We start from the raw sequence: 43,133 nt of genomic DNA on the forward strand, positions 1-43,133 counted from the left end.
ATGAATTCGGGTTTAATATCCGCAGGCACATAGGTATTTTCTTCTCTTACCGGCGGTAGTAAGGGTTGCTCAAAGCGAACAATCAGAATATCCCTTTCACCCGGTTTCGACGCCGGTTCGTCCCACAACGGGACTACCACATCAATACCTTTAGGCAACAAATCAAGTGGGATATGGCCCTCCGGATCAATATCGGCATCGGCCACACCTTTAACACTCGGCGCCTTAAATGTCAGTGGTTCATCGGACGCCATAGACTCAGCCCTATTCATGCTGTCGGGATTGTTCTTTGATGCTGTAAACAAACGTTGGAAATAATTAAGCGCCGTTTTCAATACGGTGACTACTATCATTTCTGACAGGTAAAGCGACCGCTCGTCGGAAGTATCGTACGCCTAGGGCCTCTTCTGGCTTGACCTGTACCGGTTAATGCCGTTTCATGAAACCGGTTTCAAGGCCAGACTACACAAACACCAATTACAAGGTTTAAAGCCGTGAACGACTTCTCCGCCGCCCAACGCAGCCGCGTCACCATGCTCGACGTCGCCGAACGCGCCGGCGTGTCCAAGGCCAGCGTCTCGCGGTTCATCGGCGACGACCGCGCCCTGCTCTCCGACGCCATTGCCCTGCGCATCGAGCAGGCGATTACCGAACTGGGCTACCGCCCGAACCAGATGGCCCGCGGCCTGAAACGCGGGCGTACCCGCCTGATCGGCATGCTGGTGGCCGATATCCGTAACCCTTATTCGATTGCCGTGATGCACGGGGTGGAAACCGCTTGCCGTCAGCACGACTACAGCCTGGTGGTGTGCAACACCGATCGCGATGACGAGCAGGAGCGTCAGCACCTGGCGTTGCTCCGCTCATACAACATCGAAGGCTTGATCGTGAACACCCTCGGCCATCACGTGGATGAGCTGCGTGAATTGCAGCGGGAAATGCCCATGGTGCTGGTGGATCGCAAGGTCGAGCAGTTCGACAGCGATCTGGTGGGGCTGGATAACCCGGCGGCGGTCGAGATGGCCGTTGCCCACCTTGAAGAACGCGGTTATCGCGAGGTGCTGTTGGTGACCGAGCCTTATGACGGCACCAGTTCGCGGATCGAGCGGGTCAGCAGTTTCAAGGCGCAGATCGAGCAGCGTACAGCGCTTTCAGGCGCGGTAGTCGAAACGGGGGGCGATCTGGCTGCCCGTTTGAAATCCTTTCTTGATACCCCTGGCCCCGGTCCGAAAGCGCTGTTCTGCGCCAACGGTATCGCCGCGCTGGCCAGTACCCATGCGTTGCGTGAGTTGAAGTGCAACCTGTTCGAGGATGTCGGGCTGATTGCCCTGGATGATCTGGATTGGTATCCGCTGGTGGGCAGCGGGATTACCGCCCTCGCCCAGCCGACGGAGGAGATGGGTGTGAGTGCGTTTGAGTGTTTGCTCAAGCGTTTGCGCGGGGATGATGGGGCGGTGCGGACTTTGGATTTTTCGGCGCGGTTGATTGTGCGTGGGTCGACCCTTGGGCATTTTCGGTGATTGAAAGAACAACACATCGATCACTGATTTTTTTTGAACAAAAATGAAACCGGTTTCAGAGGTGATAACAATGAACAAACCACCCGTTTCCATCAGCCTGTCCAGCTACGGCGCCGAGCTTGTGCGCCAACGCGGCCAAGGCAGTTTTGTCGAGGTGCTGGCCGCTGCCGGCGCCACCCACATCGAATGGCGCGAAGAGCTGCTGACCCTGGAAGACCCTGAGCAATTGGCCAACGCCACGCAATCCCGGGGCCTGGCAAGCGTGTATTCCTCACCAATGGAATTGTGGCTGGCCGGGCAGTCGGCACCTAACCCGGAACTGCTCTCGACCCTGAAGCGCGCCGAGGCATTCGGCGCCCAATGGTTGAAAGTCTCACTGGGTTATTTCACCGACAATAACGATTTGCAGAGACTGGCGCATCTGTTGCCACAGAGCCCGGTGCAGCTGTTGGTGGAAAACGACCAGACCTTGCACGGTGGCCGAATCGAACCGTTCCAGCGTTTCTTCGCCGCCGTCGAGCAGCACAACCTGCCGATCAAAATGACCTTCGACATCGGCAACTGGCATTGGCAGGACCAGTCCGCCGCCAACGCCGCGCGGCTGCTCGGTCGCCACGTCGGCTACGTGCACTGCAAAGCGGTGGCGCGCCGGGCCGACGGCAAACGGGTGGCGGTGCCGCCGACCGCCAGCGACTTGCATCTGTGGGGACAACTGCTGCGGCACATGCCCCACGGCGTGATGCGCGCGGCGGAGTATCCGCTGCAAGGCGCCGACCTGGTGCAACTGACCACCGAGCATGTCGCCACCCTCGCCCGTCTCGGTCAATCCCGCCTGGAGCCTGCCCATGTCTGAGATCGAGATTCTGTCGTTTGGTGAAACCATGGCGATGTTCGTCGCCGAGCAGACCGGTGAACTGGCTGGCGTCGGCCACTTCCACAAACGCATTGCCGGGGCCGACAGCAACGTCGCCATTGGCCTGTCGCGGTTGGGATTCAACGTCGCCTGGCTGAGCCGGGTGGGTGCGGACTCGCTCGGTCGGTTCGTCGTCGATACGCTGAAGAAGGAAGGCCTGGATTGCAGCCACGTCGACATTGACCCGGCGCACCCCACCGGATTTCAACTCAAGTCCCACGCCGACGATGGCCGCGATCCGGTGGTCGAGTATTTCCGTCGCGGCTCGGCGGCCAGTCATTTGTCGGTGCAGTCCATCGATCCGCAGCTGCTCAAGGCCCGGCACTTGCACGCCACCGGCATTCCCCCGGCGCTGTCGGCATCGGCCCGGGACATGTCTTTCGAGTTGATGACCCGTATGCGCGAAGCCGGGCGCAGCGTGTCGTTCGACCCCAACCTGCGCCCGAGCCTGTGGGCCAACGAGCAACAGATGATCACCGAAATCAACCGCCTCGCCGCCCTCGCCCATTGGGTGCTGCCGGGGGTGAGTGAGGGCCGTTTGCTGACCGGTTTCGAAGACCCCGCCGACATCGCGGCGTTTTACCTCGACCTGGGCGCCGAAGCCGTGGCGATCAAGCTTGGCCCGCACGGCGCGTATTACCGCACCCACCTGGATCAGGGCTTTGTCCCGGGTGTGCCGGTGCAAACGGTGGTCGATACGGTCGGTGCCGGCGACGGGTTCGCTGTCGGTCTGATCAGCGCCCTGCTGGAAAACCACAGCGTTGCCCACGCGGTGCAGCGCGCCAACTGGATCGGCAGCCGCGCGGTGCAGAGTCGGGGGGATATGGAGGGGTTGCCTACCCGGGCTGAAATGGATGCTGAATTTGAGGACGCCGTTCGCGGGCAAGCCTCGCTCCTACATGATCGTTCCCACGCTCCTGCGTGGGAATGCAGCCCGTGACGCTCCGCGTCACAGAGGACGCTCCGCGTCCCTAGAGGCATGCCCACGCAGGAGCGTGGGAACGAGATACCACAACCGTTACCTGCTGCGACAAAAACAACAAGCTCAGGAGCACCACTATGAAAACCGCAACCCTCGCCACCCGCCGCTGGTGGTACATCATGCCCATCGTGTTCATCACCTACAGCCTGGCGTATCTGGACCGCGCCAACTATGGATTCGCCGCCGCCTCCGGGATGGCGGCGGACCTGATGATCACCCCGGGGCTCTCTTCCCTGCTCGGCGCGCTGTTCTTCCTCGGCTATTTTTTCTTCCAGATACCGGGCGCGATCTACGCCCAGAAGCACAGCGTGAAGAAACTGATTTTCGTCAGCCTGATCCTCTGGGGTGGCCTGGCGACCCTGACCGGGATCGTCTCCAACGCCTACTGGCTGATCGTGATTCGCTTCATGCTCGGAGTGGTCGAAGCGGCGGTGATGCCGGCGATGCTGGTGTACCTGTGCCACTGGTTCACCCGTGCCGAACGCTCGCGCGCCAACACCTTCCTGATCCTCGGCAACCCGGTGACGATGCTCTGGATGTCGGTGGTCTCGGGCTACCTGATCCAGCATTTCAGCTGGCGCTGGATGTTCATCATCGAAGGTTTGCCGGCGGTGTTCTGGGCGTTTATCTGGTGGCGTCTGGCCGATGACCGTCCGGCTCAAGCCACGTGGCTCAACGATCAGCAAAAGCAGGACCTGGAAAGCGCCCTGGCCGCCGAACAGGTGGGCATCAAAGCGGTGAAAAACTACGCCGAAGCCTTCCGTTCGCCGAAAGTCATCATCCTGGCCTTGCAGTTTTTCTGCTGGAGCATCGGCGTCTACGGCTTCGTACTGTGGCTACCGTCGATCCTCAAGGCCGGCGCGCAAATGGACATGATCGAAGCCGGCTGGCTGTCGGCGTTGCCGTACCTGGCGGCAGTGATCGGCATGCTGCTGGTGTCCTGGGGCTCGGACAAACTGCAAAAGCGCAAACGCTTCGTCTGGCCACCGCTGCTGATCGCCTCGATTGCCTTCTACGGCTCCTACGCCCTGGGCGCGGAACATTTCTGGTGGTCCTACACCCTGCTGGTGATTGCCGGCGCCTGCATGTACGCCCCTTATGGACCGTTCTTCGCCATCGTTCCGGAAATCCTCCCGGCGAATGTGGCCGGCGGCGCCATGGCATTGATCAACAGCATGGGCGCGCTCGGTTCGTTTGGTGGCTCTTATTTGGTCGGTTACCTGAACAGCTCCACCGGATCGCCCGGTGCGTCTTATCTGCTGATGAGCGGCGCGTTGCTGGTGTCGGTGGTGCTGACGATTTTCCTCAAGCCCGGTGCCAGTGACCGGGTCGTGGCCAAGGCCTCGGCGCCCCGGCCGATGGCGACTCATTCCTGAATGGATGTTGATATGACGACGATGAAAAAACAGGTGGTGCTGTACAAGAAACTCTCGCCGCTGCTGATGGCTCGCTTGCATGAGCAGACCGAGGTGACGCTGATCGACAGCCTCGACGCCGAAGGCCTGGCCAAGCTGCGCCAGGCCCTGCCCCGCGCCCAAGGATTGCTCGGCGCCAGTCTGAAGCTGGACGCGGGGTTACTGGATCTGGCGCCGAATCTGGAAGCGATTGCCAGCGTGTCCGTGGGCGTCGACAACTACGACATCGACTACCTGACCGAACGGCGGATCCTGCTCAGCAACACCCCCGACGTGTTGACCGAGACCACCGCCGACACCGGTTTCGCGCTGGTCCTGGCCACCGCCCGGCGCGTGGTGGAACTGGCCAACATGGTTCGCGCCGGCCAGTGGAACCGCAATATCGGCCCCGCGCATTTCGGCAGCGATGTGCACGGTAAAACGCTGGGCATCATTGGCATGGGGCGGATTGGCGAAGCACTGGCACAACGCGGGCATTTCGGTTTTGGCATGCCGGTTCTGTATCACAGCCATTCGCCGAAACCGGCGGTGGAGCAGCGATTCAATGCGCAATACCGCAGCTTGCCGGAACTGTTGCAGCAGGCCGATTTCATTTGCCTGACCTTGCCGCTGACCGCCGAAACCGAAAAGCTGATCGGCGCCAGGGAGTTCGCCTTGATGCGCCCGCAGAGCATCTTCATCAACATTTCCCGGGGCAAGGTGGTGGACGAAGCGGCGCTGGTCGAGGCGCTGCGGCAGAACCGGATTCGCGCCGCCGGGCTCGATGTGTTCGAGCGGGAACCGCTGAGCCATGACTCGCCGCTGTTGCAGTTGAACAACGTAGTGGCGACGCCGCATATCGGCTCGGCGACCCATGAGACGCGGGAGGCCATGGCCCGGTGTGCGGTGGATAATCTGCTGGCAGCGCTGGCGGGTGAACGGCCGGTGAATCTGGTAAATACCGGAGCGTGGAAGGCCTAAGGGTGATCGTTCCCACGCTCCGCGTGGGAATGCATCCCGTGACGCTCCGCGTCACATCTGAAGCGGACGCAGAGCGTCCATGGCGGCATTCCCACGCGGAGCGTGGGAACGATCACGNCATTCCCACGCGGAGCGTGGGAACGATCAGGCGACGCGGGCGTGGGAACGATCAGGCTCGATCAGGCCCGCCGCACCTGCAGCAAATCCACCGCACACAAGGCAATCCGCCGGCACGCATCCGCCAGCTTCACCTGGTCCACCACCAACCCGATGCGAATATGCCCCGCCGCGCTCGGCCCGAAGGCTTCGCCGGCCAGCACCGACACGCCATAACGCTCCAGCAAGCGCTCGGCGAAATTCTGGGCGCCGAGCCCGGTCTGGCGCACGTCGACCATCACGAACATCCCGCCATCGGGCTTGATCGGCCGCAGGCCCGGGCAACCGTTCAACTTCGCGCATACCAGATCGCGACGCTGGCGATATTCCTCGCGCATCAGCGCCACTTCCGGCAAGTCCTCATCGAGCGCCACTTGTGCGGCTTTCTGGACGAAATCCGGAATCCCGAACAGCATGCACAACGACAGATTCATCACATGTTCGGCCAACGGTTTCGGGCCGATCATCCAGCCGACCCGCCAGCCGCTCATGGCATGGGACTTGGACAAACTGTTGAGGGTCGCGGTGCGCTCGGCCATGCCCGGCAGGCTGGCCGGGCTGATATGGTCGCCCTCATACAACAAATCGCTGTACACCTCATCGCTGATCAGCCAGAGATCATGCCGCACACACAGCGCTGCCAGTTCCTGCCAGATGTTCAAGGACAGGCTGGCGCCGGAAGGGTTGTTCGGGCTGTTGAGCAGAATCGCCCGGGTTTTGTCGGTGATCAGCGCCGCGACATCCGCCGGTTCTACCCGAAAGCCGTTCTCCGGACGCACCGCCACCGGCACCACGCGGGCCCCGCAGGCACCGAACACCGCTTCATAAGTGACGTACATCGGTTCGGCGACGATCACTTCGTCACCCGGGTCGAGCAGGCATTGGGCAACCGAATACACCGCGCACTGCGCGCCGGGCAGCACAATCACATGCTCGGCGTCCACCTCCTGGCCGCAGCGCCGCTGATGACGGCTGGCGATACTGCTGCGCAAGGTACGGGTGCCGCGCACATCCGAGTAATGGGTGTCGCCGGCCAACAGGCTGTCGATGGCGGCGTGGACGATCGGCAGCGGAGTGTCGAAATCCGGATCGCCGATAGAAAGCAGCAGCACGTCGACGCCCTGCTCGCGCAATTCCAGCGCTCGATCGTGAATCTTCCAGGCTGCCGCTCCGTCACCGGCGATTCGTTGGGTCAAGGCTGAATAGCGCATGTACTTCTCCTAACGCGCGAGTTCCAGTTTCAACCCTATCTCAAATCACGAAACGCGCCACCATGGCGTTCAAATTCACCGCCAACCGCGACAGTTCGTGAGTGGCGGCGCTGGTCTGATTGGCACCGGCGGCAGACTGCGTAGCCAAGTCGCGAATGTTCACCAGGTTGCGGTCGACTTCACGGGACACCTGAGCCTGTTCTTCCGAGGCGCTGGCGATCACCAGGTTGCGTTCGTTGATCAGCTGAATCGATTGGGTGATCTGCTCCAGGGCGATACCCGCGGCGCGGGCCATTTCCAGGGTGCTTTGGGTGCGCTGATTGCTTTGTTGCATCGACGAGACCGCTTGGCCGGTGCCGTTCTGAATGCCGGCGACCATTTTCTCGATTTCCTGGGTCGATTGCGCAGTGCGATGGGCCAGTGCCCGGACCTCGTCCGCCACCACCGCAAAGCCGCGCCCGGCTTCCCCGGCACGGGCGGCTTCGATCGCGGCGTTGAGGGCCAGCAGGTTGGTTTGCTCGGCAATGGCGCGGATCACGTCCAGCACTTTGCCGATGTCGCGGCCCTGAGCGGCCAGCCCCTCGATCATCAACGCGGTGTTTTGCACGTCGTGGGTCATGGTCTGGATCGCGTCGACGGTTTCCACCACCCGGTCACGCCCTTCACGGGCCGCCTGGGTCGACTGGTTCGAGGCTTCGGAGGTCGACACCGCGTTGCGCGCCACCTCTTCCACCGCGGCGGTCATTTCGTTGACGGCGGTGGCGGCCTGTTCGATTTCGTTGTTTTGCTGTTGCACGCCACGGGACGCTTCTTGGGTCACGGTGCTGAGTTGCTCAGCCGCGGCGCCCAGTTGCGTCGCCGAGCCGGCGATCTGTTCGATGGTCTTGCGCAGGTTGGCCTGCATGGCAGACAAGGCGCCGAGCAAGCGCGCCGGCTCGTCATTGCCATCGATGTCGATGACCTTGCTCAGGTTGCCGCCGGCAATGGTTTCAGCCGCCAGCACCGCACGGTTCAACGGCGTGAGAATGCTGCGGGTCAGCAGCCAGGCCAGCAGCACGGTCAGCAGCGAAGCCATCACCGCCACCGTCACGATGCCGATAAAGGCTTCGTTGTAATGCTCGCCCGCTTTGCTCGACGCGGATTTGGCATCGGCGGCATTGAGCGCCACCAGTTTGTTCAGTTGCTCGCCCATCTGATCGGTGCCTTCCTTGATCCGCGTGTTGATCAGGGTACGCATCTCATCGAGTTTATTCTGCCGCGACAGCTCCAGCATCTGGCTCTGGGCCTGCATGTAATTGTCGAGGGTGGTCTCAAAGGTTTTGTACAGCGCCGCTTCTTCAGGGCCGGCCGGCAAGGCGGCATAACTGGCCTGGGCGCTGCGCACCTTGTCGACGAGTACGCCGATGCGGGTTTGAGCCTCCTGCAATGCGGCCGGGTCACGGTTGACCAGTACGCGGAACGAGAGGATCCGCAGGCGCAGAACGTTTTCCGTCACGTTGCCCAGAAACCCGATGCTGGGTAACTGCGTTGCTTCCATGTCAACAGAGGCCTGGCGGATGATCGTCATGCGGTTCACGGCAAACACACCCAGCACGATGACCAGCAAGGCAATGAAGGCGAAACCCAGGAAAGCTCGAGGCGCGATGTTCAGATTACGCAGTGACATAAGGATGATCTCGGTAATTGAAGCGGCGAGCATCCTTGCTGTAATCACTGTCGGGCGGGCGATGGCGCGCACCTTTCAGTTTGGCGCCACTGTTGTAATAGGTTTGTGTGCGCCTATTGGATGTATCGGCCGGGGTTGAGGATTTTTGCAGGGGGGGTGGAGAATATTTTTCAATGCGCAATCTGTAGGAGCGGGCTTGCCCGCGAAGACGGCGGCACAGCCACCATTGATGGTGGCTGACACACCGCTTTCGCGGGCAAGCCCGCTCCTACATGGATTAGACGTTACGGGCGGCCACCCGCCAAACCCGCGCAATATCACTGGCGCGCTCACGCAGCAATCGCGGCGCCTCGGCGCAGGCCTGCTCCAGGGTCATCGGCCCGCTTGCCAACGCAAACGCCGCAGCGATGCCATGCTCGTACAGGGCCTGATACCCCTCGCCCAAGGTGCCGGCGATGACGATGACCGGCACGCCGTGCTGCCGTGCAATGCGCGCCACGCCGAACGGGGTTTTGCCGCGCAACGTCTGGGCATCGAAACGGCCTTCGCCGGTGATCACCAGGTCGGCGCCTTTGACTGCCTCGGCCAGGCCGACGAGTTCGGCGACCACTTCTACACCGGCCTGGAATTGCGCGCCGAGAAACGCCTTCGCGGCAAACCCCAAACCACCCGCCGCGCCGCTGCCCGGTTCATCGCGCACGTCCTTGTGCAGGGCTTGCGCGCAGAACTCGGCAAAGTGCCCAAGGGCGAGGTCCAGTTGCTGGACTTGCTCGGGCGACGCACCTTTCTGCGGGCCGAAAATCGCTGACGCGCCATGGGGGCCACACAGCGGATTATTGACGTCGGCGGCGATGTCGAAGCGCACTTCGGCCAGACGCGGATCGATGTCGCTCAGATCGAGACGGGCCAGTTGCGCCAGGGCCAAACCGCCCGGCGCCAGGGTGTGGCCCTGAGCGTCCAGTAGCTTTACTCCCAAGGCCTGCATCGCCCCGGCGCCGCCGTCGTTGGTGGCGCTGCCGCCAATCGCCAGAATCACCCGTTGCGCCCCGGCATCGAGCGCGGCGCGGATCAATTCGCCGGTGCCGAAGGTGCTGCTGGTGCACGCATCGCGCAGGCTGGGCAGGACCAATTGCAAACCACTGGCCTCGGCCATTTCGATGATCGCGGTGTGGCTCCGCGCCAACCAGCCCCAGGCCGCATCGACGGGTGCGCCCAACGGCCCGCGAACACGGGTGCGGCGCCGTTCTCCGTCGCACGCGGCCAGAATCGACTCGACCGTGCCTTCGCCGCCATCAGCCATCGGGCACTTGAGCAATTGCGCGTCCGGCCAAACGTGCGCCAACCCCAGCGCAATGGCTTCGGCCACACCCTGGGCACTCAGGCTGTCCTTGAACGAATCGGGGGCAATGACGATTTTCATGCGAATTCTCCAGTTCCAATGCGTCCATGCTGCCAGCAGGCCTGAACAATAACGCCAGTCCGCTGCACAAGCGGCCATGAGGATTATTGTTCATTTCCACAAAACCTTTGCCTACCCCGTAAGTCGTAGCAGCTGCCGAGCTTGCGAGGCTGCGTTCGGCGGCGAAGCCGTCGTGAAATCATGCGGCGCGGTGTGTCAGGTAAACCGTGCTTGCTGGAATTACGACGGCTTCGCCGCCGAACGCAGCCTCGCAGGCTCGGCAGCTGCTACGGTGCTACGGGACGGTGGTTGGCAGTTCGGTTTGGGGCAGGAGTTGGACGCCAAGGTAGAGCGCGAGCATTCCGTCCAGCTTTAGCGGATCAACGCCGCTGAGTTCAGCGATCCGCTCCATGCGATAACGCAAGCTGTTGCGGTGAATGCCCAGGGCATCGGCGCAGGCCTGGCTCTGGCCGTCGTGTTCGCACCAACTGCGCAGGGTCGCCAGTAACTGGCCGTTGCCATCCTTGGCGATGACTTTGCGCAACGGCCGCAGCAGCTCGTCCAGCGCATCGTCGTCGCGGTGCCGCCAGAGCATTACCGGCAGCCGATAACGGTTCAGGGTCAGCAAACGCGAATGCGGCAACACATCGCGCCCGTAGGCCAACAAATCGCCGACCCGCCGATAACAGCGGCGCAACCCCGACAAGCCATCGGCCTGTCCGCCCACGGCGATGCGCAAAATGTTCCAGCCCAGGCCATCGAGTTTTTCCAGCAGCCGTTCATTCTCGACCGCAGGCAGAGCCGGTCGGCACCAGAGCAACGAAGATTTGGCCGAGCTCACGCACCAACTGTCCGGGTAGCGCGACATCAACCAGGCGCTGAGCGCTTCGACGGTCTGGCTCGGGCCGTGTTCCATGCCCAACTCGAACAGGTACGGCACTCGCGTCATCTGCGGCTTGAGCCCCAGTTGCGCCGCTTCATCCAGCAACCGCGGCGAATCCCCCGCCTCGCTCAGCAGCAGCGCCAGCAGGTCATCGCAACGCTGGCGCCGCCATTGCTGTTCGGCCTGTTGATTGCGCTGGCCCACCAGCATCTCGGCGGTCATGCGCACCAGCTCGGCGTAGGTGCGCAATTGTTCGGGTTCGCCGGTGATGCCCAGCACACCGATCAAACGCTGATCGAGCAACAGCGGCAGGTTGATGCCCGGTTGCACGCCTTTGAGGTGAATCGCCGTCTGCGCGTCGATCTCCACCACGCGCCCGTTAGCCAGCACCAGTTGCGCGCCTTCGTGACGGGTGTTGATGCGCTCCGGTTCGCCGCTGCCAAGAATCAGCCCCTGACTGTCCATGACATTGACGTTGTAGGGCAGGATGGCCATCGCCCGGTCGACGATGTCCTGGGCCAGGTCGTGATCGAGTTCGAACATAGCGCGGATCCTTGAAAACGTGATGGGACGGGTTGTTCACCCGCACAGGCCTTGGTCGCAAACCCTGTGCTCAGGCACAAAGACAACCACCCAAGGGGTGGCTGAGACTCATCGGGCGATCAACGTTACCCTTGCGTCGCAAAAAATCATAATAAAGAGAGAGCCGCCATGTCACAGAGCGCCACCGCTACCCTGGCCAACGCTGACGACAAGAATGCCGTCTATAAGCGCATTACCCTGCGTTTGATCCCCTTCATCTTCATCTGCTACCTGTTCAACTACCTCGACCGGGTGAACGTCGGGTTTGCCAAACTGCAGATGCTCGACGCGCTGAAATTCAGCGAAACCGTGTACGGCCTCGGCGCCGGGATTTTCTTCATCGGCTACGTCCTGTGCGGCGTACCAAGCAACCTGGCCCTGACCAAATTTGGCCCGCGACGCTGGATCGCGCTGATGATGATCACCTGGGGCACGCTGTCGACCTGCCTGCTGTTCGTCACCACACCGACCGAGTTCTACACCCTGCGCCTGTTTACCGGTGCGGCCGAAGCGGGGTTCTTCCCCGGTGTGGTGCTATACCTCTCGCAGTGGTTCCCGACCTTCCGTCGTGGCCGCATCATGGCGCTGTTCATGTCGGCGATCCCGGTGTCGGGCCTGTTGGGTAGCCCGTTTTCCGGTTGGATCCTCAATCACTTCGGCGCAGGACAAGGCGGTTTGGCTGGTTGGCAGTGGATGTTCCTGCTGCAAGGCATTCCGACGGTGATCCTCGGCGCCCTCGCCTACTTCCTGCTCAGCGACAGTTACGCCAACGCCAAGTGGCTGACCCCTTACGAGCGCTCGGTACTTGAGGCCGACCACGCTGAAGACCTGGCCAGCAAACCGAAAAAAACCGCCACCGATTCGCTGCTGGCGGTGTTCAAAAACCCGGCGATCTGGGCGTTCGGCCTGATTTACTTCTGCATCCAGAGCGGTGTCTATGCGATCAACTTCTGGTTGCCGTCGATTATCAAAAATCTGGGCTTCAGCGATAACCTGGTGATCGGCTGGCTCAGCGCGATTCCGTACCTGTTGGCGGCGGTGTTCATGTTGATGGTCGGCCGTTCGGCGGACCTGCGCAAAGAACGCCGCTGGCACTTGGTAGTGCCGATGCTGATGGGCGCGGTCGGTCTGTTGATTGCCGTGAACTTCGCCACAACGCCAGCCATTGCCATCCTCGGCCTGACCCTCGCCACCATGGGCGCCCTCACTGGCCTGCCGATGTTCTGGCCAGTGCCGACGGCGATGCTCAGCGCGGGTGCGGCGGCGGGTGGTTTGGCGTTGATCAACTCCATGGGGCAGATGGCGGGTTTCCTTAGCCCGTATCTGGTGGGTTGGGTCAAGGACAGCACCGGGTCGACCGATGCCGCGCTGTATCTGCTGGCGGGTGTGATTGTGTGCGGGAGCTTGCTGGCGTTGCGCATGACGCGGACGTTGCGGGTTTAAGGTTCAGCGAAAACAAAAACGGCCCTCTCGGGTGATCGTTCCCACGCTCCGCGTGGGAATGCAGCCCGGGACGCTCCGCGTCCCTTCCAGAGCCGAACGCGGAGCGTCCGTTGAGGCATTCCCACGCAGAGCGTGGGAACGATCAATCCTCGCTAGCCCAGTGGATCGAGGTTGTCCAGCACTCGGTTGACGGCCAGTTCCCCGAGCATGACCACCGATTGAATTCCCAACATCATGTTGCGATGGGGCATGTCCATCAACCCGGCGAATTCACTGAGCATCACGCTCGCTGATGCCAGGGATTCGCAGGCGTTGACCAGCAGGGTTTCGTTATCGACCTTCCCACCGACATGGTAAATGGTGCTGGGTTTGCGCGTGAGTATCTGGAAATGTCTTTTAAACATCGCCGTTAAACACACTCCAGACTCCCCGCCTTGGCATCCAGCTCAATCACCAACCCACCCGGCATCTGCACGAAAATCTGCCAGATCCCGTCCTCCGGCACCTGCGCCACCTGATACGGCAAACCGCTAGCCCGGACCCGCCGCAATACCGCGGCGGCGTCCTCATCGGTGCGAAAGGCAATGTGGCTCAACACCGTCTCATCGAACGTCGGCTGTTCGATCACATGCACCAGCGCCTGCGCATCCTGATACAACCAGCGTCCGGGGAACGGAAATGGCGGGCGGCGTCCCGGCGCCAATCCCAGCAACGAACCGAAGGCTTCCTGCAACGGTTGCCCGTCGGGGGTGTTGAAGGCCAGATGATCAAAGTGCCAACTCATAACAACCCTCCTCCGTCGACATCGATAACGGTGCCGCTGATAAAGTCGTTTTCCATGGCCAGAATAAACGCCGCCGCCAGATCTTGCGGGGTGCCAACCCGGCCCACTGGCAACGCGGTGGCGGTACGGGCAAACATCGCGGCGCGTTGCGTTTCATCCATGCTGGCGTAAGCCTCGGTGTCGGTCACGCCGGGGCTTATGACGTTGACCCGGCGCGGTGCCAGTTCCTTGGCCAGCTGCTTGCCCAAGGCCTCCAGCGCCGCATTCAAGGTGGTTTTGATGAACTGCCCGGCGACGAATTTGCGCGACAACAGACCCGAGGTCAGCGTGATGCTGCCACGTGCGCTCAGGTATGGCAGCGCGACCTGGATCGCCCGCAGCGTGCCCCAGAATTTGACGTCGAAAGCCTGTTGGGCGTGCTGCAAATCGCTGTCAGCCAGCGGTTTGGCGCTCACACTCGGACCGGCAGTGATCACCAGATGATCGAAAGGGCCGATACGCTCGAACAGCTGTCGCAACGACGCTTGATCGGTGATGTCCGCCGCTTCGTGTCGGATGTTGGCATCGTGGTCAACCGCTGGCTGGCGGCGACTCACCGCCACCACACGGGCTTCACGCTCGGCTGCAGCCTGGACGATGGCTGCGCCTATTCCGCTGCTGCCACCGATCACCACGACGGTCTGATTGTGCAAGCAAGCGTTGAGTTGTGTCATGAGCCGATCTCCGGTCGGGTTAGGGAGATTCAATCTTCCCCGGTTGCCAATCGAAGAAAAATCCCGGTAAATCAGAAGGATCTTTAAAGGATTTTTACCAATGAGCTCGATTCTCGATCTGGAGATCTTCGTTCGCACCGCCGATTCCGGCAGCATTTCCGCCGCCGCCCGCGCCCTGGAACTAACCCCGGCGGCGGCCAGCATCGCCCTCAAACGCCTGGAAACCCGCCTCGGCATTCGCTTGCTGGCCCGTTCCACGCGAAGCATGCGCCTGACCGAAGAAGGCCGGCGTTATCTGGAAAGTGTGCGCCTGGCACTGGCCGCGCTGGCCGAAGGCGAGCAGGCGCTCAAGCAACAGACCCAAGGCTTGAGCGGTGTGCTGCAACTGGCCGCGCCGTCGGACTTCGGGCGCAATGTACTGTTGCCGTGGCTGGATGATTTCAAGCGCCAACACCCACACATTCAATTGCAGCTATTGCTCAACGATCGCCATGCCGACCTGTTCCGCGAGACGGTCGATGTGGCCCTGCGCTTCGGTGTGCCGAGTGACTCGACGTTGGTAGCGCTGCCGATTCTGCCGCAGCATCGGCGCGTGGCCTGCGCCAGCCCCGAGTACCTGGTCCGCCATGGCACGCCGCAGCATCCCGATGAATTGGGTGAGCACAGCGCCCTGCTCTACCTGCGCAATGGCCGACCCTACAACCATTGGCGTTTCAGCCGTGGTGATGAGGTGCTGGAGGTCGATGTGCATGGCGACTATCTGAGCGATGACGGCGAAGTGGCCCGCCGCTGGGCACTGGCCGGGCATGGCATCGCCTACAAGGCCTGGCTCGACGTCGCCGCCGATGTGCAGGCCGGGCGCCTGGTGACGCTGTTCGATGACTGGCAAGGCGAAAGCGTGCCGTTCAATTTGCTGTGCCCGCATCGGGTTCAGGTGTCGGAGCGGGTCAAAGTGCTGCAAGCGTTTTTGCAGGAGCGTTGTGAGGCACTGCGCCGATAATTCAGATTGCTCCGCGCGGCGGTTCTTGGTATTTGATTGAAGCTTTCTCACCGGTAAAAGGATTTCGTCATGAGTTATCGCACGCTGGGTCATTCGGGTTTACAGGTGTCGACCCTCACATTGGGCACCATGATGTTCGGCGAACAGACCAGCACCGAAGATTCCCGGCGGATCATCGACAAGGCCTGGGACCAGGGCATCAATTTCATCGACACCGCGGACGTTTACACCAACGGCCGCTCCGAAGAGATCGTCGGCGAAGCGATCGCCAGTCGCCGCCAGGAATGGGTGCTGGCTACCAAAGTCGGTTTCGGCCCGGTGGACGGTGTGCCGAACCGCAGCGGTTTGAGCCGCAAGCATCTGTTCAATGGTCTGGAGGCCAGCCTGACCCGGCTCGGCACGGACTATCTGGACATTTATTACCTGCACCGCGAAGACCACAACACGCCGCTGGAAGTCACGGTGTCGGCCATCGGCGATTTGATCCGCCAGGGCAAGATCCGTTACTGGGGTTTGTCGAACTACCGTGGTTGGCGCATCGCTGAGGTGATTCGTGTGGCCGACAAACTCGGTGTCGACAGACCGGTGATCAGCCAGCCGCTGTACAACATCGTCAACCGTCAGGTGGAAACCGAGCAGATCACCGCCGCGCAAAACTATGGCTTGGGCGTGGTGCCTTACAGCCCGCTGGCGCGCGGCGTGCTCAGCGGCAAGTACGCCCCGGACGTGACACCGGACGCCAACAGCCGCGCCGGGCGCCAGGACAAACGCATTCTGGAAACCGAATGGCGCGTGGAGTCGCTGCGCATTGCCCAGCAGATCCAGCAATACACCCAGGAGCGTGGCGTGGGCATCGTCGAGTTTGCGATTGCCTGGGTACTGAATAACAGCGCCGTCACCTCGGCCATCGTCGGCCCCCGCACTGAACAACAGTGGGACGCGTACACCAAGGCCCTGGCGGTGAAGATCACGGCAGAAGATGAAGCCTTTATCGATTCGCTGGTGACACCGGGGCATGCGTCGACACCGGGGTTCAATGACGTGAGCCATTTTGTGCCGGGGCGTAAACCGCGTTCGGCTTGACACACATCTCTTGTAGGAGCGGGCTTGCCCGCGAAGGCCGTCTGCCAGTCGACATCGATGTTGAATGTGCCGACCCCTTCGCGGGCAAGCCCGCTCCTATTGGTCGGTATTGAGTTGCAATCAATGTTGAAAATATTGATCACCCGACCAATATTCAGCACAAAAACCACGTATCCTGCGCGCCCCGTTTGACCTTCAACCCGCGAGGACAGTTTGGCTAAAGGTATCGCTCTATCGGTCACAGCCTCGACGCTGTTTGCCGTCATGTATTACTACACTTCGTTGCTCACCCCCTTGAGCGGCCTGGAAATCTTTGGCTGGCGGATGCTGCTGACCGTGCCCTGCATGACCGTGTTCATGCTGGTCTCCGGCGAATGGCGGCGTGTGCTGGAGTTGCTGCGCCGGGTTGCCGAACATCCGAAACTGATTGGCGGCCTGATCGTTTCGGCGGCGTTGCTTGGCGTGCAGTTGTGGCTGTTCATGTGGGCGCCGCTCAACGGCTATAGCCTCGATGTGTCGCTGGGTTACTTCCTGTTACCGCTGGCCATGGTGCTGACCGGGCGCATCGCCTACGGTGAAAGCCTGTCGTACCTGCAAAAGATCGCGGTGTTCTTTGCCAGCGTCGGTGTGCTGAATGAGCTGTATCAGGTCGGCGGATTCTCTTGGGCGACGCTGGTGGTGGTCGTCGGTTACCCACTGTATTTCGTTCTGCGCAAATACCTGAAGGCGGACAACCTCGGCGGATTATGGGTCGACATGACGTTGATGTTGCCGGTGGCGTACTGGTTTGTGCGCGGCGGTGAACAGGGTTTCGACGTGTTCGATCAGTACCCGGCGCTGGCGTGGCTGATCCCGCTGCTCGGGCTGATCAGTGCTTCGGCGCTGGTGGTGTACATCATTGCCAGCCGGCTGCTGCCGTTCAGCCTGTTCGGTTTGTTGAGTTACGTGGAGCCGGTGTTGCTGCTCGGGGTGGCGCTGCTGCTCGGCGAAAGCATCAAGCCTGAGGAATGGCTGACCTACATCCCGATCTGGCTGGCGGTGGTGGTGCTGGTGTTCGAAGGATTCAAGCATTTGATGCGCCAACGGCGCCCGTAAAAACCCAAGAAAAAGCCCGGCCTGCATCACTGCAGGCCGGGCTTTTTTACATCTGTTTCAGGTTACTCGGTGGCGAGTACGCCACGACGCACCTGGTCACGCTCGATGGACTCGAACAGCGCCTTGAAGTTGCCTTCGCCGAAACCATCATCGCCTTTACGCTGAATGAATTCGAAGAACACCGGCCCCATCAGGGTTTCCGAGAAAATCTGCAGCAGCAGACGCTTGTCACCCGGCTCCGACGAGCCGTCCAGCAAAATGCCCCGCGCTTGCAGTTGATCGACCGGCTCGCCATGGTTCGGCAAACGGCCTTCGAGCATTTCGTAGTAGGTGTCTGGCGGCGGCGTCATGAAGCGCATGCCGATTTTTTTCAGGCGGTCCCAGGTGTCGATCAGGTTATCGGTGAGGAATGCCACATGCTGGATGCCCTCGCCGTTGAACTGCATCAGGAACTCTTCGATCTGCCCGGCGCCCTTGGACGACTCTTCGTTCAGCGGGATGCGAATCATGCCATCCGGCGCGGTCATCGCCTTGGAGGTCAGGCCGGTGTATTCGCCTTTGATGTCGAAGTAACGGATTTCGCGGAAGTTGAACAGCTTCTCGTAGAAGTTGGCCCAGTAGGCCATGCGACCGCGATACACATTGTGGGTCAGGTGATCAATGATCTTCAGACCGGCGCCGACCGGGTTGCGGTCAACGCCTTCGATGAACACGAAGTCGATGTCGTAGATGGAGCTGCCTTCACCGAAACGGTCGATCAGGTACAACGGCGCGCCGCCGATGCCTTTGATCGCCGGCAGGTGCAACTCCATCGGACCGGTCTCGATGTGGATCGGCTGGGCGCCGAGTTCCAGGGCGCGCTTGTAGGCCTTTTGCGAATCCTTGACCCGGAACGCCATGCCGCACACCGACGGGCCGTGCTCGGCCGCGAAGTATGAGGCCACGCTGTGGGGTTCATTGTTGAGGATCAGGTTGATCGAGCCCTGGCGATACAGGTGCACGTCTTTGGAACGGTGGGTCGCGACCTTGGTGAAGCCCATGATCTCGAAGATCGGCTCCAGGGTGTTCGGGGTTGGCGATGCGAATTCGATGAACTCAAAGCCCATCAGGCCCATTGGGTTTTCGTATAAATCTGCCATTTTGGCGCCTCATCATGCTTTTAGAATTAACGGATCGTTAGTTGCTAGCAATGCTGAGACCGGCGGGTGGCGCGCAGGAGATGCCCCTCACGCTTCGGGCGAGGAAGTCACCGTAGATCAATTGGAACCCAAATATCTTCATTGTCGACCCAAGGCTCTTGCGGGCGAGGCTTCTGCTGCCAGAAGACGATTATTCTTATATGCGTAACCGGATTCTACACAGCGTAAATCAGTTTGTCCGCCTTCTTATACAATCCCCTTTTTCGTGGCCTGCGCAAGCGGTTTGTTGCACAGGAAAATCCCCGTCAGGATCAGCCCGCCGCCCAGGTACATCGCCAGTGTCAATTGCTCACCCAATAACAAGGCACCGAGGAGAACGGCGGTCAGCGGGTTCAAGGCGATGAACACGCCCGATCGCGTCGCGCCGATTTTGCGGATACCGTCGTAATAATCAATGTAGGCCAATGCCGAACCCAGCACGCCCAGGTACATCAGGCTCAACCATTGTTGCGCGCCGAGCCCGGTGAGCGCCGCGACACTCAACTCGCCCCGCACGGTGCTGGTTATGCACAGCATCAGCGTGCCGAGCAAAATCGAATACGTCACTGTCTGCAACGGCCCCAGTGTTTGATTCAGACCTTTGGAAAACAGCGAGTAAATGCCCCAGCCGAGTACGCAGCCGAAAATCAACAAATCGCCAATCCAGGCGGCATAAGTGCCAACGGCCAACTATCATGGCTGCACTTTTCCGGGGAAACATTCGCGCATGCCACTGAACGTCAAAAGCCGCCGCAACCGTGGCACCCGGATCGTGGTCACCGTTCTGAGTGGGTTGCTCCCGGTTTTGCTGGGGTTGGTCATTCTTTATCTGCAGGCTGAACGTGCGCTCAGGCAAAGTACTGAACTGACTGCCGAACAAGCCATTCGCCAATTCGAACTGATGCTCGACAACACCGCCCAGGCGGCGCAAGTGCTACTGCCGCTGGCCGGCCAAAACTGCAATGACGTCAAGCTGGCCCTGCGCGAACAAGTCACCCGCCGGCCGTTCGTGCGCTCGACCAGCCTTGTGTGGGCCGACAACCTCTATTGCAGTTCGTTGTTCGGCGACTATCAGGAAAAGGTCAATTCCGGCGACTACACGCAGGGCAAGTTGTGGCTTATGAATGGCAACCCGGTCACGCCCAATACCCCATTACTGGTCTATCGACTCAGTGAAGGAAACCAGGGCGCATTGACCACGCTGGACGGTTATCACCTGAGCAACGTGTTGCGCCTGATTGGTCGCAAGACATTACTGCTGCTGCAAGTCGGCCCTTATTGGTTATCCGCCGACGGCAAGGTCCACGACGATGCCCTGCCCGACTTGCCGGTGGCGCGAAACGTGCTGACGTCGCCACGTCATGCCTTTACGGTGGCCGCCGGTTTCCCCGAAGGAGAAACCTGGCGTTACATGCGCAGTGAGTACCCGCCGCTGTTCAGTCTACTGATCCTCTTCGGCGTGGTGTCGGGCTCGATCGGGCATGTCCTGCAGAAGCGCTCAACATCGCCCAGCCGTGAAATGCAGCGTGCACTGGAGGCCGCGGAGTTCATTCCGTATTTTCAGCCGGTGGTGCATGGCGACAGTAAGCAGTGGTCCGGCGCTGAAGTGTTAATGCGCTGGAAACATCCCGAGGAAGGCCTGGTGCGCCCTGATCTGTTCATCCCGTTTGCCGAACATTCCGGGCTTATCGTGCCAATGACCCGCTCGTTGATGCAACAGACCGCTAAATTGCTCGCGCCTCTTTCATCCGATTTTGACGGGCCGTTTCACATTGGTATCAACATCACCGCCAGTCACTGCCAGGATCTGGAGCTGGTCGAGGACTGCCGTCAATTCCTCAGCGCTTTCGCACCGGGCAGCGTCCACCTGGTGCTGGAATTGACCGAACGCGAACTCATCGAGCCGACAGCCATCACGCTCCAGCTGTTCGAGCAACTTCACGCGCTGGGTGTGATGATCGCCATCGACGACTTTGGCACCGGTCACTCAAGCCTCGGTTACTTGCGTCAGTTCAATGTGGACTTCCTGAAAATCGACCAGAGTTTTGTCGCCATGATCGGTGTCGACGCCCTCTCCCGGCACATTCTGGACAGCATCATCGAACTCTCGGCCAAGCTCGATCTGGGCATTGTCGCCGAAGGCGTGGAAACCGTGGGGCAAAGTGATTATCTGACGGCCCACGGGGTAAACTTTCTGCAAGGTTATCTGTTTGGCCGACCGATGCCCGGCGCGGAATTCATTAGTGCATTAAGTGGTCATTAACGAACCACTTCAAGCGGCGAGATCACGATGATGGACACAAAATTGAATCAAAAGACTACTCTTGTTACATGAAAAAACGTCAGGATTTACTCTTGGCCGATTAACTACTACAATTTTTCATACCTGTGCAGAATCGACAGGTGAGCCAATAATCACCGAGTCGCTTCAAGGCTCTTGGCTTATAGCTTTGTTTGCGGTTGGTATCAGCCAAACACACTATTGGAGTAAAGATATTGTCCAGACTCGCTGAATTTCGTGCAGCTGAAAAGGCCCTTCAAGAACAGCTCAAGCAGTTGGAATCGCTGAAGAACGATGCCGGGCTCAAGAAAGAAATCGAATTCGAAGAAAAGCTCCAGGGGCTGATGAAAACCTACGGCAAGAGCTTGCGCGACATCATCGCCATCCTCGATCCACACCCGGCAAAATCCGGTTTGCAGGCAACTGCGCCCAAAACCCGCCGCGCTCGCGTGGTCAAGGTTTATCAGAACCCGCACACCGGTGAACTGATTGAAACCAAGGGTGGCAACCATCGTGGCCTGAAAGCCTGGAAGGAACAATACGGCGCAGCCACCGTTGATTCCTGGTTGCGTGGCTAAGCGCTCACGGTAATAAAAAGCCCTGCCAATGCAGGGCTTTTTCATGGATGCCCTCTAAAGGCGACGAGCGTCGCTGAACAACTCGTTACATGCTGACTAACTTTGTGCTTAATCCGTTTGGCTATCTAAACATGCGCGCCGTGCCGAAAGGCGCTGAAACAGAAACCTTGAACTAAAGTTTCAAGCTGTTTCGAATGGCCTCTATGTCGCCCTGACTTGCCTTATACACCTCGGCCTGCCCCGCGTAGGAAAGAACATAGGCCTTACCGGCGTCCACCGCAGCGACCAATGTTTGAGACAGCACATGTCGACCGTTTTGGGTAATCGTGCAGGTAGTTTCCAGCGCTGATAACCGGCTCAAGGTAGTCGCATGAATTTTGCTGCAAACGCTCTGATACCCGCCCTGAAAAAAGTCCTTCTGCACTGACTTGCGCATTTCCAGCAACACACCCTCAAGATTCACCTGATGACCGCTTTCCACTTGAGTCATGGTCAACTCCATCACCATTACCGGTGTACCGCCCTGATCGTTTTTAACCGCGCGCTGGCGAGATACCTGTGACTTGGCCTCATCCTGCGCAACGGTTTCGACTGCCCATCCGTTTGGCCAGGTCACGACCGGAGCCTCTGCATGAGCACTGGCAACTCCCGACAGCAGATACATCAGGACGAATATCGGTAGAAAGAATCGAATCATTGCAATGAACACTCACGAATTGAGGCGCAAAGTCTGAGCTTCACCCGGCTGTCAGGCAAGCCTGCGGTTTCGGTTTGGCGATGTCGCAGCCCTTGCGTATCATTGCGGTCATTCCCAGATTTTCCGGAGGGCCCATGAGCCTGCACGAACTCAATACCTTTCCCGGCGTAACCGCCCAACCGGACACCGCCACCCAGAAGTTCGTCTTCAACCACACCATGCTGCGGGTCAAGGACATCACCAAATCCCTGGATTTCTACACCCGCGTCCTGGGTTTCTCGCTGGTGGAGAAACGCGATTTCCCGGAAGCCGAATTCAGCCTGTATTTCCTGGCGCTGGTTGATAAAGCACAGATCCCAACCGATGCCGGCGCTCGTACCGAATGGATGAAATCGATCCCCGGCATTCTCGAACTGACCCACAACCATGGCACCGAGAGCGACGCGGATTTCGCCTATCACAACGGCAACACCGACCCGCGCGGCTTCGGCCATATCTGCATTTCGGTGCCGGACATCCGCGCCGCGTGCGAGCGCTTCGAAGCGCTGGGCTGCGATTTCCAGAAACGCCTGAACGATGGCCGCATGAAGAGCCTGGCGTTCATCAAGGACCCGGATGGTTACTGGGTCGAGATCATTCAGCCGGCACCGTTGTAAAAAGATCGCAGCCTTGATCGTTCCCACGCTCTGCGTGGTAACGCCTCCTGTGATGCTCGGCGTCACGCTTTTGGGACGCGGAGCGTCCCGGGCTGCATTCCCACGCAGAGCGTGGGAACGATCAACCTACAAAAAAAACCCATGATCGCTCATGGGGTTTTGTGTTTTCAGCGNTACAAAAAAAACCCATGATCGCTCATGGGGTTTTGTGTTTTCAGCGTCGGCGTTTATGCCGGTGCCGAAGTGCGGATCAAGTGATCGAATGCACTCAGGGAGGCCTTGGCGCCCTCGCCCACCGCAATCACGATCTGCTTGTACGGCACGGTGGTCACGTCACCGGCCGCGAACACACCGGGGATCGACGTCTCACCACGGGCATCGACGATGATCTCGCCGCGTGGCGATAACTCGATGGTGCCTTTGAGCCAATCGGTATTGGGCAGCAGACCGATTTGCACGAAGATCCCTTCCAGCTCGACAGTGCGCAACTCATCCGACTGACGATCCTTGTAGCGCAGACCGTTGACCTTCTGGCCGTCGCCGGTCACTTCAGTGGTTTGCGCACTGGTAATCACGGTGACATTCGGCAGGCTGTGCAACTTGCGCTGCAATACCGCATCGGCGCGCAGTTGTACGTCGAACTCCAGCAGGGTCACATGTGACACGATCCCGGCCAGGTCGATGGCCGCTTCGACGCCGGAGTTACCGCCACCGATCACCGCTACACGCTTGCCTTTGAACAGTGGACCGTCACAGTGCGGGCAGTACGCCACGCCCTTGTTGCGGTATTGCTGCTCACCCGGCACGTTCATTTCACGCCACCTTGCACCGGTCGCCAAAATCAGGGTCTTGGCCTTCAAGGAAGCACCGCTGGCGAAATGGATTTCGTGCAGCTCGCCATTTTTGCCCGGCACCAGTTTGTCGGCGCGTTGCAGGTTCATGATGTCCACGTCGTACTGCTTGACGTGTTCTTCCAGGGCCACGGCCAGTTTCGGCCCTTCGGTTTCCTGCACGGAGATGAAGTTCTCGATGGCCATGGTGTCGAGCACCTGACCACCAAAACGTTCCGCCGCCACACCGGTGCGAATGCCTTTACGAGCAGCGTAGATCGCCGCCGAAGCACCGGCCGGGCCACCGCCGACGACCAGCACGTCAAAGGCTTGTTTGGCGCTGATCTTCTCGGCCTGACGCTCGATGCCGCTGGTGTCGATCTTGGCGAGGATTTCCTCCAGACCCATGCGGCCCTGGCCGAAGTTCACACCGTTCAGGTAAACACTGGGCACGGCCATGATCTGGCGTTCGTCAACTTCAGCCTGAAACAGCGCGCCGTCGATGGCGACGTGGCGGATATTCGGGTTCAGCACGGCCATCAGGTTCAACGCCTGGACCACGTCCGGGCAGTTCTGGCAGGACAGGGAGAAGTAAGTCTCGAAGTTGAACTCACCTTTGAGCGAGCGGATCTGTTCGATCACTTCAACACTGGCCTTCGATGGGTGGCCGCCGACTTGCAGCAGGGCCAGCACCAGGGATGTGAATTCGTGGCCCATCGGGATGCCGGCGAAACGCAGGCTGATATCGGCACCCGGGCGATTGATCGAGAACGATGGTTTGCGTGCATCGCCACCGTTATCGAGCAAAGTAATCTGGGTGGAAAGACTGGCAACGTCTTTGAGTAACGCGAGCATTTCCTGGGATTTCGCACCGTCGTCGAGGGAGGCAACGATCTCGATCGGCTGGGTGACCCGTTCCAGGTACGATTTCAACTGGGCTTTAAGATTGGCGTCCAACATACGGGCGATTTCCTTAGATGCTTTGATTAGAGAGCGATCAGACATAAAAAAACGCCCGAGCGAATCTCGCCCGGGCGTTTTTGAGGGCGGTGCAGCTTACTTAAGAGGTGCGGAGTTCCGCCCTGGTGAAGCGCGTCACAGACTTAGATCTTGCCGACCAGGTCCAGGGACGGAGCCAGAGTGGCCTCGCCTTCTTTCCACTTGGCTGGGCAAACCTGGCCTGGGTGAGCAGCGACGTACTGAGCCGCCTTGATTTTGCGCAGCAGCTCGGATGCGTCACGGCCTACACCGCCATCGTTGAGTTCAACGATTTTGATCTGGCCTTCAGGGTTGATCACGAAGGTGCCACGGTCAGCCAGACCAGCTTCTTCGATCAGCACGTCGAAGTTGCGGGAGATGACATGAGTCGGGTCGCCGATCATGGTGTACTGGATTTTGCCGATGGCTGGCGAAGTGTTGTGCCAGGCAGCGTGGGCAAAGTGGGTATCGGTGGAAACGCTGTAGATCTCGACGCCCAGTTTTTGGAACTCGGCGTAGTTGTCAGCCAGGTCTTCCAGTTCGGTCGGGCAAACGAAGGTGAAGTCGGCCGGGTAGAAGAACACGACAGACCACTTGCCTTTCAGGTCAGCGTCCGACACTTGTACGAAGTCGCCGTTTTTGTAGGCGGTGGCTTTGAACGGTTTAACTTGGCTGTTGATGATAGGCATCGGTGACTCTCCGTCAGGGGTTAAGAAGTTGATGGGGTGAATCCTACCCACCCGATCGCCGGTTGGCTCATTGGCAAACCTGATGCTGCTGATTTGTTTTCGCTATTAGCCGAACGTATTAATAGAAGAAAACGTGATCTACAACGCCAATGGCTTTTCAGCGATTCGGGTCATCCCGAGAAACGGGCTGGCTTCAACATAGCGCATGGCGGACTTCATATCCTTCCAGCCCACGTAATTCATCAACGACTTCAAATCCCAACCGCTCTGATGGGCCCAGGTGGCAAAGCCACGACGCAAGGAGTGACTGGTGTAGTGCTCGGCCGCGATGCCGGCGCGTTCCAGTGCCTGGCGCAACAACGGGATCACGCTGTTGGCGTGCAAGCCCTCCTCACTCAAATGACCCCAGCGGTCGATGCCCCGAAACACTGGTCCGCGGACCAACGCGGCTTCGGTGATCCACTGGATGTAGGCCTGCACCGGACACAGGCGCTGCAAGGCTGGCGTCTGGTAAGTCTGACCGAGGTTCTCGCGGTCGCTCTTGCTGCGTGGCAGATAGAGGGTGATGCCGGAGCCGACGCTGGCTTGCACATGTTCAACCTGCACGCGGCACAACTCATCGCTACGAAAACCGCGCCAGAAGCCCAGCAGAATCAATGCGGTGTCGCGCCTGGCTCTCAGCAATCCCGGTCGATCGCCCTGTGCCTTGGCGGTTTGCGCCTCCTGTTCCAGCCAGGCAATCACTTGTTCCAGATGCTGCAGCTGCAACGGCTCGGCCTGTTTCTCCTGCGCCGGGTGCAGCGCGCGAATGCCCTTGAACACTTTGCGCACCACGGGTGCCTTGGTGGGATCGGCAAATCCCTGGCTGTTGTGCCACTGCGCCAGCGCCGACAAGCGCAACTTCAAGGTATTGATCGACAGCACGCCAGCGTGGGCCACCAGGTAACGCGCCACGCTGTCGCCGGTCGCTGGCAGGAACCCACCCCAACTGACTTCGAAGTGCTCGATGGCCGCCCGATAACTGCGACGGGTGTTATCGCGGGTGGCGGCCTGCAGGTAGCGATCCAGATCGGTCATGGGCTCGGCTCTCGAAAACGTACCGCGTTGGCGGCAGAAAACCCGAATGACAGCGCTTCACACGGGGTAATACCAGTATATCCCGCATGATAAATCACAGGTTTTTAACTTTATTCGCTTCATGGTACATTGCGCTTATTAGTGGTACGTACCACAGTATCAAATCGTAGGAGAACACATGGCACGTGGCGGCGTAAACAAAGCACTGGTGCAAGCGGCACGCTCGGCAATCCTCGCCCGGGGCGAACACCCGAGCATCGACGCGGTGCGGATTGAAATGGGCAATACCGGCTCGAAAACCACGATCCATCGCTATTTGAAAGAGCTCGATGACGGCGCCGAACCCGCGCAAGCACCTTGCGAACCGATCGATGATGAGCTTTCAGCCCTGGTGGCGCGGCTGGCGCAACGCCTGAAAGAACAGGCGCAAGAGCCCATCGACCAGGCACGCGCACAGTTCGAGCAACAACGAAAAGAATTGGAAACCCAGCTGCACGAGGCCCGCGAAGCCAATACCGAACTGCAGCAGCAATACGAAATTCAAAGCCTGGCACTGACCCAGGAATCGGCAGAACTGCATGACACCCGCTCGATGCTGCAAACCGAGCAAACCCGCAACGCCGGGCTGAACCAGGCGCTGGCGGACTTCGAATTGCGCTTGCAGGACAAGGACGAGCAGATCCGCTCACTGGAAGAAAAACACCTGCACGCCCGCGAAGCGCTGGAACACTACCGCAACGCCGTCAAAGACCAGCGCGAGCAGGAACAGCGACGCCACGAAGGTCAGGTGCAACAGATTCAGATGGAATTGCGTCAGGCGCAGCAAAGCGCACTGGTTCGTCAGGATGAAATCACCCAACTGCACCGCGACAACGAGCGCCTGCTGACTGAAAACCGTGGAACGCTGCGGGAACTGAGCCTGCTGCAGGAACAACTCAAGCACACCAACAGCCGCCAGGATCAGTTGCTGGAACAGGTCAATCGCATCGACAGCGAACGCACCCTCCTCCAGGAACGCTTGCGCATTGCCCTTCTGGAAGGCCAGTCACTCAAGCAGAACATCGACGAGCAGTCGCACATCAACAAGGCATTGGAAGTCGAACTGATCAAATTGCAGGCAAACCTGGATGAAAGCGTGCGCCTGGCCGCTGCCGTTGCGACAGGGCCAGACGCATCAGCGCCGCAGAAGGATGATTAACCCGCGACCGGCGTTCGCATGGTGACGAACTCTTCGGCGGCCGTCGGATGCACGCCGATGGTTTCGTCGAAGTCGCGTTTGGTCGCACCCGCTTTCAGGGCAATCGCCAACCCTTGCACGATCTCGCCGGCGTCCGGGCCGACCATGTGGCAGCCCAGGACCTTGTCGGTCTTGGCGTCTACCACGAGCTTCATCAGGGTACGTTCCTGGCATTCGGTCAGGGTCAGCTTCATCGGCCGGAAACGGCTTTCGAAGATCACCACATCGTGCCCGGCCTCTCGCGCCTCCTCTTCGGTCAGACCGACAGTGCCGATGTTCGGCAAGCTGAACACCGCAGTCGGGATCATCTTGTAATCCACCGGACGATATTGCTCAGGCTTGAACAAACGCCGCGCCACGGCCATGCCTTCGGCCAGAGCAACCGGCGTGAGCTGTACTCGCCCGATCACATCGCCCAGGGCCAGGATCGATGGCTCTGCGGTTTGATACTGTTCATCGACCTCGACAAAACCTTTCTTGTCGAGTTTGACCCCGGTGTTTTCCAGCCCCAGGTTGTCGAGCATCGGACGTCGACCGGTGGCGTAGAACACGCAGTCCGCCTCCAGCTCGCGACCATCCTTGAGGGTGGCCTTCAGGCTGCCATCGGCTTGCTTGTCGATGCGCTCGATATCGGCATTGAATTGCAGGTTCATGCCGCGCTTGGTCAGCTCTTCCTGCAAATGTTTGCGCACTGCACCGTCGAAGCCGCGCAGGAACAGATCGCCGCGATACAGCAACGTGGTCTCGGCACCCAGCCCGTGGAAAATCCCGGCGAACTCCACCGCGATGTAACCACCACCGACCACCAGAACGCGCTTGGGCAGCTCTTTAAGGAAGAACGCCTGGTTGGAACTGATCGCATGCTCGTGCCCCGGAATCTGGGGGATCTGCGGCCAGCCACCAGTGGCAATCAGAATGTTCTTGGCGGTGTAACGCTCGCCATTGATCTCGACCTGATGCGGGTCGACGATCTTTGCGTGCCCTTCATGCAAGGTCACGCCACTATTGATCAGCAAATTGCGATAGATGCCATTCAGGCGATTGATCTCGCGATCCTTGTTGGCGATCAGCGTCGCCCAGTCGAACTCCGCCTCGCCCGGGGTCCAGCCGAAGCCTTGCGATTGCTCGAAGTCTTCGGCGAAGTGCGCACCGTAGACCAGCAATTTTTTCGGCACGCAGCCGACGTTCACACACGTACCGCCCAGATAGCGGCTCTCGGCCACGGCGACTTTCGCGCCAAAACCGGCCGCAAACCGCGCAGCCCGTACACCGCCGGAACCGGCGCCAATTACATACAGGTCAAAATCGTAGGCCATTTCTATCTCCTCGGCAGGCCACCAGCATACCTGTGGGCGCCCTTTGGGCAAGCATCGCAAACGATATGGGGCCGAAAAATGAAAAAGCCACCCGAAGGTGGCTTTGTCAGTACAAGCAGGTCAAACGCTATCAGTAAGCCTTGCCCGTCTTGTAGAAGTTCTCGAAGCAGAAGTTGGTCGCGTCGATGTAGCCTTCGGCGCCACCGCAGTCGAAACGCTTGCCTTTGAACTTGTAGGCCATGACGCAGCCGTTTTGCGCCTGTTTCATCAGGGCGTCGGTGATCTGGATTTCGCCGCCCTTGCCTGGCTCGGTCTGTTCGATCAGGTCGAAGATGTCCGGGGTCAGGATGTAACGGCCGATGATCGCCAGGTTCGACGGTGCATCTTCAGGCTTTGGCTTCTCGACCATGCTGTGAACGCGATAGATATCGTCGCGAATCATCTCGCCGGCAATTACGCCGTACTTGTTGGTTTCTTGAGGGTCGACTTCCTGGATGGCCACGATCGAGCAGCGGAACTGCTTGTACAGCTTGACCATCTGGGTCAGTACGCCGTCGCCTTCGAGGTTGACGCACAAGTCGTCCGCCAGTACCACGGCGAAAGGTTCGTCGCCGATCAGCGGACGGCCGGTCAGAATGGCGTGGCCCAGGCCTTTCATTTCGGTCTGGCGAGTGTAGGAGAACGAGCACTCGTCGAGCAGTTTACGGATGCCGACCAGGTATTTTTCCTTGTCGGTGCCCTTGATCTGGTTTTCCAGCTCATAGCTGATGTCGAAATGGTCTTCCAGGGCACGCTTGCCGCGACCGGTAACGATGGAGATTTCGTTCAACCCGGCGTCCAGAGCTTCTTCGACGCCGTACTGGATCAGTGGCTTGTTTACCACCGGCAGCATTTCTTTGGGCATGGCTTTAGTCGCTGGCAGGAAGCGAGTACCGTAACCGGCTGCTGGGAACAAGCATTTCTTGATCATATAAGTCCTTGAAAGGGCTGTGTGTACGAGTTCGGCGCAGTCTAATCAGGCGGCGTGCACCTTACAATGCCCCGCACTGGCTAACCGACGCCATCATAGAGAAATATTCTGATGGATAGTTCCGCAGATAAGCAGCACAACCTCTTATAGATAGCAGAGATCGACCGATCTGCACGGTCATCAACCAAGACAATCTGCGCCACCCTACACCCATTGGCACCGGTTGAGGGCATTTGGCGCTATCATTGCCCGCTTGGACCAGCCAACGAGGCAGATAGATGTCGGCAGCAAAAAGCATCAACGGGTACCTGATCAATCAGGCAAAAGACGGGCAGTGGTGGATAGACAGTGTCGGCGGCGAGAACATTGCCGGGCCGTTCCCGACAGAAGCGCTTGCGATTGAAGTGGCATCGGTGTTGCAGGATCAACCTGCAGCCCCCAAGCGGCGTGGCAAGGACAAGCCTTGAGCTGAACCTGACATGACCGCAGCCCTGCCTTTCTGCAGGGCTTTTTTGTGATTGCCTGCAATGAAGTTAGCCCCCATCACTGACGACGACCACGACATGAAAAAACTTTTGCCACTGATTGCAGTACTGGCCCTGAGCGGCTGCGCCACGTCGGAAACGACTTACCTGAAAAATGGCGAGCAAGGCCTGACCATCGATTGTTCCGGGAATGCCAACGACTGGGCCAGTTGCTACGAAAAAGCCGATGCTTCTTGCGCCGGCACCGGCTATCGGATTGTCGGTACCGACGGCACACCGTTGACCAAGGAAAGCGACAAAACCCTGGGCGCCGACATCGGCAACTACAAAAGCCGCAGCGTGGTGGTGGTCTGCAAGTAGCTAGATGTGAATTTCGGCGAATTTGATCCCGAGCCCGCGCACCGTCTCGATCAAATCGTCGAGGCGACTGAAGGATTCGACTTCATCGTTGTCATCGACCAGGAAAAAACTGCGCCCGGCGCTTTTCTTGAAAAATACGATCCACTCCCCCGGATTCGCCGGGTTCTGAATCACGTGGGTGGCACAGATATGCCCCTCTGCATGGCGCTCCCGCACCTGTTCTCGCTTCATGCTCGACTCCAGAAATGACAATGCCGTCAAAGTGCGACTTTGACGGCATCGATGCTGATAGAACGTAGTCTATCAGCCTGATATGCACGCGGTAGCGGCATTACGAACATCCCATGGGCGTAAAGGTACGTTGGAGATGCGTTCATGCAGCTTGATGCTGCTGCCGCCGGAGCGGTCTTCAATGTCAAACACCGCTGCCGGCCCCGAGGAGAACTTCTGCGGCACGATGACCCGCACGCCTTCCTTTTGCGGCTCGACTTGCAGGGCTCCACGGCTATCGGCCAATTTTTTGACCAGACACTGGGCGTACTCATGGGGTTTCTTGCCTGAAATCACGCTCATGGTAGGCAGCGACTCATTGATGTCCGAGACTGTCGCACATCCACCCACTGCCAATGCCAACGGCACGACCAGAACACCCCACTTCATACGAAACCTCCGATAAAGACCCTCCGACAGCACAACGGCTGTTTTTCTCCGCGGCTCACTGCTTTTATCGCTCATAGAATTCCGAATAACTGTTTTTAATTGTCAAAGCGGACCCAGGCAGCCAGATAATAACCTGTTCGGGCTGATAAACTGCGCCAATCGCCCATGCTATCGTTTTGATTTTGTAGAAAAAGCCCTTCTGGAGGCGCCTCATGAAATTTATCCACCAGCGCGAGCACCTCAACGAAGACGACATCGTCGTCATCCAGTGCTCCCAAATGTGCAACATCCGCTTGATGAACGACGCCAACTTCCGCAGCTTCAAGAACGGCGGCCGTCACACCTACCACGGCGGTGCATTCGACACCTTCCCGGCCCGCATCACCGCGCCGAGCACCGGTTTTTGGAACATCACCATCGACACGGTCAACCGCCGGGCGATCAGCGTGACCCGCAAGCCTACCCTGACGCATTCAATCAAGATTATCCGCCGCTCCAGTTCGAAACTGAGCTGAGCCCACCCGAATACAGGCAGGAATGACCGTGGCCCAGACGACCAAATACGTCATCAAGTACAAACTCAACGGCGAGCGCCGTTTCGAATTCGCCCAGCTTGAAAACGGCACCACAGAAGAGGCCAAGGCTGCACTGGACGTCATTCATGGCCAGACTGAAGACGTCATCAGCGAGATCAGCGTCAGCAAAGCGCTTTAACGCCCTGCGGAGCGGCAACATGGACGTCTGCTCCCCTTCGAGTTCGACCGCAAGCGCCGGAGTGCCCACTCACGCAACGCTCACTAAGCTGGCCGCCTCGACCTTTTGGTCAAGGAGTCAGAAACCTTGTTTACCGATCCGATTCATAACGACACCCTCGACTGGGCCATGCTGGAGCAGCCACTCGATCAGGATGGCTGCGCGGTCATCAGGTCATTTTTAAGCCATAAGACCTGCGATGAAATAAGTGTCCTGTACGACCGGCCCGAGCCCTTTCGCTCGAAAGTGGTGATGGCTCGCCACGGTTTCGGCCGGGGCGAATACAAGTACTTCAAGTATCCGCTGCCGGATTTGGTGGCCCGATTGCGCAGCGCACTCTACCCTCGGCTGGTTCCCATCGCCAATCGCTGGTACGAATGCATGGGCCTGCCGACCCGTTTCCCCGAATCGCATCAAGCGTTTCTGCAACGCTGTCATGCCGCCGGTCAGGAACGCCCGACACCTTTGTTGCTGCAATATGGCCCGCAGGACTACAACTGCTTGCATCAGGATCTGTACGGCGAACACGTCTTCCCGCTGCAAGTGGCGATTCTGCTGTCAGAACCGGGGGAAGATTTCACCGGCGGTGAATTTGTGCTGACTGAACAACGCCCACGGATGCAGTCGCGCCCCCAAGTCATCGATCTGAAGAAAGGTGACGCGCTGATTTTTGCCGTGAATCAGCGCCCGGTAAAAGGCGTTCGCGGCTATTACCGAGTGACCCTGCGTCATGGCGTCAGTCGCCTGCACAGTGGAAAACGGCATACCCTTGGAATCATCTTTCACGATGCGTTATGACCCCATGAGCCCGATCACCTTCGATCTGTTTGCCGACACCGAACCCGAGCAGCAGCCCAGTCGCGAGCAGATCGGCGAACAATCCTGCGTGCTCAGGGGCTTCGCCCTACCCTGGCTCGAGCGGTTGCTGCCGGCACTGGAGGCGGTTCTGACAGCGGCACCGTTTCGGCAGATGGTCACGCCCGGCGGCTTTACCATGTCGGTGGCTCTGAGCAGTTGCGGCACCTGGGGCTGGACCACCGACCGCAGCGGCTATCAATACACCCGCAACGACCCGCAGACCGGCGCGCCCTGGCCTGAAATGCCCGAGGTGTTTTTCGAACTGGCCCAAGCGGCGGCGCAAGAGGCAGGGTTTATGGATTTCGTACCGGATTCCTGCCTGATCAACCGCTATATTCCCGGGGCCAGGATGTCATTGCATCAGGACAAAAACGAAAACTCCTACGCAGCCCCCATCGTGTCGGTGTCCTTGGGGTTGCCGGCGACGTTCCTGTTCGGAGGCTTCGAACGCAGTGCCAAAAGCCAGCGGGTGCCGCTGTTTCACGGTGATATCGTGGTCTGGGGCGGCGTGGACCGTTTGCGTTATCACGGCGTATTGCCAATCAAGGACGGCCAACATCCGCGGTTGGGCGAACAACGGATCAACTTCACCTTTCGTACTGCGGGATGAATCAGTCGAATTCGACCGCAAGACCCGGAGTGTAGCGTCTGTGCCGACTGGTTAATCTGCATGAAACGGGTCAACGGACATGAAGCCATGACAACTCATTCAACCAAAATTGCCACCGAAAACGATCCGCGCTGGGCCGCCGTGGTCGCACGCGATCCCCGTGCCGACGGGCAGTTTGTGTATGCCGTGAAAACCACCGGTATCTACTGCCGTCCCAGCAGCCTGGCACGCTTGCCGAAACCGCAGAATGTCGAGTTTTTCGACACGGCCGAGCAAGCTCAGGCGGCGGGTTATCGCCCCAGCAAACGAGCGGCAAAGGACGACGTCGCCGTACAGCACGCCACCACCGTGGCTGCTGCATGCCGTCAAATCGAGTCCGCCGAAACGTTGCCGGCGCTGAACGAGCTGGCGGACGCGGCCGGCCTGAGCAGTTTCCACTTCCATCGAGTGTTCAAGGCCATCACCGGCCTGACGCCCAAGGGTTACGCCACCGCCCATCGCTCACGCAAAGTTCGCGAGCGCCTGGCGGATGGCGGCACGGTCACCGACGCGTTGTATGACGCCGGATTCAACTCCAACAGCCGTTTCTATGAGGCGGCGGATCAACTGCTGGGCATGAAGCCCGGCGACTACCGCGCGGCCGGGCAGAACAACGACATTCGTTTTGCCGTCGGCCAGTGCTCCCTCGGGGCGATTCTGGTGGCGCAAAGTAAACGCGGTGTCTGTGCGATTCTGCTGGGGGACGACCCGCATCAATTGGTCTGTGACCTGCAGGACAAGTTTCGCCGCGCCAACCTGATCGGTGCCGACCACGAGTTCGAACAGTTGATCGCCAAAGTGGTGGGTTTTATCGAAGCCCCGGCCCTTGGCCTGGACTTGCCGCTGGATGTACGCGGCACGGCGTTTCAGGAACGCGTGTGGCAAGCCCTGCGGGAGATTCCCGCCGGCAGCACCGCCAGTTATGCCGATATCGCTCAGCGCATCGGTGCACCGAAAGCCATGCGCGCCGTGGCCCAGGCCTGCGGCGCGAACAGCCTGGCGGTGGCGATCCCTTGCCATCGCGTGGTGCGCAGCGATGGCAACCTGTCGGGCTATCGCTGGGGTGTGGAACGCAAGCGTCAGTTGCTGGAACGCGAGAGCCGCTAGTCAGCGATTGACATCCACTATCACGCGGCCACGCAACTGGCCGGCGAGCAAGCGCGGCGCGGCGTCGATGGCTTCGCCCAAGCCGATTTCGTGGCTGATCAGCGGCAGCAAGGCAAAATCCAGATCCTTGGCCAGACGATCCCAAGCCAGAATCCGCCTGGCTTTGGGCTGGGTCACGCTGTTGATGCCGGCCAAGGTCACGCCGCGCAAAATGAAGGGTGCAACAGAGGCCGGAAAGTCCATGCCTTGGGCCAGACCGCAGGCAGCGACGGTGCCGTTGGCCCGGGTGCTCGCGCAAGCGTTGGCCAATGTGTGGCTGCCGACCGAGTCGATTACCGCCGCCCAACGCTCCTTGGCCAACGGTTTGCCCGGCTCGGACAACGTGGTGCGGTCGATGATTTCACCGGCGCCCAGTTGCTTGAGGTAGTCGTGCTCCGAGGTGCGGCCGGTGGAGGCCACCACGCGATAGCCGAGTTTGCTCAGCAGCGCGATGGCGAAGCTGCCGACACCACCGTTGGCCCCCGTCACCAGCACTTCGCCCTGATCGGGATTCACGCCGTTGTGTTCCAGCGCCAGGATGCTCAGCATCGCCGTATAGCCGGCCGTGCCGATGGCCATCGCTTGCGCGGCGGTGAACGCTTTGGGTAACGGGATCAGCCAGTCGCCATTCAGGCGAGCTTTCTGCGCCAAGCCGCCCCAATGTCCTTCACCCACGCCCCAGCCATTGAGCAGGACCTGGTCACCCACCTTGTAGTCCGGATGACTGCTGACTTCGACAGTGCCTGCCAGATCGATCCCCGGCACCATCGGGAATTTGCGCACTACCGGGCTGTTGCCAGTGATCGCCAGGCCATCCTTGAAGTTCAGCGTGCTGTACGCCACGCGCACCGTCACATCGCCTTCAGGCAATTGATCGTCAGCGATCTCTTGCAGTGTGGCCCGGTAACCGCTGTCGTCCTTGTCGATCAAAATGCCTTTGAACATCACTGCCTCCCGGTGGAATCGCTCTGTTGTCGTGCGGTTGAAATAACACATGAAAACACATCGCCATACCCGACTTTAAGCCAATCGCCGAATCTCGACTGGCCTTGCGCCAACCATTACTGATACAAACTCGCTGCTACCCTCCCTGCCCTGTTTCGACGTCGGAGAACACTGCACATGAGCCAATGGCCAGACACCCGCATGCTTGACCTGCTCGGGATCGATCTGCCGATCATCCAGGCCCCGATGGCTGGCGCTACGACGTCGGCCATGGTGATTGCGGCAAGCAATGCCGGTGGCCTGGGTTCGATGCCCGCCGCCATGCTGAGCATCGAGCAATTGCGCGAGGAGCTCAAAACCATTCGCCAACACACCCAGCGCCCGTTCAACGTCAATTTCTTCTGCCATCAACCGCCACTGCCCGATGAGCAACGCGTCCAGGACTGGAAAAATCTGTTGGAACCCTACTATCGGGAATTGGCTGTGGATTTCGACGCACCGACGCCGGTGTCCAATCGTGCGCCCTTCGATCATGCGGCCTGCGAAGTGATCGAAGCGTTTCGTCCCGCAGTGGTGAGTTTTCACTTCGGCTTGCCGGAAAAGTCTCTGCTGGATCGAGTTAAAGCCACCGGGGCGAAAGTTCTCTCCTCGGCGACGACGGTCGATGAAGCGATCTGGCTGGAACAGCATGGCTGCGATGCGATCATTGCGATGGGTTACGAGGCTGGCGGTCACCGGGGAATGTTTCTCAGCGATGACTTGAGCAGCCAGGTGGGTACTTTCGCGCTGGTGCCACAGATCGTCGACGCGGTGAAAGTACCGGTGATTGCGGCAGGCGGGATTGGCGATGCCCGGGGCGTCGCGGCAGCTTTCCTATTGGGCGCTTCGGCGGTGCAGGTGGGGACAGCTTATTTGTTTACGCCGCAGGCCAAGGTCAGCGCTGCTCACCACAAGGCGTTGCGCACGGCCAAGGAAAGTGAAACGGCGGTCACCAATATTTTCACCGGGCGCCCGGCGCGCGGGATTCTCAATCGGGCGATGCGCGAACTGGGGCCGATGAGCGCCAAAGCCCCAGCCTTCCCCTTGGCGGGTGGTGCGCTGATGCCGCTGCGGGCCAAGGCAGAAGCGGATTTCAGCAACCTTTGGGCCGGGCAGGCGTTTACATTGGGGGTTGAAATGAGCACGGCAGAGCTGACCCGGCGTTTGGCTGAGGAAGGATTGGCCAAATTGATCCGCCGGTAGGATCGGGCCACAGTCCGGTACCTTGCGCTCTGCATCCAGCAAGTTCCGTTTACAGGCATTTCGCTATATATTCCGATATATAGCGTTTCACTCGCCTGCCACGGAGCCGTTTCATGATCATTCGTGCCTCACGTTTTGCCCCCGCGTGCCTGTTCACCGTGTTCGCTTTCGGGTCCGCCCAAGCGGATGAAGTGCAGGTCGCCGTTGCCGCCAACTTCACCGCGCCGATCCAGGCCATCGCGGTCGGTTTCGAAAAAGACACCGGGCATAAACTGGTGGCCGCTTATGGCGCCACCGGCCAGTTCTATACCCAGATCAAGAACGGCGCGCCGTTCGAAGTGTTCCTCTCGGCGGACGACACCACCCCACAGAAACTCGAGGCCGAAGGCGACACCGTCAAGGGTTCGCGCTTCACCTACGCCATCGGCACCCTCACGCTATGGTCGGCCAAGGATGGTTATGTCGACGCCAAGGGCAAGGTGCTGAGCGACAACCAGTATCAGCATCTGTCCATCGCCAACCCGAAAGCCGCGCCGTATGGCTTGGCGGCCACTCAGGTGCTGGCCAAACAGGGGCTGACCGACAAGGTCAAAGCCAAGATCGTTGAAGGCCAGAACATCACCCAGGCCTACCAATTCGTGTCCACCGGCAACGCCGAACTCGGTTTTGTAGCCTTGTCGCAGGTCTACAAAGACGGCAAAGTCACCAGCGGTTCGGCGTGGATCGTTCCGGCCAACCTGCATGATCCGATCAAACAAGACGCGGTGATCCTCAACAAGGGCAAGGACAATCCGGCCGCCCAGGCATTGGTTGACTATCTCAAGGGGCCGAAAGCTGCCGCCGTTATCAAATCCTACGGTTACCAACTCTAAATGACGCTATCGAGTGCCGATTTTTCCGCCATCTGGCTGACCCTGAAACTGGCGTCCTTGACGACCGTCATCCTGCTGGTTATCGGCACCCCGATTGCGTTGTGGCTGTCACGCACCCAGTCCTGGTTGCGTGGCCCGGTCGGCGCGATCGTCGCCCTGCCCCTGGTGCTGCCACCCACGGTGATCGGCTTTTACTTGTTGCTGGCCCTCGGCCCTAACGGGTGGATCGGCCACTTCACCCAATCGCTGGGCCTGGGCACCCTCACCTTCAGTTTTGCGGGGCTGGTGATCGGCTCGGTGCTGTACTCGATGCCGTTCGTGGTCCAACCGCTGCAGAATGCATTTTCCGCCATCGGCACTCGCCCACTGGAAGTGGCCGCCACCTTGCGCGCCAATCCCTGGGACACGTTCTTCAGCGTCATTGTGCCGCTGGCCCGTCCCGGCTTCATCACCGCGGCCATTCTCGGTTTCGCCCATACCGTCGGCGAGTTCGGCGTGGTGCTGATGATCGGCGGCAACATTCCCGACAAGACCCGCGTGGTCTCGGTGCAGATATACGATCACGTCGAAGCGATGGAGTACGCCCAGGCTCATTGGCTGGCCGGGGCGATGCTGGTGTTCTCTTTTGCAGTGTTGCTGGCGCTCTACTCCGGCCGTAAAACCAAAGCGGGTTGGAGTTGATCGATGATTCAAACGCGTTTGAAACTGAGTTATTCGGGATTCGCCCTGGATGTCGACCTGCAACTGCCCGGCCGCGGAGTGACGGCGCTTTACGGTCATTCCGGCTCGGGCAAAACCACCTGCCTGCGCTGCATCGCCGGTCTGGAGCGGGCCGGGCAGGGTTTTATTCAGGTCAACGATGAGGTTTGGCAAGACAGTGACAAGCGGATTTTCGTCCCGCCGCATCAACGCGCCCTGGGTTATGTTTTCCAGGAGGCCAGCCTGTTTCCCCATCTGTCGGTGCGGGCCAATCTTGAGTTCGGCCTCAAACGCATCCCTCGTCAACAGCGTCGGGTCGACATGAGCCATGCCACGGAGTTGTTGGGGATAGGCCATTTGCTCGATCGTGATTCGCAAAATCTTTCCGGCGGCGAACGCCAGCGAATAGGCATCGCTCGCGCCCTGCTTACCAGCCCCAAATTATTGCTGATGGACGAACCGCTGGCGGCGCTCGATACCCAGCGTAAAAATGAAATCCTGCCGTACCTGCAACGATTGCACGATGAGCTGGACATTCCCGTGCTGTACGTCAGCCACTCCCAGGATGAAGTCGCGCGGCTCGCCGATCACCTCGTCCTGCTTAGCAACGGCAAAGCGTTGGCCAGCGGCGCCATCGGCGAAACCCTGGCCCGGCTCGATCTGCCACTGGCGCTGGGCGACGACGCCGGCGTGGTGATCGAAGGACACGTCAGCGCCTATGATGCCGACTACCAATTGCTGACCTTGCAACTCCCCGACACAGAACTGAGTATTCGGGTCGCCCATGCACCGATGGCCGAGGGCCAGGTACTGCGCTGCAAGGTCCAGGCGAGGGATGTCAGCCTGAGCCTGCAAGGCGCCGAACAAAGCAGCATTCTCAATCGTCTGCCGGTCACGGTGATCAGTGAGATCGGCGCCGACAACGCTGCCCATGTACTGATCCGCCTGAACGCGGCCGGCACACCGCTGCTGGCGCGAATCACCCGCTACTCCCGGGATCAATTGGGCGTGCATCCCGGCCAGCAACTCTGGGCGCAGATCAAAGCCGTGGCGGTGCTGGCCTGAATCCATCGCCGAGACGTGTTCAAGGATGTACTGAACCGACGAACTGCCCCGCCAGTTTTTTGCATGATCGCAACGGGCTTCTATGCTTGATCTGAATACGAATAGCTTCGGTGGTCGCCATGGAAGACATTTTCGTTGTGAAACGCTGCAACAAGATCATCATTCACGGCCGCCGGGCCGGAGAAGCCGATCACCCGCCACCCGACGCTGCTGTCTGGTTTCGCATTGCCGATACCCGCACTCGCGGCTTCATCGGTGACGGCTTCGATCTTGAAGAGGACGCCAAGCGCGAATGTCGCAGGCTTAACGCGGCCAGTTCGCCGGTGTCGCACGGGTTGGCTTGAAGCCGGCCCCTTTCATTTTCCGGGTCTATACTTTAAGGAGCTGAAGGACCAGCGACCCATCGGCAGAAAGCTCGCTCCCCGCGGGCTTTTTGTTGCCCTTTAGCCGATTTCCTTGAACGGAGGTGATTGTCATGTCCGAGAAAGAGTCTATCGCCACCCTGCTCACCTTGCTTGATTCCCGTCAGGCGCGCCTTGCCGCTGCGTGCAAGGAGATCGCCGACTGGGTCGATCATCAAGGAGGGGGCCATCCAACGGCGCTCAGGATTCGTGATCGTCTGAACGACATCGAGAAAGACACGCCGCAGATTCGTAGCGCGCTGTCTGCACTCAAACCTGTCGAACCGCCGCTGCCTCGGTTCAGATGAGTCGCCCCAGGTACTCGAGCCAGGGACAGCGCCCGCTTCAGGACAGCTGAACGGTGACATCATCGTCACCAGGTATGTGCCTGCCTGCCAGACATGCGCGACACCCCAACCCGGCCCCCGTTTGCCATTTTTTGTGCGCTCCCTCGCCCATTTCACACAGCCTTCACAACTCACCGCCTACAGTTGACTTGCTCCTTTGAAGAAATCCCCTGGCCCGCCCGCATGCGGGCCATTTTTTTGCCCGCTGTACCGCGAACGAACGCCCACATCCGCCGGGTGTCGAACGATTACACCCCACGAAGGAGATGTCCCATGGTCACTCACTTCAAAGTCGGCGGGCACCTGGCCTGCGGGCACAAAGGCAACAACCTGACCTCCAGCAGCATCCTGAACCGCGTGAAATGCAGAAGCTGCCGCAACACCGATGCGTTCAAGGAAGCGCGCAAAGCCGAACGCAATGCCGCACGTCGGGCCGCACGCAAGGCCAAAGCCACCCACGCCGCCAATGATTGGCGCGTAGAGTGGACCCAACGGCTGATCGAAATGCCCGGATTGCAACGACTGCCGCGTGGGTTTACTGGCCAGCCGTTTGTGTAGCTGACACGTTGGGTCGAGCCCGGTTTATGACTCGGATGCAGCAAAGGACGTGCGATGAATCTAGGCGCCCAGGCCAGAAGTAGCAACTATTGGCTCTGTTAAAGTGCCTCTCTGAACACAACTCACGGACGGCTTCATGGAACGATTCCATCCTCGTGGCATTGATGCAGACGGTTATATCCTCACCGTGCCCAACGTCGAGGTGCAGCCACAGTTTCAGGATTTACTGGTGGACGTTTGCATGACGCTCGCTCGGTCGGAACCTCTGCTGGACGGGATTTATCTTTATGGCAGCGTCGCTAGAGGCGACGCCGTGCCAGGGGTTTCTGACCTGGACCTAACCCTTGTTCTACACAGCCCTCCTGCGTCGCAGGATCTGGAAATGCTGGAGTCGAAAAGGCGCACACTGGAAAGTCGGCATACCGAAGTCATCAAGATCGATTTCGACATCGGGAGTCGTTCTCAAGTATTGGCGGCTGACAATCGATTGAGCTGGGGGTATTGGCTCAAGCATCACTGTCGTTGCTTATGGGGGAATGATCTGACCAAGCGCTTCGACCGGTTCAAGCCGTCGCGTGATATCGCCATTGCTGTGAATGGTGATTTTGAATCCGTACTGACCCGGTATGCCGATCTTATCGATCAGGCTGCCACACCGACGCAATCGCTACGCTTGCAACGCGAAGCCTCACGCAAACTCATCCGGTCAACTCAAGTACTTCGCTCTGAAAAGGACCAGATGTGGCCGCAAACACTGGAAGAGCATGTCGAGCTGTTTGTTCAGCATTACCCGTGTATGAGAATGCAGATCTCTTTTTTCTTGTCCCAGGCAAGGAACTCGAACGCTAAGCCAAAAGAGTTTACGACTCAGCTCCATAATTTTTTGACCTGGATCGCTTCAGAAACCGGTTAGGTGCACTTTGGGTCAGCTTGAACACTAGACTTCCAAGTGCCCGTACCTGACCGGCTCTCATTACGGTACTCAACCCCGTTCGCTCCGCTTACTGAACTCGCAAAAGCTACGCTTAAGGGCTCCGGGCGGTTCAGCAAGACGCGTTGGTGGTAAGGGAATTGAGGAATCTATGACTGACCGCGATCAACTCCATCGAGATGGCTTTGCGCTGCTCCGTCGAGCGATCCCGGACGAGTGGCTGGCTGACCTTCGTGCCGTGTTCGATGCGGGCGTGAAGCTGGCGGACCAATGGCCAGTGCCGCGTGGCATGGATTGGCGCCATTCGCTGTTGGACGCGGATTCAAAGGTTCAGGCTGTGTGTCGTCTGCCGGCGGTGCTGGCGGTGGTTGGTGAACTGATCGGAGAACGGTTCTTCCTCTCGCAGGTGGAGGGTCGCGAGCCCCTTGCAGGTGGCGGTCATCAGCAGCTGCACCGCGACTTGTCGGCCCAACGGCCAGGCGACATTGTGAACGCCCTGGCCTATTTCGACGATTATGGCCCCGAGAATGGCGCGACACGTATCGTCCCCGGCAGCCATCGCCCTGATCCGGAAGCGCCGCCATTGGACTTCAATGACGAGTCCCGGTCTGTGCAGCTTTCAGGCTCCGCGGGTGACATCCTGGTGTTTGATGCCGATTTAGTGCATGCGGCCAGTCTGAACTCAATCGGCGCACGCCGTCGCTCCATCCTGATCAGCTATTTTTCGGAGCCTCTATACTCGTCACACCTGGAAACAGTGGGTCTGCGAAGTATTCGGATGGACACGACCGATCGGTTCGACCCTTCGGATTTTGCCTGTTCAAGCCATACATAATGCGGGAAGGACGCACGACGACTCATGACCAGCTA

The 43,133-nt window shown here is 59.5% G+C and carries 46 protein-coding genes and 2 pseudogenes; 29 read left to right on the plus strand and 19 right to left on the minus strand.

Annotated features, from left to right (window positions below):
* Positions 1–254, minus strand: a pseudogene (locus HCU66_RS22640) (hypothetical protein); the annotation flags it as partial.
* A 240-nt stretch (positions 255–494) separates the two neighbouring features.
* On the opposite strand from HCU66_RS22640, the gene HCU66_RS22645 reads away from it, so the two are divergent.
* The 5 genes from HCU66_RS22645 (at position 495) to HCU66_RS22665 (ending at position 5,790) form a co-directional block, all read left to right on the plus strand.
* On the plus strand, positions 495–1,520 hold the full coding sequence (locus HCU66_RS22645; RefSeq protein WP_338136466.1) for a LacI family DNA-binding transcriptional regulator: 1,026 nt from the start codon (positions 495–497) through the stop codon (positions 1,518–1,520).
* Positions 1,521–1,590: 70 nt separating this feature from the next.
* A complete protein-coding gene (locus HCU66_RS22650) occupies positions 1,591–2,373 on the plus strand; it encodes a sugar phosphate isomerase/epimerase family protein (protein WP_205890660.1) in 783 nt (260 codons plus the stop codon).
* Positions 2,366–3,373 (plus strand): sugar kinase, encoded by a 1,008-nt coding sequence (locus HCU66_RS22655; protein ID WP_205890661.1) that lies wholly within the window; start codon positions 2,366–2,368, stop codon positions 3,371–3,373. The genes HCU66_RS22650 and HCU66_RS22655 overlap by 8 nt, the downstream gene beginning before the upstream one ends.
* A 119-nt stretch (positions 3,374–3,492) precedes the next feature.
* Positions 3,493–4,791, plus strand: coding sequence for an MFS transporter (locus HCU66_RS22660; RefSeq protein WP_205890662.1), 1,299 nt, complete (start codon positions 3,493–3,495; stop codon positions 4,789–4,791).
* 21 nt (positions 4,792–4,812) lie between these two features.
* Positions 4,813–5,790 carry a 2-hydroxyacid dehydrogenase gene (locus tag HCU66_RS22665; protein WP_205890700.1) on the plus strand — a complete coding sequence of 326 codons (978 nt, stop codon included), beginning with the start codon at positions 4,813–4,815 and terminating at the stop codon, positions 5,788–5,790.
* Positions 5,791–5,969: 179 nt separating this feature from the next.
* Here HCU66_RS22665 and HCU66_RS22670 read toward each other — a convergent pair whose 3' ends face one another.
* The 4 genes from HCU66_RS22670 to HCU66_RS22685 form a co-directional block, all read right to left on the minus strand.
* Positions 5,970–7,157, minus strand: a complete 1,188-nt coding sequence (locus HCU66_RS22670) for a pyridoxal phosphate-dependent aminotransferase (protein WP_205890663.1) — start codon at positions 7,155–7,157, stop codon at positions 5,970–5,972.
* Between the two features lie 40 nt (positions 7,158–7,197).
* On the minus strand, positions 7,198–8,823 hold the full coding sequence (locus tag HCU66_RS22675; RefSeq protein ID WP_205890664.1) for a methyl-accepting chemotaxis protein: 1,626 nt from the start codon (positions 8,821–8,823) through the stop codon (positions 7,198–7,200).
* 277 nt (positions 8,824–9,100) lie between these two features.
* Positions 9,101–10,243 carry a glycerate kinase gene (locus HCU66_RS22680; protein WP_205890665.1) on the minus strand — a complete coding sequence of 381 codons (1,143 nt, stop codon included), beginning with the start codon at positions 10,241–10,243 and terminating at the stop codon, positions 9,101–9,103.
* Between the two features lie 274 nt (positions 10,244–10,517).
* A complete protein-coding gene (locus tag HCU66_RS22685; RefSeq protein WP_205890666.1) occupies positions 10,518–11,648 on the minus strand; it encodes a sugar diacid recognition domain-containing protein in 1,131 nt (376 codons plus the stop codon).
* 168 nt (positions 11,649–11,816) lie between these two features.
* On the opposite strand from HCU66_RS22685, the gene HCU66_RS22690 reads away from it, so the two are divergent.
* Complete coding sequence (locus HCU66_RS22690; protein ID WP_205890667.1) at positions 11,817–13,130, plus strand: MFS transporter; 1,314 nt, start codon at positions 11,817–11,819, stop codon at positions 13,128–13,130.
* Positions 13,131–13,282: 152 nt separating this feature from the next.
* Here the strand turns inward: HCU66_RS22690 and HCU66_RS22695 are convergent, their stop codons facing one another.
* The 3 genes from HCU66_RS22695 to HCU66_RS22705 are packed head-to-tail and all read right to left on the minus strand — an operon-like array spanning position 13,283 to position 14,627.
* Positions 13,283–13,534: a DUF6124 family protein gene (locus tag HCU66_RS22695; RefSeq protein WP_205890668.1), complete on the minus strand. Its 252-nt coding sequence runs from the start codon at positions 13,532–13,534 to the stop codon at positions 13,283–13,285.
* Positions 13,535–13,539: 5 nt separating this feature from the next.
* Positions 13,540–13,914 (minus strand): VOC family protein, encoded by a 375-nt coding sequence (locus HCU66_RS22700; RefSeq protein ID WP_205890669.1) that lies wholly within the window; start codon positions 13,912–13,914, stop codon positions 13,540–13,542.
* Entirely contained in the window at positions 13,911–14,627 is a 717-nt protein-coding gene (locus HCU66_RS22705) for an SDR family oxidoreductase (protein WP_205890670.1), read from the minus strand. Before HCU66_RS22705 ends, HCU66_RS22700 begins: the two co-directional genes overlap by 4 nt.
* Before the next feature lie 100 nt (positions 14,628–14,727).
* Between HCU66_RS22705 and HCU66_RS22710 the strand changes: the two genes are divergently transcribed.
* From HCU66_RS22710 to rarD, 3 genes are all read left to right on the plus strand, one after another.
* Positions 14,728–15,627, plus strand: a complete 900-nt coding sequence (locus tag HCU66_RS22710; RefSeq protein ID WP_205890671.1) for a LysR family transcriptional regulator — start codon at positions 14,728–14,730, stop codon at positions 15,625–15,627.
* Between the two features lie 69 nt (positions 15,628–15,696).
* Positions 15,697–16,710 carry an aldo/keto reductase gene (locus HCU66_RS22715; protein ID WP_205890672.1) on the plus strand — a complete coding sequence of 338 codons (1,014 nt, stop codon included), beginning with the start codon at positions 15,697–15,699 and terminating at the stop codon, positions 16,708–16,710.
* A 213-nt stretch (positions 16,711–16,923) separates the two neighbouring features.
* Positions 16,924–17,805 carry an EamA family transporter RarD gene (gene rarD, locus HCU66_RS22720; RefSeq protein WP_205890673.1) on the plus strand — a complete coding sequence of 294 codons (882 nt, stop codon included), beginning with the start codon at positions 16,924–16,926 and terminating at the stop codon, positions 17,803–17,805.
* Positions 17,806–17,867: 62 nt separating this feature from the next.
* Here rarD and hppD read toward each other — a convergent pair whose 3' ends face one another.
* Entirely contained in the window at positions 17,868–18,944 is a 1,077-nt protein-coding gene (gene hppD, locus HCU66_RS22725) for a 4-hydroxyphenylpyruvate dioxygenase (RefSeq protein WP_205890674.1), read from the minus strand.
* 246 nt (positions 18,945–19,190) lie between these two features.
* Positions 19,191–19,658 (minus strand): annotated as a pseudogene (locus tag HCU66_RS22730) (DMT family transporter); the annotation flags it as partial.
* A gap of 52 nt (positions 19,659–19,710) precedes the next feature.
* On the opposite strand from HCU66_RS22730, the gene HCU66_RS22735 reads away from it, so the two are divergent.
* Both HCU66_RS22735 and HCU66_RS22740 read left to right on the plus strand, forming a co-directional pair.
* Complete coding sequence (locus tag HCU66_RS22735) at positions 19,711–21,246, plus strand: EAL domain-containing protein (RefSeq protein ID WP_205890675.1); 1,536 nt, start codon at positions 19,711–19,713, stop codon at positions 21,244–21,246.
* A 233-nt stretch (positions 21,247–21,479) separates the two neighbouring features.
* Positions 21,480–21,842, plus strand: coding sequence for a histone-like nucleoid-structuring protein, MvaT/MvaU family (locus tag HCU66_RS22740; protein WP_205890676.1), 363 nt, complete (start codon positions 21,480–21,482; stop codon positions 21,840–21,842).
* Positions 21,843–22,014: 172 nt separating this feature from the next.
* On the opposite strand, the gene HCU66_RS22745 is transcribed toward HCU66_RS22740, so the two are convergent.
* Positions 22,015–22,539: a DUF4946 domain-containing protein gene (locus HCU66_RS22745; protein WP_205890677.1), complete on the minus strand. Its 525-nt coding sequence runs from the start codon at positions 22,537–22,539 to the stop codon at positions 22,015–22,017.
* Positions 22,540–22,673: 134 nt separating this feature from the next.
* Between HCU66_RS22745 and gloA the strand changes: the two genes are divergently transcribed.
* Positions 22,674–23,195: a lactoylglutathione lyase gene (gene gloA / locus HCU66_RS22750; protein ID WP_205890678.1), complete on the plus strand. Its 522-nt coding sequence runs from the start codon at positions 22,674–22,676 to the stop codon at positions 23,193–23,195.
* Positions 23,196–23,422: 227 nt separating this feature from the next.
* Here gloA and ahpF read toward each other — a convergent pair whose 3' ends face one another.
* From ahpF to HCU66_RS22765, 3 genes are all read right to left on the minus strand, one after another.
* Entirely contained in the window at positions 23,423–24,985 is a 1,563-nt protein-coding gene (gene ahpF, locus HCU66_RS22755; protein ID WP_205890679.1) for an alkyl hydroperoxide reductase subunit F, read from the minus strand.
* Between the two features lie 143 nt (positions 24,986–25,128).
* Positions 25,129–25,692 carry an alkyl hydroperoxide reductase subunit C gene (gene ahpC, locus HCU66_RS22760; RefSeq protein ID WP_095079203.1) on the minus strand — a complete coding sequence of 188 codons (564 nt, stop codon included), beginning with the start codon at positions 25,690–25,692 and terminating at the stop codon, positions 25,129–25,131.
* A 138-nt stretch (positions 25,693–25,830) separates the two neighbouring features.
* Entirely contained in the window at positions 25,831–26,769 is a 939-nt protein-coding gene (locus HCU66_RS22765; RefSeq protein WP_205890680.1) for a site-specific integrase, read from the minus strand.
* Between the two features lie 178 nt (positions 26,770–26,947).
* Between HCU66_RS22765 and HCU66_RS22770 the strand changes: the two genes are divergently transcribed.
* Entirely contained in the window at positions 26,948–27,967 is a 1,020-nt protein-coding gene (locus HCU66_RS22770) for a DNA-binding protein (protein WP_205890681.1), read from the plus strand.
* Here the strand turns inward: HCU66_RS22770 and gorA are convergent.
* Both gorA and galU read right to left on the minus strand, forming a co-directional pair.
* The gene (gorA, locus tag HCU66_RS22775) at positions 27,964–29,322 is read right to left on the minus strand and encodes a glutathione-disulfide reductase (RefSeq protein ID WP_205890682.1); all 1,359 of its coding nucleotides are present in this window, start codon (positions 29,320–29,322) and stop codon (positions 27,964–27,966) included. The two genes, HCU66_RS22770 and gorA, sit on opposite strands and share 4 nt — an antisense overlap.
* Positions 29,323–29,452: 130 nt before the next feature.
* Positions 29,453–30,292, minus strand: coding sequence for a UTP--glucose-1-phosphate uridylyltransferase GalU (gene galU / locus HCU66_RS22780; RefSeq protein ID WP_011061681.1), 840 nt, complete (start codon positions 30,290–30,292; stop codon positions 29,453–29,455).
* A 278-nt stretch (positions 30,293–30,570) separates the two neighbouring features.
* Between galU and HCU66_RS22785 the strand changes: the two genes are divergently transcribed.
* Positions 30,571–30,759, plus strand: a complete 189-nt coding sequence (locus HCU66_RS22785) for a hypothetical protein (protein ID WP_205890683.1) — start codon at positions 30,571–30,573, stop codon at positions 30,757–30,759.
* Positions 30,760–30,855: 96 nt separating this feature from the next.
* Positions 30,856–31,137: a hypothetical protein gene (locus HCU66_RS22790; RefSeq protein ID WP_205890684.1), complete on the plus strand. Its 282-nt coding sequence runs from the start codon at positions 30,856–30,858 to the stop codon at positions 31,135–31,137.
* Here HCU66_RS22790 and HCU66_RS22795 read toward each other — a convergent pair whose 3' ends face one another.
* Both HCU66_RS22795 and HCU66_RS22800 read right to left on the minus strand, forming a co-directional pair.
* Positions 31,138–31,368: a hypothetical protein gene (locus tag HCU66_RS22795; protein ID WP_205890685.1), complete on the minus strand. Its 231-nt coding sequence runs from the start codon at positions 31,366–31,368 to the stop codon at positions 31,138–31,140. It lies immediately after the preceding gene.
* Positions 31,369–31,440: 72 nt separating this feature from the next.
* Complete coding sequence (locus HCU66_RS22800; RefSeq protein ID WP_205890686.1) at positions 31,441–31,797, minus strand: hypothetical protein; 357 nt, start codon at positions 31,795–31,797, stop codon at positions 31,441–31,443.
* Between the two features lie 212 nt (positions 31,798–32,009).
* Here HCU66_RS22800 and HCU66_RS22805 point away from each other — a divergent pair, with 212 nt between their 5' ends.
* From HCU66_RS22805 to ada, 5 genes are all read left to right on the plus strand, one after another.
* Positions 32,010–32,312 (plus strand): DUF1883 domain-containing protein, encoded by a 303-nt coding sequence (locus HCU66_RS22805; protein WP_057400164.1) that lies wholly within the window; start codon positions 32,010–32,012, stop codon positions 32,310–32,312.
* A 28-nt stretch (positions 32,313–32,340) separates the two neighbouring features.
* Positions 32,341–32,511 (plus strand): hypothetical protein, encoded by a 171-nt coding sequence (locus HCU66_RS22810; protein WP_205890702.1) that lies wholly within the window; start codon positions 32,341–32,343, stop codon positions 32,509–32,511.
* A gap of 168 nt (positions 32,512–32,679) precedes the next feature.
* Positions 32,680–33,348, plus strand: a complete 669-nt coding sequence (locus HCU66_RS22815; protein ID WP_205890701.1) for a 2OG-Fe(II) oxygenase — start codon at positions 32,680–32,682, stop codon at positions 33,346–33,348.
* Complete coding sequence (gene alkB / locus HCU66_RS22820; RefSeq protein WP_205890687.1) at positions 33,338–34,018, plus strand: DNA oxidative demethylase AlkB; 681 nt, start codon at positions 33,338–33,340, stop codon at positions 34,016–34,018. The genes HCU66_RS22815 and alkB overlap by 11 nt, the downstream gene beginning before the upstream one ends.
* A gap of 87 nt (positions 34,019–34,105) precedes the next feature.
* A complete protein-coding gene (gene ada, locus HCU66_RS22825; protein ID WP_205890688.1) occupies positions 34,106–35,164 on the plus strand; it encodes a bifunctional DNA-binding transcriptional regulator/O6-methylguanine-DNA methyltransferase Ada in 1,059 nt (352 codons plus the stop codon).
* On the opposite strand, the gene acuI is transcribed toward ada, so the two are convergent.
* Positions 35,165–36,148 carry an acrylyl-CoA reductase (NADPH) gene (gene acuI, locus HCU66_RS22830; RefSeq protein WP_205890689.1) on the minus strand — a complete coding sequence of 328 codons (984 nt, stop codon included), beginning with the start codon at positions 36,146–36,148 and terminating at the stop codon, positions 35,165–35,167.
* A gap of 177 nt (positions 36,149–36,325) precedes the next feature.
* On the opposite strand from acuI, the gene HCU66_RS22835 reads away from it, so the two are divergent.
* From HCU66_RS22835 to HCU66_RS22875, 9 genes are all read left to right on the plus strand, one after another.
* Positions 36,326–37,390, plus strand: coding sequence for an NAD(P)H-dependent flavin oxidoreductase (locus HCU66_RS22835; protein WP_205890690.1), 1,065 nt, complete (start codon positions 36,326–36,328; stop codon positions 37,388–37,390).
* Between the two features lie 113 nt (positions 37,391–37,503).
* Entirely contained in the window at positions 37,504–38,262 is a 759-nt protein-coding gene (modA, locus tag HCU66_RS22840) for a molybdate ABC transporter substrate-binding protein (protein ID WP_205890691.1), read from the plus strand.
* Entirely contained in the window at positions 38,263–38,943 is a 681-nt protein-coding gene (gene modB / locus HCU66_RS22845; RefSeq protein WP_205890692.1) for a molybdate ABC transporter permease subunit, read from the plus strand.
* 3 nt (positions 38,944–38,946) lie between these two features.
* Positions 38,947–40,026 (plus strand): molybdenum ABC transporter ATP-binding protein, encoded by a 1,080-nt coding sequence (modC, locus tag HCU66_RS22850; protein WP_205890693.1) that lies wholly within the window; start codon positions 38,947–38,949, stop codon positions 40,024–40,026.
* 119 nt (positions 40,027–40,145) lie between these two features.
* On the plus strand, positions 40,146–40,370 hold the full coding sequence (locus HCU66_RS22855) for a hypothetical protein (protein ID WP_205890694.1): 225 nt from the start codon (positions 40,146–40,148) through the stop codon (positions 40,368–40,370).
* Between the two features lie 131 nt (positions 40,371–40,501).
* On the plus strand, positions 40,502–40,735 hold the full coding sequence (locus tag HCU66_RS22860; protein WP_205890695.1) for a hypothetical protein: 234 nt from the start codon (positions 40,502–40,504) through the stop codon (positions 40,733–40,735).
* 312 nt (positions 40,736–41,047) lie between these two features.
* On the plus strand, positions 41,048–41,332 hold the full coding sequence (locus tag HCU66_RS22865) for a hypothetical protein (protein ID WP_205890696.1): 285 nt from the start codon (positions 41,048–41,050) through the stop codon (positions 41,330–41,332).
* Positions 41,333–41,468: 136 nt separating this feature from the next.
* Positions 41,469–42,245: a nucleotidyltransferase domain-containing protein gene (locus HCU66_RS22870; protein ID WP_205890697.1), complete on the plus strand. Its 777-nt coding sequence runs from the start codon at positions 41,469–41,471 to the stop codon at positions 42,243–42,245.
* A 169-nt stretch (positions 42,246–42,414) separates the two neighbouring features.
* Positions 42,415–43,098: a phytanoyl-CoA dioxygenase family protein gene (locus HCU66_RS22875; protein ID WP_205890698.1), complete on the plus strand. Its 684-nt coding sequence runs from the start codon at positions 42,415–42,417 to the stop codon at positions 43,096–43,098.
* Positions 43,099–43,133 lie beyond the last annotated feature (35 nt).

Origin of the sequence: Pseudomonas frederiksbergensis (assembly GCF_017114915.1) — a bacterium.
Taxonomy (GTDB): domain Bacteria; phylum Pseudomonadota; class Gammaproteobacteria; order Pseudomonadales; family Pseudomonadaceae; genus Aquipseudomonas; species Aquipseudomonas frederiksbergensis_I.

What these genes read in the sequence shown, in the direction of transcription:
- HCU66_RS22670 (WP_205890663.1), bottom strand. Translation starts at nt 7,157, where the DNA reads ATGCGCTATTCAGCCTTGACCCAACGAATCGCCGGTGACGGAGCGGCA.
- HCU66_RS22870 (WP_205890697.1), top strand. Translation starts at nt 41,469, where the DNA reads ATGGAACGATTCCATCCTCGTGGCATTGATGCAGACGGTTATATCCTC.
- HCU66_RS22735 (WP_205890675.1), top strand. Translation starts at nt 19,711, where the DNA reads ATGCCACTGAACGTCAAAAGCCGCCGCAACCGTGGCACCCGGATCGTG.
- hppD (WP_205890674.1), bottom strand. Translation starts at nt 18,944, where the DNA reads ATGGCAGATTTATACGAAAACCCAATGGGCCTGATGGGCTTTGAGTTC.
- HCU66_RS22815 (WP_205890701.1), top strand. Translation starts at nt 32,680, where the DNA reads ATGCTGGAGCAGCCACTCGATCAGGATGGCTGCGCGGTCATCAGGTCA.
- acuI (WP_205890689.1), bottom strand. Translation starts at nt 36,148, where the DNA reads ATGTTCAAAGGCATTTTGATCGACAAGGACGACAGCGGTTACCGGGCC.
- modA (WP_205890691.1), top strand. Translation starts at nt 37,504, where the DNA reads ATGATCATTCGTGCCTCACGTTTTGCCCCCGCGTGCCTGTTCACCGTG.
- ahpF (WP_205890679.1), bottom strand. Translation starts at nt 24,985, where the DNA reads ATGTTGGACGCCAATCTTAAAGCCCAGTTGAAATCGTACCTGGAACGG.
- HCU66_RS22795 (WP_205890685.1), bottom strand. Translation starts at nt 31,368, where the DNA reads ATGAAGCGAGAACAGGTGCGGGAGCGCCATGCAGAGGGGCATATCTGT.
- HCU66_RS22860 (WP_205890695.1), top strand. Translation starts at nt 40,502, where the DNA reads ATGTCCGAGAAAGAGTCTATCGCCACCCTGCTCACCTTGCTTGATTCC.
- HCU66_RS22690 (WP_205890667.1), top strand. Translation starts at nt 11,817, where the DNA reads ATGTCACAGAGCGCCACCGCTACCCTGGCCAACGCTGACGACAAGAAT.
- HCU66_RS22685 (WP_205890666.1), bottom strand. Translation starts at nt 11,648, where the DNA reads ATGTTCGAACTCGATCACGACCTGGCCCAGGACATCGTCGACCGGGCG.
- HCU66_RS22790 (WP_205890684.1), top strand. Translation starts at nt 30,856, where the DNA reads ATGAAAAAACTTTTGCCACTGATTGCAGTACTGGCCCTGAGCGGCTGC.
- HCU66_RS22805 (WP_057400164.1), top strand. Translation starts at nt 32,010, where the DNA reads ATGAAATTTATCCACCAGCGCGAGCACCTCAACGAAGACGACATCGTC.
- HCU66_RS22800 (WP_205890686.1), bottom strand. Translation starts at nt 31,797, where the DNA reads ATGAAGTGGGGTGTTCTGGTCGTGCCGTTGGCATTGGCAGTGGGTGGA.
- HCU66_RS22770 (WP_205890681.1), top strand. Translation starts at nt 26,948, where the DNA reads ATGGCACGTGGCGGCGTAAACAAAGCACTGGTGCAAGCGGCACGCTCG.
- HCU66_RS22700 (WP_205890669.1), bottom strand. Translation starts at nt 13,914, where the DNA reads ATGAGTTGGCACTTTGATCATCTGGCCTTCAACACCCCCGACGGGCAA.
- modC (WP_205890693.1), top strand. Translation starts at nt 38,947, where the DNA reads ATGATTCAAACGCGTTTGAAACTGAGTTATTCGGGATTCGCCCTGGAT.
- gorA (WP_205890682.1), bottom strand. Translation starts at nt 29,322, where the DNA reads ATGGCCTACGATTTTGACCTGTATGTAATTGGCGCCGGTTCCGGCGGT.
- HCU66_RS22865 (WP_205890696.1), top strand. Translation starts at nt 41,048, where the DNA reads ATGGTCACTCACTTCAAAGTCGGCGGGCACCTGGCCTGCGGGCACAAA.
- HCU66_RS22655 (WP_205890661.1), top strand. Translation starts at nt 2,366, where the DNA reads ATGTCTGAGATCGAGATTCTGTCGTTTGGTGAAACCATGGCGATGTTC.
- gloA (WP_205890678.1), top strand. Translation starts at nt 22,674, where the DNA reads ATGAGCCTGCACGAACTCAATACCTTTCCCGGCGTAACCGCCCAACCG.
- HCU66_RS22835 (WP_205890690.1), top strand. Translation starts at nt 36,326, where the DNA reads ATGAGCCAATGGCCAGACACCCGCATGCTTGACCTGCTCGGGATCGAT.
- HCU66_RS22695 (WP_205890668.1), bottom strand. Translation starts at nt 13,534, where the DNA reads ATGTTTAAAAGACATTTCCAGATACTCACGCGCAAACCCAGCACCATT.
- HCU66_RS22715 (WP_205890672.1), top strand. Translation starts at nt 15,697, where the DNA reads ATGAGTTATCGCACGCTGGGTCATTCGGGTTTACAGGTGTCGACCCTC.
- galU (WP_011061681.1), bottom strand. Translation starts at nt 30,292, where the DNA reads ATGATCAAGAAATGCTTGTTCCCAGCAGCCGGTTACGGTACTCGCTTC.
- HCU66_RS22875 (WP_205890698.1), top strand. Translation starts at nt 42,415, where the DNA reads ATGACTGACCGCGATCAACTCCATCGAGATGGCTTTGCGCTGCTCCGT.
- HCU66_RS22855 (WP_205890694.1), top strand. Translation starts at nt 40,146, where the DNA reads ATGGAAGACATTTTCGTTGTGAAACGCTGCAACAAGATCATCATTCAC.
- HCU66_RS22665 (WP_205890700.1), top strand. Translation starts at nt 4,813, where the DNA reads ATGAAAAAACAGGTGGTGCTGTACAAGAAACTCTCGCCGCTGCTGATG.
- HCU66_RS22785 (WP_205890683.1), top strand. Translation starts at nt 30,571, where the DNA reads ATGTCGGCAGCAAAAAGCATCAACGGGTACCTGATCAATCAGGCAAAA.
- HCU66_RS22675 (WP_205890664.1), bottom strand. Translation starts at nt 8,823, where the DNA reads ATGTCACTGCGTAATCTGAACATCGCGCCTCGAGCTTTCCTGGGTTTC.
- HCU66_RS22745 (WP_205890677.1), bottom strand. Translation starts at nt 22,539, where the DNA reads ATGATTCGATTCTTTCTACCGATATTCGTCCTGATGTATCTGCTGTCG.
- alkB (WP_205890687.1), top strand. Translation starts at nt 33,338, where the DNA reads ATGCGTTATGACCCCATGAGCCCGATCACCTTCGATCTGTTTGCCGAC.
- HCU66_RS22660 (WP_205890662.1), top strand. Translation starts at nt 3,493, where the DNA reads ATGAAAACCGCAACCCTCGCCACCCGCCGCTGGTGGTACATCATGCCC.
- ada (WP_205890688.1), top strand. Translation starts at nt 34,106, where the DNA reads ATGACAACTCATTCAACCAAAATTGCCACCGAAAACGATCCGCGCTGG.
- HCU66_RS22765 (WP_205890680.1), bottom strand. Translation starts at nt 26,769, where the DNA reads ATGACCGATCTGGATCGCTACCTGCAGGCCGCCACCCGCGATAACACC.
- modB (WP_205890692.1), top strand. Translation starts at nt 38,263, where the DNA reads ATGACGCTATCGAGTGCCGATTTTTCCGCCATCTGGCTGACCCTGAAA.
- HCU66_RS22710 (WP_205890671.1), top strand. Translation starts at nt 14,728, where the DNA reads ATGAGCTCGATTCTCGATCTGGAGATCTTCGTTCGCACCGCCGATTCC.
- HCU66_RS22680 (WP_205890665.1), bottom strand. Translation starts at nt 10,243, where the DNA reads ATGAAAATCGTCATTGCCCCCGATTCGTTCAAGGACAGCCTGAGTGCC.
- ahpC (WP_095079203.1), bottom strand. Translation starts at nt 25,692, where the DNA reads ATGCCTATCATCAACAGCCAAGTTAAACCGTTCAAAGCCACCGCCTAC.
- HCU66_RS22650 (WP_205890660.1), top strand. Translation starts at nt 1,591, where the DNA reads ATGAACAAACCACCCGTTTCCATCAGCCTGTCCAGCTACGGCGCCGAG.
- HCU66_RS22705 (WP_205890670.1), bottom strand. Translation starts at nt 14,627, where the DNA reads ATGACACAACTCAACGCTTGCTTGCACAATCAGACCGTCGTGGTGATC.